The sequence below is a fragment of the Bradyrhizobium sp. P3_C3 genome, from assembly GCF_056402655.1.
Genome location: NZ_JBFUGY010000029.1, coordinates 1 through 53,808 on the forward strand (window position 1 = coordinate 1; position 53,808 = coordinate 53,808).

Here is a 53,808-nt window from a genome sequence, read left to right on the forward strand (position 1 = left end):
AACGTCAACGATACGACACCTGCGGACGCTTTGATCCGGGGCGATGAAACTGCGGTGTGGGCCGATGCGGCTTACGACACCCATGCCCGACGGGCCCGGCTGAAGGCGGAGGGCAAGAAACCCCGCATCGCTCGTCGGCCCAACAGACATCACCCGGAACTGCCGCCCAGGCTCAAACGCTACAACCTCCTCATCGCGCGCCGCCGAGCCCAGGTCGAGACCACCTTCGCTACTCTCAAACGCCGCATGCGGCTGACCTGCATTCGCTACGTCGGTCTGATCAAGGCGACCGGGCAAGTCGTGCTCGCCTCGATCGCCTTCAACATGAGGCGGTGGGCCACGATCGCCGCGTGAGTCGCCCTCCGAGGGCGACAACTACAGATCTTGGCAGGCAATTGCCGGGACCAGGGCATTCGCTCCTGACGTCTTCAGCCTCAAGAGCCCATAACGCAACAGGCCCACAAGGGGAGAAGGAAGAGCAAAGCTACACCGGTATCCTCACGCTCGCCCTTAATCCCCCCATCGGGCTGTCGCCGAGGGTGATGTCGCCGCCATGCGAGCGCGCGATGTCGCGGGCGATGGCTAGCCCCAAGCCGGTGCCGCCTTCGTCCTGGTTGCGGGCGTTGTCGAGCCGCAGGAACGGCTTGAACACCTCTTCGCGCAAGTGCGCGGGAATGCCGGGGCCGTCGTCCTCCACCGTGACGGTCAAATAACGGTGATCGCGCTGGCCGTTGATGGCGATGCTCTTGCCGTAGCGCGCCGCGTTGGTGACGAGGTTGGCGAGGCAGCGCTTGAACGAGGCCGGCTTCACGGTCACCACGGGCAGGCCGTGGAACGCGACGGTCGCGGTGTGGCCGTGGCGCTCGGCGTCGCTGCGCAGCTCCTCGAGCGCCTGCGCCATGTCGGTCGGCTGCGACTGCTCGCCGGAATCGCCGCGGGCAAACGCAAGGTAGTCCTCCAGCATCATCGACATCTCGTCGACGTCCTTGCGCATGCCCTCGAGCTCTGGGTTGTCGCCAATCAGCGCCAGCTCGAGCTTGAACCGGGTCAGGATGGTGCGCAGATCGTGACTGACGCCGGCAAGCATCGCGGTGCGCTGCTCCATCGTGCGCTCGATGCGTGACTTCATCTCGAGGAAGGCGACCGCCGCGCGCCGTACCTCGCGCGCGCCGCGCGGCCTGAAGTTCGGCGCCTCGCGGCCCTTGCCGAAACTTTCGGCGGCGTCTGCCAGCCGCAGGATCGGCTTGATCTGGTTGCGCAGGAACAGCACCGCGACGATCAGGAGGATCGAGGACGTGCCGACCATCCAGAACAGGAATATCTCCGAGTTCGAGGCATAGGCGGCGCTGCGCTGCGCGAACACGCGCATCACGGCATCGTCGAGCTGGATGCGGATCTCGACGAGGTTGGAGCGGCCGACGGTGTCGATCCAGAACGAGCGTCCGATCTGGCGACCGAGCTGCACCGACAGCGTCTGGTCGAGCAGCGAGAAGAACGGTTTTGGGCCCGGCGGCGGCATGTCGCCGGCGGGGAGGAAGTCGACGACGAGGCCGAGGCGCTGCTGGGCGATGCGGCGGATCTCGTTGCGGTCCTTGTCCTGCGGATAGCCCTTGTAGACGTCGATCAGCGCGGCGATGTCCTGCACGACAGCAGCCGACAGGCGGCGCGTCACCGTGTTCCAGTGCCGCTCCATGAACACGAAGGCGACGACCGATTGCAGGATCACCATCGGTACGATCATGATGAGGAGCGCGCGCGCATAGAGGCCGGTCGGCATCCAGCCCTTGAACGCGTTGCCCATCCAGCCATTGGCGGCAGAGACGCGGCCGGCGGCGCTCTTCAACAGCGTCAGGCCGGTATCGATCGTGCTCATCGGTCGCGCTTCACTGCTTTATGGCGAGGCCACCAGGCGGTAGCCGATCCCGCGCACCGCCTGGAGGAACAGCGGATTGGCGGGGTCGGTCTCGATCTTGCGCCTGAGGCGGTTGATCTGCACGTCGACGGCGCGCTCGTTGACGCTGCCATTGCCGGTGAGCGCGCTGCGCGGCACGGTCTCGCCCGGCGTTTCCGAGAGAATCCGCAACATCTCGCGTTCGCGGTCGGTGAGGTGAATGACTTCCTCGCCCTGGCGCAGCTCGCCGCGATCGAGATGGTAGACGTAAGGGCCGAACGCGATCTTCTCCACCGCGGCGGTTTGCGGCGGCGGTGCGGCGCGCTTGAKGATGTTGTTGATGCGCAGCGCAAGCTCGCGCGGCTCGAACGGTTTTGCCACGTAATCGTCGGCCCCGATCTGCAGGCCCTCGATGCGGGCTTCGGCCTCGTGCCGCGCCGTCAGCATCACGATCGGCACCGAGGATGAGGTCCGGATGAAGCGGGCGAGATCGAAGCCGGTCTCGCCGGGCATCATGACGTCGAGGATCAGGAGATCGAAATGCAGGCCCATGAGCTTCGAGCGTGCATCGCCGGCGCTTGCGGCGGTGGTGACGCGATAGCCTTCGCTGGCGAGGAAGCGCGACAAGAGATCGCGGATGCGGCGGTCGTCGTCGACCAGCAGCAGATGCGGCGCATCGTCGGCCGGTTCTACCGGCGGGCGGGCGAGCGTGGCAGCGAACGGCACGTTCACTCCTTTCCGTCCTGATTGACGTTGGCGAAGATCGTCTCCAGCACCTTGTCCGGATCGTCGCGGTCGATCATCGCGCGCAGGAAACGCTTGACGGTATCGGCATCCTGCGGCGCCAGCTCGGCGAGCGCCTTGGTGATCCGCGTGGTCTGGAGTCCGGCGAGCTTCTGCACCAGCGCCTCGCCCTTCGGCGTCGCGTAGAGCAGGCGCTGGCGGCGGTCATTGTCGCCGGTCTTCTGCACGATATAGCCCTCGTCCAGGAGCTGCTTGAGCACGCGGCCGAGCGACTGTTTTGTGATGCGCAGGACATCGAGCAGATCGGCGACCTTGAGGCCGGGATAGCGATAGACGAAATGCATGACCCGGTGGTGGGCCCGGCCGAAGCCGAAAGCCTCCAGCTCCTGGTCGGGATCGCCGACGAAATCACGATAGGCGAAGAACAGCAGTTCGATGATATCCCAGCGCAAATTGCCTCCATCGCCTGCGGCCGGCCGCGGCTCGGCTGCGTCTTGAGAGGGAGTTGCGAAATTTATGTCAGGCATATTGACGTATCTTGGGTTCAATGTTACAAAACGATTAGCCCGCACGAAATTTTAGATCGCTTCGCGTCGGGTGGCAGTTCTAGGAGCGGCCGGAGAGAGCCGGACAGGCGGCGACGGCCGAAGCAGATCTACCGTGCGATTGTCGAGCGGCATTTCGGCAAAACATACTGGACTTCCGCCTTCCGCAAAAGCATGTCCTCGGCGACATGCTGGCCACGGAAACCGGCCGTAACAAGGCTGGCGGCGGTCCAGCCACAACCTAATCAAGCCAGCCGGGCTCAAACAGGGCAGGCGGGCGCCAGAACAGCGCCGCTACCGGCAGCGGGAGGCAAGGACATGAGTATGAAATTCGACATCCAGCCCGCATCCAATCCGACATCCGAGAAGGACCGCGTCGCCAAGCTGGTGGATCCCGGCTTCGGGCGGGTCTTCACCGATCACATGGCGATCGTCCGCTACAACCAGGCCAAGGGCGGCTGGTACGAAGCGCGCATCGAGGCGCGCGCCAACTTCCAGCTCGATCCGGCCGGCGCGGTCCTGCACTACGCGCAGGAAATCTTCGAAGGCCTCAAGGCCTACAAGCGTGACGACGGCGGTGTGAACCTGTTCCGCCCCGACGCCAATGCGCGCCGCTTCAAGGATTCCGCCKACCGCATGGCGATGGCGCAGCTGCCCGAGGACGTCTTCATCGAGGCGGTCGAGCAGGTCGTGCGCATCGATCGCGCCTGGATGCCGGGCGGCGAGGGCAGCCTCTATCTGCGCCCCTTCATGATCGCGAGCGAGACCTTCCTCGGCGTCAAGCCGTCGTCCGAATACATCTTCGCGGTGATCGCTTCACCGGTTGGCTCCTATTTCAAGGGCGGACCTGCGCCGGTCTCGATCTGGGTCTCGGAGAACTACACCCGCGCCGCGATCGGCGGCACCGGCGCCGTCAAGTGCGGCGGCAATTACGCGGCGAGCCTGCGTGCGCAGGCCGAAGCGATCCAGCACGGTTGCGATCAGGTCGTCTTCCTCGACGCGGTCGAGCGCCGCTACATCGAGGAGCTCGGCGGCATGAACGTCTTCTTCGTGTTCGAGGACGGCTCGCTCTCGACGCCGCCGCTCGGCACGATCCTGCCCGGCATCACCCGCGACTCCATCATCGCGCTCGCGAAGGATGCCGGCAAGACGGTGCGCGAGGAGCCGTACTCGCTCGACCAGTGGCGCAAGGATGCGGCGAGCGGCAAGCTGAAGGAAGCGTTCGCCTGCGGCACCGCTGCCGTGATCTCGCCGATCGGCAAGGTGCGCTCGGTGAGCGGCGATTTCGACATCAGCGGCGGCGCCGCCGGCCCCGTCGCCACGGGCCTGCGCAAGCAGCTCATCGACATCCAGTACGGCCGCACCAACGATCCGCACAACTGGATCCGCAAGGTGTTTTGATCGACGGCGATTACGTTTCCCCTCTCGCACAAGGGAGAGGGGAAACGCGCAACGTTTGTGGCTTGTTGCGCTATGAACGTGCTGCTGCCGACACGCGACAAAGCCAGGAGACATCGAAGCATCCTGGACATCGCGAACATGGCAACAAAACTCTCCCAGCCCATGAAATGGGTCGTTCTCGCCGCAATCACCGGCGTCAGCGTTCTCGGCATCCTGACGATCGGCCCCACGCACGAGGTCGCGGCGCAAGACCGCTCGCCGATCGTCGACGTGCGCACCACCGATCCCGAGATGAACACCGCGATCGCGCGCGCCCGCGGTACGCTTCCCACCTTCTGGGCGTCCTATGACGCGCCAAAGCCGTCAGAGACCGGGCACGCCTTGAAGGTGCGCTTTTCGACCCGCAGGGGCGGGGAGCATATCTGGATCGGCGACGTGAAGAAGCTGCCGAACGCCACCTATTCGGGCCTCTTCGCCAACGAGCCGCGCGATCTGCCGGGCAAGCGGGCCGGCGACGCGGTCAAGTTCAGCGAAGCGGACATTTCAGACTGGATGTTCATGCGTAACGGCAAGATCGTCGGCGGCGAAACCATCAAGCCGACGCTGAAGTCGCTGCCAAAGGCGGATGCGGATGCCCTGCGGGCCCGGATGGAGCAGCCGTAGATTCTCTTCCCCTCTCCCCGCAAGCGGGGCGAGGTAAAGCGAACTTCGGTTGCCGCACCGCGCGTCGGCTGGTAAACGCCGCGCATGGCCGAGAAACCCAAAAAACCCCAGAAACTGAAGGCGCGCCTGCCGCGCGGGCTCGAGGATCGCGATCCCGCCGCGATCCGGGCGACGCGCGAGATGGTCGAGAAGATCCGCGCCGTCTACGAGCTCTACGGGTTCGAGCCCGTGGAAACGCCGGCGATGGAATACACCGATGCGCTCGGCAAGTTCCTGCCCGACCAGGACCGTCCGAACGAGGGCGTGTTCTCGTTCCAGGACGACGACGAGCAGTGGATCAGCTTGCGCTACGATTTGACCGCGCCGCTCGCGCGTTACGTCGGCGAGCGCTACGGGACCGACGGTCTGGTCCTGCCCTACCGCAGCTACCGCGTCGGCTACGTGTTCCGCAACGAGAAGCCCGGCCCCGGCCGCTTCCGCCAGTTCATGCAGTTCGACGCCGACACGGTCGGCTCGGCGACGCCGGCGGCGGATGCCGAGATCTGCATGATGGCCGCGGACACGATGGAGGCGCTCGGCATCGCGCGCGGCTCTTATGTTGTGAAGGTCAACAACCGAAAAGTGCTCGACGGTGTTCTGGAAGCCATCGGGCTCGGCGGTGACGAGAACGCCGCGCGCAGGCTGACTGTGCTGCGCGCGATCGACAAGCTCGACAAGTTTTCCGCCGACGAAGTGCGCAAGCTGCTCGGTCCCGGACGGTGGGATGGCGGCGAAGAAGGCAAGGGCGACTTCACGAAAGGCGCCAACCTGAGCCCGGCGGAGGCTGATGTTGTTCTCGCCATCACCAAGCCGCGCGACGATTGGAAAGACGCGATCGCCGCGGCGGAAACCTACCTCGCCAAGAGCGAGATTGGTCAGGCTGGCGTCAGCGAGCTGGAAGAGATTGCCAAGCTGGTGACAGCGTCGGGTTATGGCGCAGACCGTATCAAGATCGATCCCTCCGTCGTGCGCGGCCTCGAATATTACACCGGCCCCGTCTACGAGGTCGAACTGCTGCTCGAGACCAAGGACGAGAAGGGCCGGCCGGTGCGCTTCGGCTCGGTCGGTGGCGGCGGCCGCTACGACGGCCTCGTCTCGCGCTTCCGCGGCGAGCCGGTGCCGGCGACCGGGTTTTCGATCGGCGTGTCCAGGCTTCAGGCCGCGCTGACGCTGCTCGGCAAGCTCGACACGCGGCCCGAATTCGGCCCCGTCGTCGTCACCGTGTTCGATCGCGACCGCGTTGCGGACTATCAGAAGATGGTGGCGTCCTTGCGCGCTGCCGGCATCCGTGCCGAGCTCTATCTCGGCAATCCCAAGAACATGGGCAACCAGCTCAAATATGCCGACCGCCGCAACTCACCTTGCGTGATCATCCAGGGCTCGGATGAAAAGGCGCGCGGCGAGCTGCAGATCAAGGATCTGATCGAAGGCGCCAAGGCCGCCGCCGCGATCGCCTCCAACCAGGAGTGGCGCGAGAGCCGCCCGGCGCAGTTCTCGTGCAGCGAAGCCGACCTCGTCGCCAAGGTGCGCGAAGTCCTGGGCCGCCATGACGTAAAGTGGGGATAGCCATTCCGGAAGGCCGTCACGCCCGGGCTTGTCCCGGGCATCCACGTCTTGTTTGATGGCGACCGTCAATGGCCGGTGTTCGGCCGCAAGGGAGAGAACGATGCCTGAGATTACCGTCAGCATGGCCGAAGGCCGCACCGACGAGCAGAAGGCCGGCATGATGCGCGACATCACCCAGGCCCTGGTGAAGAATCTCGGCGTCGATGCCGATGCCGTCGTCATCCAGATCAACGAAGCCCCGCTCCGTCACAAGATGAAGGGCGGCAAGACCTTTGTGGAGCGCGCGGCGGCTGCGAAGAAATAGCCAGCGCTATATCGGCAGTCTCCACTGTCGTCCCCGCCTACTGCGCAATTGCGCACGAAAGCGGGGACCCATAACCACAGGCAGTGGTTATTTGGCGAGCTGGTAACTCGGAGTCTTCGCCAAACTACTCCCTGTGGTTATGGGTCCCGGACCAGCGCTCCGCTTCGCTGCGCTTGTCCGGGACGACAGCGGAGTTTGAGGCCCCCATGGACGCACGCGACTTCATCAAGGTCGGCATGAGCGCCGAGCGCACGCTGGTGGTGCCGGCTGAGCGGACGGTCGGGCATTTCGTGCCCGGCATGCCCATGGTCTATGCGACGCCGATGATGATCCTGGAGATGGAGATGACGTCGGGCGATGCGATCCGCGCCGCGCTTCAGCCGGGCTGGGTCACCGTCGGCACCGAAGTCGACATCCGCCACCTCGCAGCCGCTCTCGTCGGTGCGACCGTGCGGACCACCGCGAAGGTGGTCGCGGTCGAGCGCCGCGTCATCCGCTTCGAGGTCGAAGCGTTCGAGGGCACGCGCAGGCTCGGCGAGGGCCGCCATGCGCGCGGGCTCGTGAATGTCGAGACGTTCAACAAGCGGCTCGGGGCGTAGCGGCGAGTGCGAATGTCGTAGGGTGGGCAAAGGCGCGAAGCGCCGTGCCCACCATCTTTTCGGGATCGCGAACGAAGTTGGTGGGCACGCTTCCGCCTTCGCTCGTCGAGCTTCGGCGGACAAGCCGCTTTGCCCACCCTACGACACCTGCTTACTTCGCCAGTTCCTTCGACCGCTTCGTCGCGGCCGCGACCGCGCGGATCATCAGATCGCGCAGGCCCGGCTCGCCCATCAGCACGCCGAGTGCTGCGGCGGTGGTGCCGCCCGGCGAGGTGACGTTCTGGCGAAGCGTGCTGGAGGGAAGCTCCGACTGATGCAGAAGCTCACCAGAGCCCGCGACGGTTTCGCGTGCAAGCTTCGTCGCCAGCGCCTCGGGCAGTCCGGCCTCGACGCCGGCGCGCGCGAGTTCTTCGGCGAGCAGGAACACATAGGCCGGGCCTGAGCCGGACACCGCGGTAACCGCATCCATCAGGCCTTCATCCTCGACCCATTCGACCGAGCCGGTCGCACGCAGCAGCGCGTCAGCCACCGCGCGCTGCGTGGTGCTGACGTTCGTCGCCGCGACGGCGACCGTGATGCCGCGACCGATCGCGGCCGGCGTGTTCGGCATCGCGCGCACCACGGCGCCACCGCAGACCTCTTCGAGCGATGCAATCGTGGTTCCCGCCATGATCGAGACCACCGAGGTCTTGTCGGAGACGAACTGCTTCAGCTTGGCGCCGGCCTCGCGGAACATCTGCGGCTTCACCGCGACGACCAGCGTCTCGACCGTGCCGGCGGCCCTGACATCGGGATTGAGCGCAACGCCGTTGGCGGCAAGCGCGGTGATCTCAGGTGAGATGTGCGGATCGATCACCGCGACGCGACGCGGATCGAGCCCGCCGGAAAGCCATCCGGTCAGCATCGCGCCGCCCATCTTGCCGGCGCCGGCGAGGAGGATGGTGCCGGTGATGTTCTTGAGAGTGCTGCTGTCTGCCACTGTGGTCACCACAAACAAAGCTGTCGTCCCGGCGAAGGCCGGGACCCATAACCACAGGCGGTTCTAGTGGATGGAGGGCGGAGCAACAAGCATCGCGCGATACGGAGAAATCACGCGGTATGGGTCCGGATCTGCGCTCCGCCTGTCCGGGACGATGCTGAGGAGGGGGCGCGCGCCCCTCACCATCTTGGAGAGAGGCCTTACGCCTCTCCGACCGTGTCGAACATCGCCGCGTCCATCGCCTGCGCGGTGGTCTTGCCGGCCCACACCACGAACTGGAACGCGGGAAAGTAGCGCTCGCAAGCGTGGATGGCGCCGGCGAGCATGGCTTCGCATTGCGCGGTCGAGGCGGTGAGCCCGCCCGGCAGCACCAGGGCCTGACGGTGCATGATCATGCCGGTGTTGGTCCACAGGTCGAAATGGCCGACCCACAATTGCTCGTTGACCGCGGCGACCAGCCGTTGCACTTCGCCCCGCCGCGCAACCGGAATCTTCATGTCGAAGGCGCAGGCCAGATGCAGCGCCTCGATCTCACCCATCCAGGTGAAGGAGATCTGATAGTCGGTCCATTGTCCCTTGGAGACAATCGTGAGCTCGTCTTCGCCGGAGCGTTCGAACGGCCAGTTGTTGCTGGCAGCGATGTCCTCGACCACCGCGAGCGGGTGATTTCTGGAATCGATAGTGCCTTCGAGCAGGGACATTCCGTCTCGACCTCTTGCCTTTTTGTTGTCTTTGATACGCACGCGGTCGGCCCGGCGCGCTCCCTCAACTTCGCTGTCGCGATCCCCTCGGATCAGCGCGAGCCTGTCGCGGATCAAGTGATGTGATTTGCGGAATCTGCGCAACTGGCTGCCGAGTCCGTCCACAAGCCAGGACTCGTTCGTCCACAGCTCATCTCCGCCACAATTCTTAACGAATGAGAACAAATCGGAATCGGATTCGCCGATGGCGCGCCAATCGTTAATTCCGCCGGGCGAGGCCACACCCGTCATGGCGACATGGGACCATGCGGTTTTTCATGCGGAACGCGCTTGCTGCGGCCGCCGGGCGGCGTCATATTTCCGGACAGGCCGTTCATCCCGGGCGGCCGATGTTCTCAGGGCGGGGTGAAAGTCCCCACCGGCGGTAAGGGTCGCAAGGCCCAAGCCCGCGAGCGCCTTCCCCCAGGAATCTTCCTGAAAAGGAATTTTGCCGAAGGGAAGGGTCAGCAGATTCGGTGCAACTCCGAAGCCGACGGTTAAAGTCCGGATGAAAGAGAACGGTCGGTGGCAGACGCATCGCAAGGTGCGGCTGCTTGTCGTTCCGTGTGCCCTGATTCTGGTCCTTTGAAGGAAAGCCATGAATCAGATGTTGCAAGACCCCCAAACCGAAACTTCCGAAGTCACCCAACCGCCGGTTCCGCAGGATCCGGCACCCGAGCATCCGCGCTTTGCGAAACCGCAGCGGGTGGCCTTCGTGCAGGCCTGCTGGCACCGCGACGTGGTCGAGGAGGCCCGCATCGCCTTCGTGAAGGAGGCAGCCGCGCGTCACCTCAATCATGTCGACGTGTTCGAGGTGCCGGGCTCGTTCGAGATCCCGCTGCATGCGCAGATCCTCGCCAAGACGCGGCGCTACACCGCGATCGTCGCGGCGGGCCTCGTCGTCGACGGCGGCATCTACCGACACGAGTTCGTCGCCGACACCGTGATCAAGGCGCTGATGGACGTGCAGCTGCGCACCGAGGTGCCGGTGTTCTCGGCGGTGCTGACGCCGCAGCAATTCCACGAGACCGAGGTGCACTACGATTTCTTCCGCAGGCATTTTGCGATCAAGGGCGTCGAGGTCGCCGCAGCCTGTGCCGAGACATTGCTCGGCCTGGAGCGCCTGCGCGGTCAGGTCGCGGCGGGCATTGTGTAGCCGTCCGCTCACACGCCGCTGATTGTCAATCCCGTCGCCGTCCCTATAAAGTCGGCGGCGGGAGGAGGCCGTGCCGTGGAGACGGACGGCCGACAAGATCATGTTCGAAGGACACGATCCCTATCTCGTCGCGCTCTCTGTGGCGGTCGCGAGTCTGGGTGGCTATACCGGCTTTGCGCTTGCTGCTCGCATCCGCAACACGCCCGGCGTCAGCAACCGCGTTCTGCTCGCGGGTGCGGCCGCGTTTCTGGCCGTCGGCATCTGGACCATGCATTTCGTCGGCATGCTGGCCGCGCCGCTGCCGCCGGACACGGTCTATCTCGTTCTTCCCACCATCATCTCGTTCCTGATCTGCGCGCTGGTGGTCGGCATCTCCTTGTTCTTTGTCTCGATCGGCGAGCCATCCCTGAAGCGAGTGGCCTCGTCGGCCGTTTTGCTCGGCGTCGGCATCGCCAGCATGCATTATGTCGGCATCCACGGCCTCGCCGGTCATTTCAGTATCGTCCACGACCGGACCATGGTGCTGCTCTCGGTCGTGGTCGCAATCGTCACGGCCTATGGCGGCCTGCGCGCCTTCCTGGCGCAGCAGGAGGGCGTCCGGCTGATCGTCAGCTCGATTGTTTTTGGCGTCGCCGTCTCCGGCATGCATTACACCGCGATGCTGGGTATGCATTTCGAGCCGCTGACCGGTGCGGCGCATCACCACGCCGGCGGCGGTCTTGCCGCGTCGCAACAAATCTTGTCGATCATCGTTGCGGTGCTGTGCTTCGTCATCGCAGCCGGCTTCCTGCTGTCGCTGGTTCCCGACCAGCGGCGTCAGACTTCGACCTCTGTTGCCGCCGAACCGGTTGGTTCGCCGGTCGCGGTGGCCGCCATCGAACTGATCGCTGCGCCGGCTGCAGCTCCGCGCCCGGTGGCACCCCTCGGCGGTCTCGGCCAGCCGCCCCGCGCGCCGGTTCCCCGATTGCCGGTCGAGAGCGCCGACGGCACGCACTTCATCGAGACAGCCAATGTCCGCAGCGTCCGGGCCGATGCGCACTACACCCGTGTTCACGACGGCACCCGCGAGCGAATGTGCCCCTGGTCGATCTCGGAGGCCGAGGCGCAGCTCGATCCCTCGCTGTTCCTCCGGGTGCACCGCAGCCATATCGTTGCCATCCCCCATGTCGCATTGGTCCGCAAAGAGGGGGATGGCGCCGTGCTCGAGCTCGACGGTCCGTCGCCGCATCGGGTCCCGGTCAGCCGTGCCAAGATCGCCGAGGTGAAGGCAAGGTTGGGGCTAGCGAACCGGCGGCACGCGTAGAGTCGGGCCGCACGGGAGGCGCGTTCTTTCTTACCCTCCCCTGGAGGGGGAGGGTCGCTTCGCATGGAGCGGAGCGTAATGCGGAGCGGGGTGGGGTGACGGTCCCTCCGCGATGAATACTGCCCGAGTGGAGAGATCCACCCCGCCGGCGCTTCGCGCGGTCGACCCTCCCCCTCCAGGGGAGGGTAAGTGGCCGCCCGCCATACGTCGCTACCCCTGACGCAATTCGTGCGTTCCCCGCCGCAACTCGTGCGAAATCCGCTGTTCCGTGCCCGAATGATTGCGGCGCGCCCCTCTCGGAGTGAGCCTCCCCTCAACGTCCGCGCCGTCACGCGCAAAGGACGACGAGGAGGAGATGATGATCCCAGGCTCATTCAGCTATCACCGGCCGGCGAGTGTCGCCGATGCCGTCAAGCTATTGTCAGACCTCGGCGAGGATGCCCGGCCCCTGGCCGGCGGGCATAGCCTGGTGCCGATGATGAAGCTTCGGCTCGCCACCCCCGCCCATCTGATCGACCTGCACGGCATCGCCGCCCTCAAGGGCATCAGCCGCGACGGCAACAATCTGGTCATCGGCGCGATGACCACCCAGCACGAGCTGCTGGTCTCGGACGACGTCGCCAAGTCGATGCCGATCCTGCATGAAGCGGCACTGCTGATCGCCGACCCGCAGGTGCGCTACCGCGGCACGATCGGCGGCAATGTCGCCAATGGCGATCCCGGCAATGACATGCCGGCGCTGATGATGACCTTGGGGGCAACCTATCGCCTCGAAGGCCCGGGTGGCTCCCGCGACGTCGCGGCGGCCGACTTCTATCAGGGCGCCTATTTCACCGCGCTCGAGCCCGGCGAGATCCTGACCTCCGTCTCGGTTCCCGTGCCCGCGGCCGGCCACGGCTACGCCTACGAAAAACTCAAGCGCAAGGTCGGAGACTACGCCACCGCCGCCGCCGCCGTGGTTCTCACCATGTCCGGCGGCAAGGTCGCGACCTGCGCGATCGGGCTCACCAACGTCCACGAGACGCCGCTGCTGGCTGCCGATGCCGCCAAGGCCGTGATTGGCACCAGCCTCGATGCGGCGACGTTGAAGAAGGCCGCCGCTGCGGCCGCAGCGATCATGGCGCCAGCTGCGGATGCCCGCGGCCCGGTCGAATACCGAAAACATGTCGGCGGCATCATGGTGACGCGCGCGCTTCAGCGCGCCGCCGCTGTCGCGAAGTAAGGGAGGGGGATCGATGGCTAAAACACACGTCACCATGAAGGTGAACGGCGCCGAGGTCGAAGGCCTCGTCGAGCCGCGCACGCTGCTGGTGCATTTCATCCGCGAGAATCTGCAGATGACCGGCACCCATATCGGCTGCGAGACGACGCATTGCGGCGCCTGCACCGTCGATATCGACGGCATGTCGGTGAAGTCCTGCACCATGTTTGCGGTGCAGGCTGATGGCAGTGACATCACCACGATCGAAGGCATGGCCAATGCCGACGGCACGCTCTCGGCGCTCCAGGAAGGTTTCCGCATGATGCACGGTCTGCAATGCGGCTTCTGCACGCCCGGCATGATTGTCCGCGCGCATCGGCTGCTGAAGGAAAATCCCTCGCCGAGCGAGCCGGAAATCCGCATGGGCATCTCCGGCAACATCTGCCGCTGCACCGGCTACCAGAACATCGTCAAAGCCATTCAATACGCCGCCGCAAAAATCAACGGCGTGGAATTCCAGGAGGCCGCAGAATGAACGACCTCACTCCCACGCGGGAACAACGTACTGCCGCACTCGAAGGCATGGGCTGCAAGCGCAAGCGCGTCGAGGATATCCGCTTCACCCAGGGCAAGGGCAATTACGTCGACGATGTCAAGCTGCCCGGCATGCTGCACGGCGACTTCGTCCGCTCGCCGCATCCGCATGCGCGCGTCAAGAAGATCGACGACAGCGCGGCGCTGAAGGTGCCCGGCGTGCTCGCGGTGATCACTGCGGAGACGCTGAAGACGGTGAATCTCGCCTGGATGCCGACGCTCGCCGGCGACGTGCAGATGGTGCTGGCCGACGGAAAAGTGCTTTTCCAGAATCAGGAGGTCGCCTTCGTCGTCGCCACCGACCGCTATGCGGCCGATGACGGCATCAACGCAGTGATCGTCGAATACGAGCCGTTGCCGCCGCTGGTCGATCCCTTCAAGGCGATGGACGCGAACGCGCCGGTGCTGCGCGAGGATCTCGTCGGCAAGATGTCCGGCGCGCATGGTCCGCGCAAGCACGACAACCACATCTTCGAGTGGACCGTCGGCGACAAGGAATTGACCGACGCGGCCTTCAACAAGGCCGAGGTCAAGATCAAGGAGATGATCTCCTACCATCGCACCCATCCGTCGCCGCTGGAAACCTGCCAGTGCGTCTGCTCCTTCGACAAGATCAAGGGCGAGCTGACGATCTACGGCACGTTCCAGGCCCCGCACGTGATCCGCACGGTGGTGGCGCTGATCGCCAAGCTGCCGGAGCACAAGATCCACGTCATCGCGCCCGACATCGGCGGTGGCTTCGGCAACAAGGTCGGCGCCTATCCCGGCTACATCTGCGCGGCCGTAGCCTCCATCGTCACCGGCAAGCCGGTAAAATGGGTCGAGGACCGCATCGAGAACCTCACCGCGACCTCGTTCGCGCGCGACTATCACATGACAACCGAGGTCGCCGCGACCAAGGACGGCAAGGTGACGGGCCTGCGTGTGCACGTGCTCGCCGATCACGGCGCGTTCGATGCCTGCGCCGACCCGTCGAAATGGCCGGCCGGCTTCTTCAACATCGTCACGGGATCCTATGACTTCCCGACCGCGCATCTCGCTGTCGACGGCGTCTACACCAACAAGGCGCCGGGCGGCGTCGCCTACCGCTGCTCGTTCCGCGTCACGGAGGCCGCCTACTGCATCGAGCGCGCCATGGATATCCTGGCGCAGAAGCTCAACATGGACCCCGCTGAACTCCGGCTGAAGAACTTCATCAAGCCGGAGCAGTTCCCCTATCACTCGGCGCTCGGCTGGGAATACGATTCCGGCGACTACCACACCGCCATGCGCAAGATGATGGAGACGACCGGCTACGCCGCGCTCCGGAAGGAGCAGGCGGAGAAGCGCGCCGCTTTCGCGCGCGGCGAGACCCGCGAGATCATGGGGCTCGGCATCTCCTTCTTCACCGAGATCGTCGGTGCCGGCCCGTCGAAGAACTGCGACATCCTCGGCATCGCCATGTTCGATTCCTGCGAGATCCGCATGCACCCGACCGGTGCCGGCATCGCGCGCATGGGCACCAAGAGCCAGGGCCAGGGTCACGAGACCACCTGGGCCCAGATCATCGCGACCGAGATCGGCATTCCCGCCGACAACATCATGGTGGAGGAGGGCAACACCGACACCGCGCCCTACGGGCTCGGCACCTATGGTTCACGCTCGACTCCGGTTGCGGGTGCCGCGATCGCCATGGCCGCGCGAAAGATCAAGGCGAAGGCGCAGATGATCGCGGCCTACAAGCTCGAGGTCCACGAAGACGACCTCGAATTCGACATCGACGGCTTCCGGGTGAAGGGCCTGCCAGAAAAATTCATGTCGATGAAGGATATCTGCTGGGCGGCGTACAATTCGGTGCCGCCGGGCATGGAGCCGGGGTTGGAGGCGGTGAGCTATTACGATCCGCCCAACATGACCTATCCGTTCGGTGCCTATCTCTGCGTGATGGACATCGATGTCGATACCGGCGTGTACAAGGTCCGGCGCTTCTACGCGCTCGACGATTGCGGTACCCGCATCAACCCGATGATCATCGAGGGCCAGGTGCATGGTGGCCTCACCGAAGCTTTCGCCATCGCGATGGGCCAGGAGATCCGCTACGACGAGGTCGGCAACGTCGTCACCGGCTCGTTCATGGACTTCTTCATGCCGACCGCGGTGGAGACGCCGCATTGGGAGACCGACTTCACTGTCACCCCGTCGCCGCATCACCCGATCGGCGCCAAGGGCGTCGGCGAAAGCCCGAATGTCGGCGGCGTGCCGGCCTTCTCCAACGCCGTCAACGACGCGTTCTCGTTCCTGGGCAGCACGCACATCCAGATGCCGCATGATTTCTGGCGCAACTGGAAGGCGGCGAAGGATCTGGGCGCGGTGGCGTAGCGATGAAGGGCCGTGATGAGATCGCGCAAGCGCTGGCCGCATCGGGGTATATCGCCGATGCGGACCTTGCGACCGCGATCTCGCTGATGCAATTGCTGCGGCGTCCGCTGCTGCTCGAAGGCGAGGCGGGCGTCGGCAAGACGGAAGTGGCGAAGGCGCTCGCCAAAGTGCACGCGACCGAGCTGATCCGGCTGCAATGCTATGAAGGGCTCGATCAGTCCTCCGCACTCTACGAGTGGAACTACCAGCGCCAGCTGCTGGCGATCCAGGCGCATCGCGGCACCGACAGCATCGAGGATCAGGTCTTCTCGGAAAAGTACCTGCTGGAGCGTCCGCTGCTTGCCGCGATCCGCCGCGTACAGGCGCCGGTGCTGCTGATCGACGAAATCGACCGTGCCGACGACGAGTTCGAGGCCTTCCTGCTGGAGCTGCTGTCCGACTTCCAGGTCTCGATCCCCGAGCTCGGCACCATTCCCGCAATCACCATCCCGCATGTTGTGCTGACCTCGAACGGCACGCGCGAGCTCTCCGACGCGCTGCGCCGGCGCTGCCTCTATCATTATGTCGACTATCCCGACGTCGACCGCGAGACCCGCATCATCCTGGCGCGCGTCATGGGCGCCAGCCCGTCGCTGTCGCTCCAGATCGCGCGCATGGTCGAGGGTGTGCGCAAGGAGGAGCTGCGAAAAGTCCCGGGCGTGGCGGAGACGCTGGATTGGGCGGCAGCTCTCGTCGGCCTCGACGTAACCAATCTTCACGACGCACCCGAGATTGTGCATGAGACGCTCGTCTGCCTGTTGAAGACTCACGAAGACCGCGCCCGTGTCACGCCAGAGGTGACGCAGCGCCTGCTGGGGAAGGTCGCATGAGCTGCTGTGGCTCCAGCCCGGGATATGACGACCTCAATGAGGTCTCCCGGCTCGTGTCCGCGAGGCTTGCCGCCTTCCTGCGCACGCTGCGCGATGCCGACTTTCGCGTCGGGCTCGCCGAGGGACAGGATGCGGCGACGCTGATGACCGCGGGCTATGCGGCCCGGCCGAACCTGCTGCGCGCGGCGTTCAAGCACCTGTTCTCGGCACGCAAATCCGACTGGGATAAGTTCGACGGACTGTTCGACGCGTTCTGGTTGGGCAAGCGCGTGCGCTCGCGCTCCCGCACGATTGGATCAACACCGGGCGCCAGCAATCCCTCGCTGAAGAGCTTGCGGGATGCCGCGGCAGAGCAGGGCAGTAACCAGTCCGCCGTCGACCAGCTTCCGTCCTCCGACGACGCGCCGGAAGGCCGCTCCGGCGAGGGCCGCATGGAAGGTGCTTCACGCGCCGACAATTTTGCCGAGGTCGATTTCCGAAAGCTGAGCGATCCAGACCAGGTCGCGCAGGCCCATGAGGCCGCAGCAGCGCTCGCCAAGGCGATGCGCACGCGGCTCACCCGCCGCGACCTCGCGCGCCGGCGCGGCTACCGGCTTGATCTCCGCCGCACCATCCATCGGAACATCAGCCATGGCGGCGTGCCGATCAGCCTGGTGAAACGCCAGCGCAAGGACAAGCCGTTGCGGCTCGTCGTGCTGCTCGATGCCTCCGGCTCGATGAGCATGTATACCGCCGTGTTCCTGCGCTTCATCCACGGTGTGCTCGACCAGTTCCGCGAGGCCGAGGCGTTCCTGTTCCACACGCGCCTCGCCTACGTCTCCGACGCGATGAAGGAGAAGGACGCCGGCCGCGCGCTCGACCGGCTCTCGATCATGGCGCAAGGCGCGGGTGGCGGCACCAGGATCGGCGAGAGCCTGCAAACCTTCAATCGCTGGCACGCCGCGCGCGTGATCCATTCCCGCAGCTGCGTGATGATCGTGTCCGACGGCTACGAGACCGGCGATGCCGCATTGCTTGGCCGCGAGATGGCGGCGCTGCACCGGCGCTGTCGCCGCATTGTCTGGCTCAACCCGATGATGGCGTGGGAGGGCTACACGCCCGAAGCGCGGGGCATAAGAGCTGCGTTGCCGCATGTCGATCTCTATGCGCCCGCGAATTCGCTGCAAAGCCTGCGTGCGCTCGAACCCTATCTGGCGAAGCTCTGAGGATACGCCGATGATCGCCCATGTCGAAGTACTCGATCTCATTGCGCAGATGAAGGCGGCCGAGCGTGCCTTCGTGCTCGCGACGGTGGTGCGCACGGTGTCGGTGACCGCGGCGAAGGCTGGCGCCAAGGCGATCATCGCCGCCGACGGCACCATCGTCGCGGGTTGGATAGGCGGGGGCTGCGCCAAGGGCGCGGTGCTGAAGGCGGCGCGCGAGGCGCTCGCTGATGGCGAGCCGCGCATGGTCTCGGTGCAGCCGGAGAACCTGCTGGCCGAGCTCGGCGTCAGCGCGGGCGAGAGCCGCGACGGCATTCGCTTCGCTAGCAACATGTGCCCGAGCAAAGGCACCATGGACATCTTCGTCGAGCCGGTGCTGCCGCATCCCTCGCTCGTGATTTTCGGTGCGAGCCCGGTGGCGCTGTCACTTGCGGCGCAGGCGCGCGTGCTCGGTTATCACGTCACGCTCGCCGCGCCCGCGGCCGATCGCACGGCGCAGCCGGATGCCGATGCGGTCATCGATGGTTATCACCTCGGCGAACTCAACGACGCAAAGCGCTTCGTCGTGGTTTCGACGCAAGGCAAGGGTGATGAAGCCGCCTTGCGTGCCGCGGTCGCGACCAGAGCCGACTACCACGCCTTCGTCGGCAGTCGCCGCAAGATGGCTTCGTTGCGCGCCAAGCTTCTCGCGGAAGGCGCGAATGCCGCCGCGATCGACGATTTCAAGGCGCCGGCCGGCCTCGATCTCGGCGCGATCACGCCGGAGGAGATCGCAATGTCGATCCTCGCCGAGATCACAAGGGAACGGCGGCGCGGCCAGCGCGCGGCCAATCAAACAGCAAGCAGAGAGTGAGACACCGATCATGCAGATGAACGACAGCCAGCGAATTCCCGCCTCACGCGAGCAGGTGTGGGCGGCGCTGAACGATCCCGCTGTGCTGAAGCAGTGCATCCCCGGTTGCCAGTCGCTCGAGGTGACCGCCCCGAACGAGATGACGGCGACGGTGGTCTTCAAGGTCGGCCCGGTGAAGGCGACGTTCAGCGGCAAGGTGACGCTGTCCGATTTCGATCCGCCCAACGGTTACCGTATCTCAGGAGAGGGCTCCGGCGGCGTCGCCGGCTTCGCCAAGGGTGGCGCGCTGGTGCGGCTGGAATCCGAGAGTGCCGACGTGACGGTGTTGCATTACGAAGTCGATGCGCAGATCGGCGGCAAGCTGGCGCAGTTGGGAGCGCGGCTGATCAATTCGACCGCGACGAAGCTGGCGGGGGAGTTCTTCAAGTCATTTGCCGACGTGGTGAGCGCGAAGGCCGAGGCAGGTTAGCTGCTGTAGGGTGGGCAAAGCGACTTGTCCGCCGTAGCTCGAAGAGCGAAGGCGGAAGCGTGCCCACCATTCTCTATCGCAAACAAAGAAGGTGGGCACGGCGCTTTGCGCCTTTGCCCACCCTACGATAGTCGCGCAAGCCGCCATCACCCCAGCGACACCCCCGCCTTGGCCCGGCTGATCCCCAGCGTCAGGATGCGCTGCAGGAGATCCGGATATTTGAGCCCGGCATGTTGAGCCGCCGTGGCGAACTCCTGGCTCTTGGCGATCTCGGGGTTGGGATTGGCTTCGATGAAATACGGCGTGCCGTCGGCGGCGAGACGAAAATCGATGCGCGCGTAGCCGTCCAGGCCAAGCGCTCGGTAGATGCGCTTCGCGGCGCGCTGGATGCGCGCGGTGACTTCGGGCCCAAGGTCCTTCGCCGGCCCGTCGACGATGCCGAGCTTCTCCTGATAGTCGGTGTCGTGCTTGGCTTTCTCCGTGGCGATGTGCCGTGATCTGCGCCCGCCCATGCTGCCGAATTTCAGTTCCCACACCGGCAGGACGCGCAGGCGGTTGTTGCCGAGCACGCCGACATAAAGCTCGCGTCCCTCGATGAACTGCTCGGCGATCGCGGCGGATTCGACCCGCTCGTGGATGAAGGCGACGCGCTCCGCGAGCTTCTCGTCGGTATCGACGATCGACGCCTGCGAGATGCCGAAGGACCCGTCCATGTTCAGGCTCTTGACGATCAGCGGCAGCGCAAGGCGCGTCGGGCGTTTCACCTTGCGGCGCATCGGGAAGACGGCGAAGGCCGGCGCCGCGATCCGGCGGTGATGTACCAGCGTCTTGGACAGATCCTTGCCGCGCGCCAGGATCAGGCCGCGCGGATTGCACCCGGTATAAGGGACCTTCATCAGCTCGAGATAGCTGGCGATGTGCTGGTCGTAGGCGACGTTGTTGTGGAACTCCTCCAGCAGCGTGAAGACCACGTGGGGCTTGAATTCTTCGATCGCCTCGCGGATCGGCTTGATCTCATCCTGCGCACCGAGGGCGCGAACCTCGTGGCCGGCCGCACGCAAGGTGCTCACCACGTCGTATTCCGTCTTCCAGTTGTTGATTTCCTGCGGCGTGTATCCGTCGGAGGAGTCCGGAGGCATGAAGTCCGGATGCATCAGCACCAGAATGCGCGAGCGTCTCATAGCGCGATCCATTTGCGCCGAGACGGGCCAAACAGCGCGTGCATCGTCTTGGCGGTCACGAGGACGGTGAAATCGAGAACGAGCTTCTGTTCGGGGCCGACGGCGCGCAGATCGAGCTCACGGCAGCGGGAGATCATATCATCGAGCACGGCATCGAGCGTGAGCTGGTTCTCGCCCGTCCACCGCGCGACCAGCTGCCTGATCTGCGCGCGGTGCCGCCTGATCAGGGCCGAAGCCGGCTTTGAGCGGTGATGCCGTGGATCGGCTGAAAACAGCCGGGAGAGGTCGCGGTCGTAGGTCTTCGGCGCTGTGAAGGCGTAGAACGCCTGCTTCTTCTTGTAGTGGTCTTCGAGCGTCTGGCTGAGCCGGCCCAGCGTATCGACACGCTCCCGCGTCGTGATCAGCGGCCGCTTTCCCGCAATCTCGTGCATCAGCTCGTCGACATATTCGAGCTTCTTCAGCGCCGGCCATCCGGCATATCGCGTCCGCCAGTTCGAGCGTGGGCGCAGCCACACCGCGAAGGTCTCGGCGAAGTCTTCATCCGGATGGCTTTGCGCGTACCACAGCCGGAGGTGCTGGACGTAGCGCCTGCTGGCAGGATTGGGCCGGTAGTAGCGCGGGTAGTGTTTCGACGACGGGCCGAACAGCTGCTGCCAGCGCCGGCGGCGCTGCAGCTGATAGCCGTGCTGCACGGCATGGCCGGCCTCGTGACGGAGGATACCCATGCACTCGCGCCAGGTTCCGCCCTCGACGTCGAACATCATCTTCTTCTCGAGCTTCATCAGACGGGGATGGGCGAGATAGAAGGGGATGGCGATGCCCGGCACATCGCCCGGACTGAACCATTCGCTCGAGATCCATGTGTGCGGTCGCAGCCGGATGCCCCGCTCTTCGAGCTCCTCATGGAGCGTGCTGACGCAGTCCTCGAGCCAGGTGCCTTTGACCGTAACCCTCAGGCTGGAGAGGCGCTGCTTGAGCAACTCGTCATCCGACAGCTTCTCCCAGGCAAATTTCCGGCGCGGCATCAGGAATCCAGGGGGCAGGGATGACTCGGTATCCGGATGATGTCATGGGCGGCGGCGGGCAACAACCCGTGGGGCTGCGAAGCGGGCTGCGGCGCGTCAGCGCTCAACGCCGTAGGGTGGGCAAAGCGACTTGTCCGACGTAGCTCGGAGAGTGAAGGCGGAAGCGTGCCCACCACCTTCAATATAAAAAGAAAAGGTGGGCACGGCGCTTTGCGCCTTTGCCCACCCTACGAGACCTTCCGGGATCGGAAAAACTAGTCGAACAGGCTCGACACCGACTCTTCCGCCGCGGTGCGCGCGATGGCGTCCGAGATCAGGCTGGCGATCGGAAGCGTGCGGATGTTCGGAGCCTTGGTCACCGCCTCCGTCGGCAGGATCGAGTCGGTGATCACGAGCTCCTTCAGCTTCGAGCCCGCGATGCGGGCGGCCGCGCCGCCGGAGAGCACGCCGTGGGTGATGTAGGCGTAGACGTCCTTGGCGCCCTTGGCGATCAGCGCGTCGGCTGCGTTCACCAGCGTGCCGCCGGAGTCCACGATGTCGTCGATCAGGATGCAGGTGTAGCCGGCGACGTCGCCGATCACGTTCATGACCTCGGATTCGCCCGCCCTCTCGCGGCGCTTGTCGACGATCGCGAGCGGGGTGTTGATGCGCTTGGCAAGGCCACGTGCGCGCGCCACGCCGCCGACGTCAGGCGAGATCACCATCGTCTTCGAGAGGTCGAACTTGTCCTTGATGTCGCGCACCATCAGCGGCGCCGCGTAGAGATTGTCGGTCGGGATGTCGAAGAAGCCCTGGATCTGGCCGGCATGCAGGTCGAGCGTCATGACGCGGTCGACGCCGGCCTGCGTGATCAGGTTGGCGACGAGCTTGGCCGAGATCGGCGTGCGCGAACCCGATTTGCGGTCCTGCCGGGCGTAGCCGAAATAGGGCAGCACCGCGGTGATGCGGCGTGCCGAGGAGCGGCGCAGCGCATCGGTGATGATCAGCAGTTCCATCAGATGGTCGTTGGCGGGGAACGAGGTCGACTGGATGACGAAGGCATCCGAGCCGCGGACGTTCTCCTGGATCTCGACGAAGATCTCCATGTCGGCGAAGCGCCGTACCACCGCCTTGGTCAGCGGCAGGTCGAGGCCTTGCGCGATCGCCTGCGCGAGAGCCGGGTTTGAGTTGCCGGCGACAAGCTTGATGGAGCCGTTCTTGGCCGACATGGACGCTTCCTCCCGCGCTTTGCTGGATACGACGTTCAACATCAGAGAATACCCACTGGAAGCACGGTTATGACGGGCGAGGAAATATCAGGCCGGGGCCTGCAATGGCAACCCGGCATGCTACGTTTTCCCTCCGAAATCCTGAGTCGGGCCAACGGTTTGGCCGCAACTTGGGGCCGTGGTTTCGCGGGGGTTATCGCTCGGCATAGCCCAGCGCCGAGGCCGGCATCTCGGCCGCCGGAGCCTCCGGGATCACGCTGGCCACCGCCGGTCCCCGCAAGCCGGGAACAGTGCCCGGCGCGTCCGGGGTTCCGTTGATCATGTTGGAAAGTCCGCTGAATCCGGCCTGGGCGATCTTCCGCAGCACCAGGTCGTCGGCGGCGCCCCAGGGATCGCGGCCGCCCTTGGCGGCGGTCAGTTCCTCGCCGGAGAGGCGCAGCGCCCGCTGCTGGTTGGCGTCGTAGACGTCCCAGACCCAGGCGATCACGGTCTTGCCGCGCACGATTTGGGCGGAGAGGTAACTGCGCACGCGATAGGCAGCCGTCCCCTCGCGGGAGACGACGGACAGGCTGCGCAGCTTGGATTCGCTGTCGAGAACGCCGACCATGCGGTCGAACACCTGCGGGGGCGGCCCGTCGATCGATTCGAAGGCCACGGTCGCCCCTGAGCCGGTACTCGGCGCCATCGCATAGGAGTTGGCGGCACCGCCGCCGCCGGCGCAGCCGCCAAGCGCGACCGCCGCCGCCAGCAGCATGACCGCCAGCACACGCGAACCCGCGCGGCCCAGGATGAATGACGCGTCCCTCATTATGGGGGGCAGCGATATCGTTAAAACGCATTAACGTCTAGGGCGGGAATGCTACATCGGCCCTCTGGAGAGCATCGCGGCCGGGGCCGGTGGGCGGCCCGGCCGCGCTGTGCATGCTCGCTCAGGCTGCCAGATGATGGCGCATCGCAGCCTGGATCCACACCCATTCCCGGTTTGGGCTGGCGTCTGGAGACTGCCCTCTCATGATGGCCACCAGTTCCCAATAGCGGTTCGCGCGAGCATCGTGCCGGACATATTTCGTGCGCATCCAGTTACGGAAGCCGGCGTCGGGCTTCTGGTTCATCAGGCGAGCCGAGATCTCGAGCCAATCCCGCGCCAGCTCATTGGCGTGCGCGGATGACGGTTCAAGCCCCTGTTCGATGGCTTGCTTCGCCCTGAGCACGATGGCGTCGCTTGCTTCCTGACAGGCCTTCATATCGATGACCTCGCGATCCCAGACATCGCCGGCGTTGGCTCGCATATTGGCGATGAAGGAGGGATCGCTCAGGAGCGCTGCAAGCTCGATCCATGCGTCGCATTGCTCAGGCGTTGGCGCGTCGGGCAGTTCCGGGACGGTCGCTTCCACCATCTGGCGGACCCATTCCTGATCGATGTTGATGCCGTCGGACACTCTTTCAAAAAAGCGTTCAACCACGTTGCGTCGTTCCACGCGGGACAGTTGCGTCATGCTCCAAAATCTCCTCAGATCGGCTTCGGTGAGTTGCGGTGAACGCAACGCAGCCCGCAGCGCGGCGGCGACGCGGCGCTGAGCGGCGATCTCCGCCTCCAGCGCTTCGAGCCGCAGCTTCAGAGCCTCGGCAAGCGACAGCTCCTGGCAGAGGACCTCCCGGATCGCATCCAGGCCAAGGCCGGCATCACGGAGACAGCGGATGAGCTCCAGTCGGACAAGTTCGCTATCCGTGAAGACGCGGTAGCCGCTCGCAGTTCGGTCTGCCGGCGGCAACAATCCCTCGTCCGAATAGAAGCGAAGCTTGCGGACCGAGATGCCGCAGAGCCGTGCCGCTTCGCCGATGCTGTAGGTGCGTTGCTTCATTCCGCGTTTCTGCGGTTTCCAGCAGGTGGAGAGTCAAGGCCGTTTTGAAGCAAGAACGAAGCGACGGCCAGCTTACCCCTCGAGCGCGATCGCGTGGATGTGGCGGCCGTAATCCGGCTCCTTGCGATGCACCGAGCGGCGATAGCTGAAGAAGCGCTCGTCGGCATAGGTGTCCAGACCGAGATCGTCGATCATCAGGATGCCGGCGGCTTCCAGCCGGTTCCGGATGAAGCCGGCGAGGTCGAACATCGCGTGTCCGGCGCGCACCGACGGGATGAAGAACATGGCGTTGTCCGCATCCGCCTCGATGAAGCGCGCCACGAACTCGTTGCCGACCTCGTAGCTGTCCTGACGGATCAAGGGGCCGATCGCGGCGACGATGCCGCTGCGCGTGGCGCCGAGCTTCTCCATCGCCGAGATCGTCTGATCCAGCACGCCGGTCAGCGCACCCTTCCAGCCGGCATGGGCGCCGCCGATCACGCGCGCGTTGGGGTCGACGAACAGCACCGGTCCGCAATCGGCGGTGGAGACGCCGAGCGCGATGCCGGGCGTTCTGGTCACGAGCGCATCGCCCTTCGGCCGCGGCCCGCTCGGCCACGGCGCTTCGGCAACGAGGACATCGGGCGAATGGATCTGGTGCAGGCTGATGAAGCGTTCCGGGGCGACGCCGACATGCTCGGCCATGCGGCGGCGGTTCTCCGCGACATGCGCCGGATCGTCGTTGGAGCCGAGCCCGCCATTGAGCGCCGAATAAATCCCGCCTGAGACACCGCCCTCGCGGGTGAAGAAGGCGTGGCGCAGGCCGGGCACGGCCGACAGCAGCGACGAAGCAAGCGTCATGAGGCGCCTCCGGCCCGTTCGAGATCGCTGAGGCCGGCGATGCCGGTCAGCCGCGGCTCGGAGATGCCGAGCACCTTGAACATCGAGCCCATGCCACTGCGCCCGGTATCGGTCAGGCGCTTGAGCGCCACCGAAATGTCGGTCGCGACTTCAGGCGTCGCCTTCTGCATCAGGGCGGCTGCGCGGGTATCGATGCCGACGCGTTTGAGGAAATCACCCTGCGTCACCGGGCCGTGCACACGGGCGCCGACATCCTCGGCTGCGCGCGCCAGGGCCTGGAAGTCGACATGGGCGGTGACGTCGGCCTGGCCCGGCGCCTTCAGGGGATCGGTGAAGGTGTGGCGCGCGATCGCCTGGAAGGTGTCGCCGGCATCGCTGCGCAGATGGCCGTAGTCGATGATCAGCGCCGCGCCGTCCTGGTCGCGCACGCGCGTGGCGAGCTTCATGATCTCGCCGTCGGGCCGCCATTCGAACACGGCGCCGACGGGGGCGGCGCGCACCAGAGGCGGCAGCAGCACGTCGAAGCGCGGCGTCGGGTCGGCGGCCGCGCCGAATTGAAGCTTGCCGTTGGGATCGATCTCGATCACGCGCTCGTGCCAGCCGTTCTCGCGCTTCACCATCTGGCGGATCGGCAGCACGTCGAAATATTCGTTGGCGAGGATGATGCTCGGGCCTTCCGGCACGTCGTCGATGCTGTCGTGCCAGGCGATGTTGCGCACACCCGCCAGCGTCGCACTCTGCCGCTCGCGCAGCACGGGATTGACCTCGACCATGTGGACGTGAAGCGCCTGGTAGAGCGGCGGCAGCACGCGCAGTGCGCGCAGCGCATCCGCCATCATGGTGCCGCGGCCGGGGCCGAGCTCGATCAGCCGCAGGAATTGCGGCGAGCCCATCTGCTTCCACACCGAGGCGGTCCACAGCCCCAGGAGCTCGCCGAACATCTGGCTGACCTCGGGCGCGGTGGTGAAGTCGCCTTCGCGCCCGAGCGGATCGCGCGAGACGTAATAGCCATAGCGCGGATGCATCAGGCACAGTTCCATGTACCGCCAGACCGGCATGGGCCCTGAGTATTTGATCAGCGCCTTGATCTCGTTGAGTAGCGGCTGTTCGGTCACGGTCTGTCTTCTCGAAAGGAATTAACTGATGGCCCCGGCGGGCTTCGGCGCGCCGCGCCTGATAGCCAATACAATAAGTATGAGGCCTACAATAAGCATCGGGATCGACAACAGCATGCCCATGGTTAATCCGCCCCAGAGGAAGCCGAGCTGGACGTCCGGCTCGCGAAAATGCTCGCCGGCGATGCGGGTCAGGCCATAGATCAGGATGAAGGCGCCGAGGATCATGCCGGGCCGCTTCAGGGCGCCGAAACGGATCATGATCGCGAGCACGGTGAACAGCAGGATGCCCTCCATGCCGGCCTCATAGAGCTGGCTCGGATGGCGCGGCAGCTGCGTCGGATCATTGGGGAAGATCATCGCCCAGGGCAGGCTGGGGTCGGTGGCGCGGCCCCACAATTCGCCATTGATGAAATTGGCGATGCGTCCGAGCAGCAGCCCGACCGGGGCGACTGCCGTGGTGATGTCGCCCAGCGACAGGATCGAGATGCGGTTGCGATAGGCAAACCACATCACCGCGACGACGCAGCCGAGGAAGCCGCCATGGAAGGACATGCCGCCCTCCCACAATTTGAAGATCGCGGCGGGGTGATCGATGAAGAAGGGCAGATTGTAGAACAGCACGTAGCCGGTGCGGCCGCCGAGAATGATGCCCAGCGTGACCCACAGGATGAAGTCGTCGATCTGCACCAGCGACATCGGCGCGGGGCCGCCCCACAGGCGCTCTGTCTTCAGCAGCGAGCGCGCATAGAGCCAGCCGAACACGATGCCGCTGATATAGGCCAGCGCATACCAGCGGATCGCGAACGGACCGATCTCGATCGCGATCGGCTTGAAGGCGGGAAAGTCGATGAGCAGAAAGGGCATCAGGCCTTCTAGACTTAAACGAGATTGCGGCGATAGAGCGCCAGCAGCCGCTCCCAATGCCGTTCGGCAGCGTCGCGGTCGTAGACCGGACGCTTGGGGAAGGCGAAGCCGTGATGCGTGCCGGGATAGATCTCGACCTCGGCTTTCGCACCGCTCATGCCCTGCTTGACCTTCTCGATGACCTCGGCGGGCGCGTAGATGTCGGTCTCGGCACAGGCGAAATAGAGCTCGGCCCTGGTCTTGCCGGCGGCGAGATGCGGGCTGTTGTCTTCGTCGGTCGCCAGATGCGTTCCGTAGATCGAGGCGGCGGCCTTGACGCGGTCGGCAAAGTGCGTGGCCGCGTTGACGGCGTAGCGGCCGCTCATGCAATAACCGACGGTGCCGACGATTTTCGTATTGGCAGCCGTCTGGCCCTCGGCATAGGTGAGCAGGGCCCTGGTGTCCTCCATGATCATGGGAATGTTGAGCGAGGCCATGAGCTGGAACATGCGCTTGCGCTCAGGCGCGTTCGGATCGGCCGGCAGCGCGCCGAGCTCCATCACGCCAGAGCGGTAATAGAGGTTCGGCAGCATCACGTAATAGCCCGAGGTGGCGAGCCGGCGCGCCATGTCGCGCAGCTCTTCGCGGATCGCCGGCGCATCCATGTAGAACAGGATGACCGGAAACGGCCCGCCGCGCTCGGGATGGGTGATGAAGGTTGCGGTGTGGCCGTCCTTGGTGGGAATCGCGATCTGCTGATCGATCATCTCGTGCGCCTTCTGATTCTTGTTATGCAGGGACGTTGAATACGATTGCAAGGAAACCGGGGCATGACAAGGATACCGCCGATCGGCCCTTGAACCGTTTCGCCCGGATTGCCATTGTCTTTTCGCGCGTTCGCGCAAAGTTTATCTGAGGCCGCCAGGAGACCGACATGACCCAGACCAACAACCGGTTTTTCGATGAGATCGGCCGCCTGATGAACGACGCCGCCGGTGCCGCCCAGGGCGTCAAGCGCGAGTTCGACACCGTGATGCGCACCCAGGCCGAGAAATTCCTGCGCGACATGGACCTGGTCAAGCGCGAGGAGTTCGAGGCGGTCAAGGACATGGCCCGCCTCGCCCGCGAGGAGAACGAGGCCCTGAAGGCGCGCATCGTGGCGCTGGAGGCCAAGTTCGGCGGAACGCCGACGTAAGGCCGCCGCTCTCGCTTACCCTCCCCTCCAGGGGAGGGTGGGGACCCCGCCGGGCGGGCCATTCTCCTTGTCATTTCCGCATCTTCCGGGTAAAAGCCCGCCAAGTTCGCGGCCCCCGCACCCCTGGAGGCTTGCTGCGAACTGCACCATGGGCCGCGCTGCGGCCCATTAACTTTTGCAAAAACAAGGACTTAGACTATGGCGACGACCGTCAAGGAATTGAAGGCGACCGCACGTCCGAAGAGCGGCAAGGGGGCCGCCCGGGCAGAGCGTCGCGCCGGGAAAGTGCCCGGAGTGATCTATGGCAACAAGCAACCCCCGCTCCCGATCTCGGTTGACGATCGTGAACTGCGCCAGCGCATCCTCGCCGGCCGGTTCCTGACCACGCTGGTCGACATCGACATCGAGGGCAAGAAGCACCGCGTGATCCCGCGCGACTATCACCTTGATCCGGTCAAGGATTTCCCGATCCATGTCGACTTCATGCGTCTCGGCGAAGGTGCCACCATCCGCATCAGCGTTCCCTTGCATGTGGTGAAAGCGGAAGGTTCGCCCGGCGTGAAGCGCGGCGGCGCCGTCAACATCGTCGCGCATTCGATCGAGCTCGAATGCGGCGTCGAGAGCATCCCGCAATTCATCGAGGCGGATGTCGGCTCACTCGAAATCGGTCACTCGCTCCATCTGTCGGACATCAAGTTGCCGGCCGGCGTGAAGGCGCTGACCCGCGAGGACGCGACCCTCGTCACCATCGTGCCGCCGTCCGGCTACGCCGAAGAGCAGAAGGCCGCGGCTGCGGCTGCAGCTCCGGGCGCTGCTGCGGCTGCTCCGGCGGCTGGCGCTGCGGCTCCGGCTGCGGGTGCTGCTGCTCCGGCTGCGGCTGCCAAGGCTCCCGCCGGCGGCGACAAGAAGAAGTAATCTCTCAAAGCTGGCGCGCGGTCCTTGATCGCGCGCCGAGCGAGGGGCGCGCCGCGTCATGCGACTCTTTGTTGGGCTCGGCAATCCCGGCGCTAAATACGCACGTAACCGGCACAATGTCGGCTTCATGGCCGTCGACGAGATCGCGCGGCGTCATGGCTTTGCGCCATGGCGCCGCAGGTTTCAGGGCGAGACCTCGGAAGGTGCGCTCGGCACTGAGCGCATCATCCTGCTCAAGCCGACGACCTACATGAATGACTCCGGCCGCAGCGTTCAGGAGGCGGCAAGCTTCTTCAAGATCGCGCCCGGCGACGTCACCGTGTTCCACGACGAGCTCGAACTGCCGCCGGGCAAGGTGCGGGTGAAGATCGGCGGCGGCATCGCCGGCCACAACGGCCTGCGCTCGATCTCGGCGCACATCGGCAACGACTATCGCCGGGTCCGGCTCGGCATCGGTCATCCCGGCGTCAAGGAACTGGTGCACGGCCACGTGCTGTCGGACTTCGCGAAGGCCGACAACGACTGGGTGGCGACGCTGTGCGAGGCGGTGGCCGAGCACGCGGCACTGGTTGCCAAAGGCACGGACGCGACCTTCGCCAACAGGGTGCATCTCGCCATGCAGGCGAAGGGCTTTTTGACCAAGGACGAGAACGGCAAGGAATAGGGCGCCGTTTTCTCCGTCAGGCCCGGCCATGACGAATACGGATAGAGGACGACCATGGGATTTAAATGCGGGATCGTCGGGTTGCCCAATGTCGGCAAGTCGACCTTGTTCAATGCGCTGACCGAGACGGCCGCGGCGCAGGCCGCGAACTATCCGTTCTGCACCATCGAGCCGAATGTCGGCGAAGTCGCCGTGCCCGATCCGCGGCTCGACAAGCTCTCGGCCATCGCCAAATCGGCGCAGATCATCCCGACCCGGCTGACCTTCGTCGACATCGCTGGCCTCGTGCGCGGCGCTTCCAAGGGTGAAGGCCTCGGCAACCAGTTCCTCGCCAACATCCGCGAGGTCGACGCCATCGCGCATGTCGTGCGCTGCTTCGAGGATTCCGACATCACGCATGTCGAGGGCAAGATCGCCCCGCTCGCCGACATCGAGACCATCGAGACCGAGCTGATGCTCGCCGACCTCGACAGCCTCGAGAAGCGCGTCGACAACCTCACGAAGAAAGCCAAGGGCAACGACAAGGACGCCAAGGAGCAGCTCGACCTCGTCAACCGCACGCTGGTGCTGCTGCGCGAGGGCAAGCCCGCCCGCCTCGTCGAGCGCAAGGCGGAGGAGGAGCGCGCCTTCGGGATGCTCGGCCTGCTGTCGTCCAAGCCCGTGCTCTACGTCTGCAACGTCGAGGAAGGCTCGGCTGCCACGGGCAATTCGTTCTCCAAGGCGGTGGAGGAGCAGGCGGCCAAGGAAGGCGCCGTTGCCGTCGTCATCTCCGCCAAGATCGAATCCGAGATCGCCACCATTTCACGCGAGGAACGCGCCGACTTCCTGGAGACGCTGGGTCTCGAAGAAGCCGGCCTCGATCGCCTGATCCGCGCCGGCTACACCCTGCTCGACCTCATCACCTATTTCACGGTGGGCCCGAAGGAAGCGCGTGCCTGGACCATCTATCGCGGCACCAAGGCGCCGGGGGCGGCCGGCGTGATCCACACCGACTTCGAGAAGGGTTTTATCCGCGCCGAGACGATTGCGTATGAGGACTATGTCGCGCTGAACGGCGAAGCCGGCGCCCGCGATGCCGGCAAGCTGCGTCTCGAAGGCAAGGAATACGTCGTCGCCGACGGCGACGTGATGCACTTCAGGTTCAATACGTAAGACGCGAAAGAGCGGTGCTGTAGGGTGGGCAAAGCGACTTGTCCGCCGTAGCTCGAAGAGCGAAGGCGGAAGCGTGCCCACCACGTCTCTCTCAAATCGCGGAAGGATGGTGGGCACGGCGCTTTGCGCCTTTGCCCACCCTACGGCACCTGCGGCCGCCTCACCGCGCCCCGCCGCCCTGGTCGCGGATCGCGCCGAGATGCTCGTTGATGCGGAAGACGATCAGGATCAGCTCCGCGGCGATGCGCGAGAACACGATGCCGACAACGATGCTCGCGATCGATGACAGCAGCACCAGGAAGCCGCCGAACGGGCTGATCGCCATCGTCGCGAGACCGGAGAAGATTCCGGAAAGGCCGAATAGGCAGATCAGTGCGATCACCAGCCAGTAGAAGGTCTTGATGATCGTAGGGGTTATGAATCGGTCCCATTGAAACAGGTCGCTGAATGAAAACATTGCTCTCCCCAGGGCAAATCGGGCCTCGGCCTGCCGGTTGATCCGACTCAAGACCAACGCCGACACCCCATATGTAGCACGAGCCATGCGGGCCGGCGGGTTGAGATTGCCGCAAAGTGCGGCCACAATCTGTCATTCCCTCAAAGCATTCCCGAGATGACCCTGACCTTCGAAGATTTCCCGCCCGGCCGGTTCGGAACATTCGGCCCGCGCCATGTCACCCGCGACGAGATCTTGGCTTTCGCCGCCGAGTTCGATCCGCAGCCGATGCACCTCGATGAGGAGGCCGCGGCCAAGAGCATGCTGCGCGGCCTGTCCGGCTCGGGCTGGCACCTCTGCTCGCTGATGATGCGGATGATGGCCGATGGCTTCATCACACGCGCCGCTTCGCTCGGCTCGCCCGGCGTCGACGAGGTGCGTTGGCTGTCACCCTTGCGGCCCGGCGACGATCTCATGCTCGACGTCGACGTGCTGGAGGCGCGCGCCTCGAAGAGCCGGCCGGAGCTCGGCATCGTCAAGTTCAAATGCACGGTGCGCAACGCCAAGGGCGAGGCGCTGTGCGAGATGACCTCGCCGATCCTGATCAAGCGGCTCGAGGGAGCAGTCTGATGCCCTTCTTCGAGGAGATCGAGATCGGCCACCGGCGCGAGATCGGCGCCTACACGTTCACCGCGGAGTCCATCAAGACGTTCGCCGGAAAGTTCGATCCGCAGCGCTTCCACCTCGACGAGAAGGAAGGCGAGAACTCGCTGTTCGGCGGGCTCGCAGCTTCCGGTTGGCACGTCGGCTCGGCCTGCATGAGCCTGCTTGTCGCGGATGGCCAGCGCCTGGCGCGTGAGGCCGCTTCGCGCGGCGAGGAGGTCGCGGTGTGGGGGCCATCGCCGGGCTTTCGCGACCTGCGCTGGATCAGGCCGGTGCTCGCCGGCGACACCGTCGCCTACGTCAACGAAGTCATCGACAAGCGCAGCTCCGCCTCGCGCCCCGGCTGGGGCATTCTGACGGCCCGCACCACCGGCACCAACCAGCGCGGCGAGGAGGTCTATTCCATCACCGCCAGCGCCTTCGTGCCGATGCGGAAGGGCGGTTAGACCTGTTCCAAGATGAACGGTCTAAATGTGTGCGCGAGTGTTGCCCGCGCGCTATGGACGCGATTCCGGGCGGCTGCCATAAGCCTGCTCAACATGATGACCCGCGAAGCAGTTGGCGGAACCATCGAGTTGCTAACCAATTATGAACCTGTCGCTGTCTAATTGAAACGAATTGGGCAGAGAACAGGGGACGAGGACCATGGCAGACCGCGGCGCACTCAAGCTGGTGGGATTCATCTTTGCGACCGCGACGCTGGCAGTGATGCTGGTCGCCGGCATGGTGGTGAAGGGCTATGCCGATGGCGGCTACACCCTGGAAGCCTCGACGGTCGACGCGAGCCGTTAAGGGCTCGTTAACTCTTCGGGGCCGGATGTCCGGCCTCCGCCGTCAGCGGCTATAGACGAACGCCAGCACCGCGATCGCGACCGCCAGCAATCCGACGAAGCGCAGCATGATCGTGCCGAACTGGTTCGGCGCGGGCCGCAGCGGTATAGGGTCCGTGTTGTCGGGCCGAATGCTTTCCATCTGAAATGTCCCCAGGCCCGGCCGCAAGGCTGCGGGCGCTTGGCATTGGTCGGCGGGGAGGGGCGGTGGGTTCAAAGTGAACCGGGTCGGCTGCATTGACTGTGTGAACGCATGTCTACTGCCCCAATCTTTCGCAGCCACACCCTCCGCTGTCATGCCCCGGCTTGCCGCCTTCGCTGAAGCTTCGGCGGCCGGGCGAGCTTGTGCCCCGGCGTAGCCTTAGCGAAGGCGGCAAGTCGGGCGATGACACCTATTGTGGGGAGCTTGTGCGCACCCAACTCCCCCAGAATCAAAACCGCCGCGCCCCTTGCGGGACGCGGCGGCCGGTGATGCTTGACGCGAGTGATCAGCTGTTGCGCAGGCCGTCGGCGGCGCGCTTCCACTGCGCGACGTTGTCGGCGATCATGCGGGTCGACTTCATCGCGGCCTGGCTGAGCTGGGCATAGCCGGAGATCTCGCGCTGGACGCGCTGGCCTTCGGCATGGAGCAGGTCGCGCAGGCTCTCGAGCTCGGAGATCAGGTTCTCGATCTCGGCGAGCGAGGTGCCGGCGACGCGCTGGATCAGCGAGTTGACGTTGGTGACGGTGGCTTCCGCGCTCGGATCGAGCGGCGGCGTGTCGGTGGTCCCCGATGCCGGCCGGCGCAGATAGGCGATGTCGTTGCGGACGAAGTCGCGGATGCCGGCTTCGACTTCCGTCACTGCGGCGAGGTTGGTGTCGACCGTCTCGGTCTCGGTGGGTTCGGTCTTTTCCGGACGCATGGCGTTCATCGTTATTCCCCTGTTCGCGTTGAGCGCAGCGCGAGTGTCCCCCGCACGACGAGTTCGGTCATCCGACTAGGGCGTCGGATTTTGACCGCAACTTGGCGGAGATACGGCAAGGGCGGACGATTCGGGGGCTTTGCCGTGGCGTATGGTTACGAGAGTCTGAACTGCTGGGAAAACGAACCTATCCCGGGATGATGGCAGAGGGGGCGCTGGACTGCTACCAGCTTTTCTTGAAGCCCGCCGTCAGGCTCTTGTTGATCGCGCCCTGCGAGGTCTCGCCGACCGAGCCGGAGACGGTGACGTTGTCGAACAGCTTTTGCTCGGCGCCGACCTTGCGCAGCCATTTGTCGTCGGTGGTCGACAGCGACTGGCCGGCAGTGATGCTGGTGCCGGTGTCGGTGAGGGTGACCTTGGCGCTCTGCTCGGTCTCGTAATTGCGCGTGATGTGGCCGCCGATGCCGGGCACCGCGGTGGTGCCCTGCTGGTTGACGCTGTAGCCGTTCTGGAGCGTCAGCGACGTGTCGCTCGACAGCGGCACCGACTTGATCAGCGACGCCCCGATCTTGCTCTGCTCGGCGCCGGGATCGACGCGGGCTTCCACCGCGGTCTTGTCCCAGATCGAGCCGGCGCCCGGCGCGGTCGCCGCCGCCCAGGCGCTGCCGGAGGATTGCGGCAGGCTGCCGCCATTGGTGGCTTTCTGCGCCAGCAGCTCGGACATCGTCCGCGGCTCGCTCGTCACCGTCATGTCGGCGCCGATGCGGGCGTCCCAGAACGAGGAGACCGACTGCTTCACCGTCACCGCGGAGGAGCCGTTGGCGTTCGCGTTCGACGACCAGTTCAGGCCGTCCTTGGCGGCGGCCTGGGCGCGCTTCTTGGCGGCCATGACGTCGTTGCCGGTGCCGGCGTCGATCGCGAGTTGACTCCAGTCGAGCTTGTCGACGTCGATGCCCTTTAAAATGTCGGGGTCGTTGACGTCGGGGGCTGCGGCGGTCTCTGTGGCTTCGGTCTCGGCCTCGTCGTCAGGCGCAGCCGCCGAGAAGGGCGGGATGATCTGCGCCGAGACCGTCAGAACCGAGCCCAAAACGAATGCGGCCGCCAGCACCGGCAGCCTGGTCCAGCCAAAACCTGTCGAGAATTCCATCGTCCTGCCCGCGAGCCCAGCGCATGCCTGCCGCCACTATAATGCGGCCTTCGGTGATGACCATGCGCCATTCCGTCCGCTCAACACATGGTGATCTATCGTTGCGAAATTGTGGCGGCTCGCCTCGGCCAGAGCATGATCCGGACCCGAAGGGCCGCGCCGGCGCAAAGTGTGCAGCGGTTTTCCCTCGCGACAAACGCGGAACGCGTTTGCGCGGAGATCATGCTCAAACCACTGGAATGGCGAACCAACGGGCCGCGCGAAAGGCGCGCGCCCGATGACGAGCTTCGCCACGACGGCATCCGGCGGGGCTGGAGGCCAGGACGCGGGTCGGGCGAGCATCAATCATCGGTCCCGGCAAGCGGGGCCCGTTGGCGTCCCCCTCAGCCGACGCGGGTCATCTTCGGCAGATGAATGGCGCGGCCGAGTGCCTGTTCAACCAGATCGAAGGTGTCGACCAGCACGCGCATGCTGATCAGCTTGCCCGCCTTGAACTGGGCGAACTGCGCGACCCGCAAGCTGATCGGCTTGTCGGAATCCAGCGCGGTCAGCGAATAGCGCAGCATCGAGGCGGCGGAATCCACGCCGAGCATGATGCTCTCGCGGTCGAAGCGGCGGACGTGGAAATTGTCGGCGAGCTGGCGGATGACGTCGAGCACGGCGTCCCGGCCCTGGCGCGCGCCGAGGAACGGAAACATGTCGATCGGGCCGTAGATCGCCCACTCGACGTCCTCGTCGATCAGGGCCTCGATGTCCCTGAAATCCCGGTCGTTCACCGCGCGATGCAACGCGCGCGAGAAACGCCAGAGGCTGTGCTCTGTCATTTGGGGGCGTCCTGAAGCTGGCTTGCAGAAAAAACGGAAAGCAACCCCATGCACAGAAAAGGTGCGGGGGCCGCTCAACTCATTCGTATACAAATAAAATAGGCGATTTCGGCCAAAACGCAATTCACGTTTTCGCAATGCACAATTGATGCGGGTTTGTGAGATTTACAACAGAACCCCGTAATCTTCCGGTCTCTGCTTCACCTCTCGTCCACCCGCGCGCCCACGATCAGCGGCCCGATCTCCCGCTCCAGCACCTGCTGCACCAGATCGTAGGAATCGATGATCTCGCGGATCTGTGCCACCAGTCCGCCCCGGAAGCTGTAGAACACGGCCATGTCGAACTGCACGACGCGATCGTTGCTGCGCTTCTTGAAGTAGGTGTGCATGTAGGTCGCGACCTCGTCGCCCTCGGCGAGGATGTGCGGCGCCTTGTAGCGGATTTCGGAATAGCGCGACCAGACAGTCTGCCACAGCTCGCGCAGCTCCTGCTTGCCGTGGCGCGGCACCATGTGCGGCAGCACGTCGATCGGCGCGTGGGTGAGAAAGTCGACGTCGTCGGTGCAGCACGACAGCGCGGCCTCGATATCGCCGCGCGCAAAGCTGTCCAGCAGATGCAGCACGCGTTGCCTGTTCAGCGATTCAACCGTCATGCCGCTTCCGCCCTCGTGGGGTGTCGATTGCAAACGCCAATGCGCGCTCTGCGGGTCCATCAATCCGCAAAAACAAAGGTGTCCGGATCATATGACGCGCCGATGCAAGGCCCGGTTCATCAAATGCAATTACCGATTGCGTTCGTGGCCGCCTGCAAGAATTCGAGCGGGTTTTCGCGCCCCGCATGACGCCGCGTGCATGCCGGCGGGCGCGTCCCGCTACGCCCGGCACACGGGAACCCGCGCCCATCGGTGCTCGTTGAGACGCCGAAACTGATCCGGAGACATCGATCATGAAATCCCCGCTTCTCACCGTCGCCGCAGCACTGCTGTTGCTGGGCGCGACCTCCGCCGCCAACGCCAAGGGCTGCATCAAGGGCGCGGTCGTCGGCGGCGTCGCCGGCCACTATGCCGGTCATCACGGCGTCCTGGGCGCCGCCGCCGGCTGCCTCTACGGCAGGCATCACGCCAAGGAGCAGGAAAAGCAGCAGCAACAGCAGGGTCAGGTGAACGGGCAGGGGAAGTTGTAGGCGCGAACGGCACCACATGCTCCCTCGTCATTCCGGGGCGCGCGAAGCGCGAGCCCGGAATCCATAACCACGACAAGCGCGGACGATACTCCGCCGCCTACCTCTTCTTCCACCCCCCGCGCCGTCCCGGCTGCCCGCCCGTCGACTTCGGCGCCGGTCCGAACTCCGGCCCCGACTGCCTTGAGTCCGTCGGCTGGATGATCCGGCTCGTGCTGCCGAACGGCTTTGCCGGCAGGCTCGGGTTTTCGCGATAGGGCAACGACTCCGGCCCGTGCATCTCATCGAGATGCGGCTTGTGCACCTTCGAGCCGCTGCCGCCGCCGCTCGCTTTCAACGCCGAGCTCACGGTTTTCTTCTTCATGGCGCTGACGGGGAGGTTGGCGGCGTCGCCGTACTTCTTGGTGCCGGCGTAGGCGCCGGCCTTGCCCTGCACGGTGCGCTGCTTGACGGTGGGGTCGTCGACCACCGCGAGCTCGGTGGCGCGCAGGCGCTTGACTTCGTCGCGCAGGCGGGCGGCTTCCTCGAAGTTCAGATCGGCGGCGGCCTCGCGCATGCGGGTTTCGAGATCGGCGAGCACGGCTTCAAAATTGTGGCCAATCGAGATGACGTCGTCGGTCATGTCGTGGCCGCCGACCTCGACCAGCACGTGGTCGCGCTCGTAGACGGAGTTGAGGATGTCGCCGATCTGCTTCTTCACGCTCTCCGGCGTGATGCCGTTGGCGGTGTTGTACTCGACCTGCTTTTCGCGGCGCCGATTGGTTTCCGCGATGGCGCGCTCCATCGAGCCCGTCATCTGGTCGGCATAGAGGATCACCTTGCCGTCGACGTTGCGCGCGGCGCGGCCGATGGTCTGAATCAAGGACGTTTCACTGCGCAAAAAGCCTTCCTTGTCGGCGTCCAGAATCGCGACCAGTGCGCATTCGGGAATGTCGAGGCCTTCGCGCAAGAGGTTGATGCCGACCAGCGCGTCGAAGGCGCCGAGACGGAGGTCCCTGATGATCTCGATACGCTCGATGGTGTCGATATCGGAGTGCATGTAGCGAACGCGAATACCCTGCTCATGCAGATATTCGGTGAGGTCCTCCGCCATGCGCTTGGTCAGCACGGTGATCAGCGAGCGATAGCCGGCCTGCGCGGTGGCGCGCACCTCGCCGACGAGATCGTCGACCTGGGTGCGGGCCGGGCGGATGTTGACGGGCGGATCGATCAGGCCCGTCGGGCGAATGACCTGCTCGACGAACACGCCGCCGCTTTCGTTCAGCTCCCAGCCGCTCGGCGTCGCCGACACCGCGACCGTCTGTGGCCGCATCATGTCCCATTCCTCGAAGCGGAGCGGGCGGTTGTCCATGCAGGAGGGCAGGCGGAAGCCGTATTCGGCCAGCGTCGCCTTGCGGCGGAAGTCGCCACGGAACATGCCGCCGATCTGCGGCACGGTGACGTGGCTCTCGTCGGCGAACACCAGCGCATTGTCGGGGACGTATTCGAACAGCGTCGGCGGCGGCTCGCCGGGCAGGCGCCCGGTGAGATAGCGCGAATAGTTCTCGATGCCGGCGCAGCTTCCGGTCGCCTCCATCATCTCGAGATCGAAGGTGGTGCGCTGCTCCAGCCGCTGCGCTTCCAGCAGACGGCCCTGGTCGTGGAGCTGGTCGAGCCGCTGCTTCAGCTCCGATTTGATCGACTTGATCGCCTGCACCAGCGTCGGGCGCGGCGTCACATAGTGCGAGTTGGCGTACATCTTGATGAATTCGAGCTCGTCCTGCTTGTGGCCGGTGAGCGGATCGAACTCCTCGATGGTCTCGATGGTGTCGCCGAACAGGTTCACACGCCAGGCCCGGTCTTCGTAGTGCGCCGGGAAGATGTCGATGACGTCGCCGCGCACGCGAAACGTGCCGCGGGTGAAATCGGCCTGGGTGCGCTTGTACTGGAGGGCAACGAGGTCGGCGATGAGCTGGCGCTGGTCGATGCGCTCGCCCTTCTTCAGCGCGAAGGTCATCGCGGTGTAGGTCTCGACCGAGCCGATACCGTAGATGCAGGACACCGACGCCACGATGATGACGTCGTCGCGTTCGAGCAGCGCGCGCGTCGCCGAGTGGCGCATGCGGTCGATCTGCTCGTTGATCGAAGAATCCTTTTCGATGTAGGTGTCCGTGCGAGGGACGTAGGCCTCCGGCTGGTAGTAGTCGTAATAGCTGACGAAATACTCGACCGCGTTGTCGGGGAAGAAGCTCCTGAACTCGCCGTAGAGCTGGGCGGCGAGCGTCTTGTTCGGCGCCAGGATGATGGCGGGCCGCTGCGTCGCCTCGATCACCTTGGCCATGGTGTAGGTCTTGCCGGAGCCGGTGACGCCGAGCAGCACCTGCGAGCGGTCGTTGCGCTGGATGCCTTCGACCAGCTCGGCGATCGCGGTCGGCTGGTCGCCGCGCGGCTGGTACGGCGATTTGATCTCGAAGCGCACGCCGCCTTCGGACTTTTCCGGGCGCGGCGGGCGGTGCGGCGTCCACACCTTGGTGGAGCCGTCGTCCCTGCGGAACTCCGGCCGGCCCTCGCGGATCAGCGATTCCAGCGCGTCGGCGGTCGCCTTGACGCCGAGCGCCTCCATCTTGGTACGTGGCGGACGCGCCAGCGCTTCGGCATCGTCCTCTTCGGTGGGAAGTCCGAGCTGCCGCGCCAGTTCCGGATCGAGCGTCGGGATCGTGGCCGCGGTGCCGTAATTGGCCTGCGGCGCTTCATCGAAACCGCCGCTCTCCGAGGCGCGCGCGCCCGGCGGCTGCGGATTCGGCCGCAGCGGCTTGGCATTATCCTGCGGAAACTCCTTTGGCGTCGAGGCGCGTGCGCGATGGGCGGCAGCCTCGCCCCCGGCGCGGCGGTCGCGCGAATTGTCCGGCGGCGGCTGCAGCCCGGTGCCCGATCCCAGCCCGGCATCGCCGCGATTGATCGCGGGATTGAGCAACTCGGCCAACGCCGGCCCGATCGGTTGCACATCAGGCCGATGTGCCTTGGAGTTCGGGGCTTTGGATTTGGGGGATTTCGGGGGAGCAGGTTTCTTCGCCATGCCCCGAATATGGGACGAGTCAGCGCTTCAGAAAAGGGCGAATGCCCTTCCGTGCTCAGGCTGCTGACAGCAGGTTGGCAGCAGGAGCCATGATCGCCCCGACGCGACAAATTTGTCGTTGCGTCGGACGGCGATGGCGCTACTTTAGGTAGTGTTTATTGCGCGATGATCTGACCATTTTCATGCATCTCGGCGGCGCTTTCGGCCGCAGGCGCGGCCAGTCGCCTCAACAGCGGGTAGATTCCATGACAATCAATTTCATCCCGAACGACCCCAATGCCGTGACCGACATGCCGCAACGGCAGCAGGACGCGCGGCCCGACCGTCCGGCCGGGCGTGCAAATTTCAACTATGAGGCTCACGCGGCCGAGGCCCCGTTCGGTGTCAATCAGCGGGACTTTCTGTTCTGGCAGAGCCGGGAAGCGGCGCTCGCCGCTGTGGAGGCCTGGGAGACCTATGCCGGCAACCTCGCCAGATGGTCGCAAGGGCCTCGCATCGACATCAGCCTGACCTACAATGACGGTGAAACGGTCGGCCCCCGGCGGTTGAATGCCTATTACGACACGCAAGGTGTTCGGTTCTTCGACTTCAACGACGGCACCACAACCACCTTCTCCGCGGCCAGCACCGACACGGTCAGCCATGAGGTCGGCCACGCCCTGCTCGATTCCCAGCGGCCGGAGCTGTTCAACAGCCCGCTACCTGAGGTCGGAGCGTTTCACGAAGCGTTCGGCGACGTGGTTGCCCTGCTGACCGCGCTGTCGGACCAGGCGACGCGGATCAAGCTGCTTCAGATCACGCCCGACCTGTCCCAGCCGAATTTCGTCGAGGCGAGTTCCGAATATCTGTCGGCCGCCATTCTCAAGCAGTTCGGCAACGTCAACCCCTCGAAGCCGCGGCGGGCGCTGAATACGTTCAAATGGCAGCTGCCCAGCACCTTGCCGGCCGGCAAGTTCGAAGATCCGCCCGAATTGCTCACGCGCGAGAGCCACAATTTCAGCCGCGTCTTCACCGGCGCATTCTATGACACGCTCCGCGGCGTGTTCGCGGCGAGCGGCGCCGGCAGCGAGGCGGCGCTGCTGACCGCCGCGCAGACCTGCGGCAGGCTGTTGGTCGAAGCGGTGCGGCAGACGCCGGAGACGGCGCGATATTTTCAGTCCGTGGGCCGGGCCATGGTCAAGGCCGACGGCCAGATCAACAACGGCGCCAATCGCGAGATCATCGGCAAGGCGTTCTCCGATCACGACATCATGCTCGGCAGCGCCGCCATGACCGCGCCGACGGCGGCGTTGGCGGGGCCGCCACCCAAGATCCTGAAGGCGAGCGCCACGATCGCGCCGAGCACGCTCTCGGATCTGCGCGAGCGGATCGGCGCGAAGGGCGCCAGATTCGCGATCCGCCCGCTCGCCATGCTCGGGGAGGGCGTGGCGGAAGCGGTGCATCGGCGCGAAGTCCCGCTCGGCGATATCGACACCAGACTTCGCGGCGTGGTCGCCTTCGCGGCGGAGCCGGTTCTGATCGGCCGCTCCGGCGCCCGTGCGGCGGTGCTCGGCGCGTTGCCAGAGCACAATCGCACGGAGGACGAGGTCGGCGCCTTCGTCGAGACGCTGCTCAGGAACGGTCGCATCGAGCTCGACGGCAAGCCGAAGGCGGCCGCAAAGACGGCGAAGAAGAAAGGGCTGGTGGCCGCCGCCGCGGCCGACGATGCGTCGTCGAACAATATTCGCACCCACGTCATCCGCACGGTCGGCGGCAAAAAGGTGCTGACCCGCATCCGCTTCCTGTGCGGCTGCTGCATTTGAGGCGGCGGTCTGCGGTCAAAAGGCCGTCAAGCGGCGGCGGCGCAGAATGCGCCGCCCCTCAGAATCCGTTTCCACCCGATAGGTCGGCAGCACGGGCGATGCGGGATCGGGCGGACCGTCGGCGATCTGCTTGTTGGCCGCGAGCGACTGCACATTCAGAATGGCCTCGGCCACGTCGTCAGGACGAGGCGTCGAGTGCACCGTGGTGATGCGACCGGCCGAATCGAGGCTCGCCGCGACCTCCACCGGCAACTCAACATGCACGTCGTTGAAGCTGCCGAGGTCGGGCGAATGCAGCTGCACCAGATTGCGTGCAGTGCCGCGGAGCTTGTTCGGGCTGAGGTCCTCGATGGATTGAAGCTTCAGGCCACGGTCGGCCAAAGCGGGTCTGAACACCGCTTCGCTGTTCTTGAAACCGGCGGCGCCAATGTCCTGCGAGATCAGCAAGGGGGCCTGCGACCAGGATGTGAAATCGGTGCCATATCGCAGGGTCTTCATCCCAAGTTTGCGGCAGGCCGCTATATGCTCGGCATTTTCCGTGATGAACAGCGCCTGATTCAAGCCGCCATCGACACCGGCGCGCTTAAAGGCTGTCTCGAACACCAAGGCATCGGGCTTTCTCGCGCCGGCATGGGTCGACAGCGTCACGCGTTCCTCGACCGGTTCGAAGAAGCGCCGCAGGCCGGTCCTGTCGAGCAACTCAAGGTATTCGGCAAAGGTCGCAGCGATCGCCCGTGATGTCCGCGGTTCAGGCATCGTGTAGTCCGAGACCAGGCACACGACCAGCGGCGCGTGGTCCGCCGTCTCGAAGGTCTCGATCACGCCGAGCGCGTCCTCGACGCCGGGAAACGGTTTTTCATTGGCGGAGTCGATCAGTGTATCGCCGAGATCGAGCAGCAGAGCCTTGATCATCCGTCATGCCTCGCCTGCGCGCGCGGTTGCTGCGCCAGCATAGCAGTTGCAGGGGCCGGATGGAATTGCGATTGCGAGCGTGCGACCGGATCGCCGGTCGCGCCTTACGCCGCCGGCGGCGGGGCCTCGTCGTCGTTGCTCGCCCGGTGCGGCTCGAGGATGTCGAGATGGATCCCGCCGCAATCGGTGCAGCGCATGGTCCAGTACTCGCACCCGGCGCGGCCGCCGATCACGCGAAGCACCGCGAGATCGCCATCGCATTCGGGACATTTCGACAGCACATTGCGGGCATAGATTCTCGGCCGCGGCGTGTCTTCGAATTCGATGACTGACATGACCGGTTCCCCCTTTATGCTGCGCTGTCCCTTGGTTCGCTTGGAGTCCCGCGCTTATTCGTCGTCGTGGTCGTCGGCCCGCCGGCGGAAGCGGTCGATGTGGTGCTTGGCATCGGCGATCGCCGCGTTCTGATCCGGCCAGGCGAAACCGACTTCCATGGCCGGAAACAGCACGCCGTCGATGGCGAGGGGGCTGAGATCGGCGCGGCGGATGCGGGCATGCCAGAGGCCTTTGCCGGCCTCGAAGGATTCGATGTCAAAGCCGTCGTAGATGGTCGTCATTGTAGTCCCCAAATGTTCCGTAAGTGTCTTGTTGAAGGGTCAGGGGACCACGTTTGGCGGGTTCAGTATGTGAAGCCATTCACAAGCGGCCGGCTTTTTTGCCCAGGGCCTCGTGGAACGGGCGTCAGTTCCGCGGCGCGGCGCGGCCGATCCGCCTGGCGGGGCGTGCGGCGGGCTCCGAGGCCGCCCGCATGATCCAGCGCCGGAACGCGGCGAAGTCGCGCTGCTCGGTCTGAAAACTGCGATACAGCAGGTACCAGCGCATGCCCTTGGGAACCGAGAGATCGAACGGCGCGACCAGCCGGCCGGCGGCGAGATCGTCGTCGATATAGGGCCGGATGCCCATGGCGATGCCGAGGCCGTCGGCGGCGGCCTGGAGCGCCTGGCCGTAGAACTGGAATTCCGGTCCGCGCGCGTTGATGCGGGTGAGGTTCGCCGCCTTGAGCCAGATCGGCCAATCCTCCGGCGAATGCGTGACGCGGATCAGGCCTGGCCCTTTGAGGTCGGCGGGCCGCTTCAGGCCGGTGGCGAGGCGAGGCACGCAGACCGGCGTGAGGTCGCCGGCGAATAGCGGCTCGGCGACCAGGCCGGGCCAGTCGCCGGTGCCGAGCTTGATGCCGCAGCTCCAGTCCTCGCCGAATGGGACCTCGGCACCACCGGTGGTGAAGCGCACCTCGATGTCGGGCTCCTCGCTGCGAAACTCCGACAGGCGCGGGATCAGCCAGCGCATCGCAAAGGTGTGGCCGACGCCGATGGTGAGCACGCGGACGCTGGAGGGCGCCGTCACCTGCGCGGTGAGGCTTGCCAGCGCGTCGAAGATCGGCGTCAGCCCGCCTTGATAGGCGCGGCCTGCCTGCGTCAGCACGAGCTTGTTGGCCTTGCGCTCGAACAGCGCGACGCCAAGACGTTCCTCCAGCAGATGCACCATGCGGCTGACGGCCGCCGCCGACACGCTGAGCTCGAGCCCGGCCGCCGCAAAACTGCCGGTCCGCGCCGCCGCCTCGAATGCCTTGATGCCGTTGAGAAACAGCAGCCGCCGCAAATGACCCACCCTCAGGAAAGCTGATGCAAGGCCAAGATAACTCAGTTTGCGCAGCCGGGGCAAGCGAGGCACAAGAATGAGAGTAATTCCAAGTTGTGTTTCGGGGCCGCCGCCGCGTTCTTCGCCTCTCCCCGCACGCGGGGAGAGGCCGGAGTTTGCGAGAGCAAATTCGGGGTGAGGGGGACTCTCCGCGAGTCTCTCTGCCACCTTCCTTGCGGAGACTCCCCCTCACCCCACCCTCTCCCCGCAAGCTGGGCGAGGGAGTGATGCAGCCTTCGTCTCTTACGTGCTTGCAGGAGAATCTCTCGTGACGCCCATCATGATCGCTGCCCTTGGATTGCTGATGGTCGCCACCGCGTTCCTGTCGGGGCTGTTCGGCATGGCGGGCGGGCTGATCCTGATCGGCGTGCTGCTGGCGCTGATGCCGCTGCCGACCGCGATGGTGCTGCATGCGATCACGCAGATGGCCTCGAACGGCTGGCGCGCGTTCCTGTGGCGCGCGCATATCCGCTGGCGGCCGGTCGCGAACTACATGGTCGGCGCTGCCGTCGCGCTCGCGGCCTGGTCGCTCACCCGCTATGTGCCGGACAAGCCGATGGCGCTGCTGCTGCTCGGCATCACCCCGTTCATGGCGCGGCTGCTGCCGTCGAACATCAAGCCGGATCCCGACCGTCTCTGGCAGGGCACCGTCTATGGCACGATCTGCATGGGCTTGATGCTGATGACCGGCGTGTCCGGCCCGTTGCTCGACACCTTCTTCCTCGGCGGCGATTTCGGCCGGCGCGAGAAGGTGGCGACGAAGGCGATGTGCCAGCTCGTCAGCCATTTCACCAAGCTCGTCTATTTCGGCGGCATCATCGACCAGGCCGCGAGCCTCGATCCCGTGCTCGCCGGCGTCGCGATCGCAGCCTCTATGCTCGGCACCACGCTGGCGCGGCGCATCCTCGAAGCCATGACCGACCAGCAATTCGTGGCCTGGTCGAACAAGCTGATCACCACCATCGCTTGCTACTACATCGCCTATGGCGGCTGGCTCCTGCTTCGTACCCCGGTGCTGGCGGCTTTCGACAAGGGAGGTTTGCAATGAGCGAGATGGCCGACCCGCTGGTGCTGGACTTCGTCGAATGGATCGCGCGCGAGCCGCGCGCCTATGCCGAGGTGATCGCGACCTGGAAGACCTCATGCCCGCGTCTCACGATCTGGGAAGACGCCGCCGAGCGCGGCTACGTCACCCGCGAAACGATTGCAGGCGTGGGGCTGATCATCGCGGTGACGACGGACGGCGAGAAGTTGCTGCGCACGAACGGGCGTTGACACACACCTCCGCCGCCACATCGTCATTGCGAGCGCAAGCGAAGCAATCCAGAATGGGAGACCCTCACCCTGAGGAGCGCGCATCTTGCGCGCGTCTCGAAGGGCGAGGCCGAGATCGGGCCTTCATCCTTCGAGACGCGCGTTCCGCGCTCCTCAGGATGAGGCTCTGGCAGGGAAGGCCTTTCATGTCGCTCAAGCTCTTCGAACTCGTCGGTACCGATGCCGCGCGCCCGTTCAGCCCATATTGCTGGCGCACGCGGATGGCGCTGGCGCACAAGGGGCTGTCGGCGGAATCGCTGCCCTGGCGCTTCACCGAGAAGGGCGCGATTTCGCCGCACGGCTCGGAGAAGGTCCCGGTGCTCCTGCATCATGACAAGCCCGTGATCGATTCCTGGGCGATCGCGAACTATCTCGAAGACAATTTTCCAGACCAGCCGTCGCTGTTCGGCGGCGAGGGCGGCCGCGCCATGGCGCGCATGCTCAATGCCTGGGGCGACATCGCCATCGTCGGCGGCCTCTCTCTGCTGATCGTCGCCGACATCCCGAAAAACCTCGGCCAGGTCGACGCCGCCTATTTCCGCCAGTCGCGTGAGGCGCGGTTCGGCAAGCCCCTGGAAGAGGTCCAGGCGAGCCGCGAGACCGGCGTCGTCGCGTTCCGCAAGTCGCTCGAAGTAATGCGGCAGACGTTCAAGACGCAGGCCTATCTCGGCGGCAGCGCGCCGAACTATGCCGACTATATCGTGTTCAGCGGTTTTCAATGGGCGCGTGTGGTGAGCCCGTTCAGGCTGCTGGAAGTGGATGATCCCGTCTATGCGTGGCGCGAAAAACTGCTCGACGCGTTCGACGGCATGGCGCGGAAGTCGCCGGGGCACGCGGTGTAAGGCAGGCTCTCTCGACACCGTCGTCCCTGCGAACGCAGGGGACCCATACCGCGTGATCTGAATGTTGCGGATGGTCGCATACCGAACGACGAGTCTTCGCCAAACGCCTTCCTGTGGTTATGGGTCCCTGCGTCCGCAGGGACGACACCGAGGTTGTGGCGATCCTCTCACGCTTAACGAGCCGCGCTCACCGCCTCCGCCGCCGCCTTCCTCAGACACTCCCGGCACAAACAATCCTCGCCCTTGACCGGCATCGGCAGGCGCGCCGTTTCCTCCGCGCACCAGCAGGTGCCCGAGAGATCGCAGCCGAATTCGGTGCCGCAACGGGAGCAGGCGAGGCGGCGCGGTTCCGGCAAGGGAAATTCGGAGGGAAATTCTTTCGGATTTGTCATGATTTGCCCAAAGGCTTCGCCGTCATTTTCATGCCGGGTTCATCTCCCGCTACGGTATATTAGGCGTTGCGCTCAGACTCGGAAAGCGGTTGGCAACGCGCGAAGGACACATCGATGGCCCGCGATTCGCAAGCTGCCCTCGTCGCGCTCAACCGTTTCGGTTTCGGAGCGCGCGGCGGGGCGTCCGGCGATCTCATCAACGCGGCCTCMGATCCGCGCGGCTTCGTGAAGGCGGAACTCGCGCGCCCCAACGGCGTGCTGCTGGAGGCGCCGGGCCTGCAATCGACACCGCAGCTGGGCCAGGCCGTGTTCGCCTATCAGGACCAGGTCAAGCAGGCGCGCGAGGCCGCAAAGGCTGCTGCGCCCGCTGAAGGGGCGCAGCAGGCACCGGCCGATCCGAAGCCGGGGCTGCGCCGCAATCTCTCGCTCAATGCGGCCGCGACCGAGATCGCCGGCCAGATGGCGGAGGCCAAGCCCGCCGACAATGCGGCGAAACCGGACGCCATGCAGCCCAACGCTGCCGCGCCCCCTGCCGCCAAGCCCGCGCCGCAGCCGCTCAACGTGATCCAGAAAACCTTTCGTGCCGAGGCGCTGGCGCGGTTGCAGCGCGCGACGCTGGTCGAGTGCGGCTTCACCGAGCGGCTGGTGGTGTTCTGGTCCAACCATTTCTGCATCTCCGCGAGCAAGGGCGAGCTGGCGCGGATCTGGGCCGGCGCGTTCGAGCGCGAGGCGATCCGGCCGCATGTGCTCGGGCGCTTCGCCGACATGCTGAGGGCGGTCGAGCAGCATCCGGCGATGCTGTTCTTCCTCGACAACCAGCAATCGCTCGGGCCGGACTCGCGCGCCGGGCAAAACCGCAAGCGCGGGCTGAACGAAAATCTCGCGCGCGAGATCATGGAGCTGCATACGCTCGGCGTCGGCGGCGGCTACACACAGGACGACGTCACCTCGCTCGCGCGCATCATCACCGGCTGGACCTTTGCCGGAAGGCAGGGGCAGCTCGGCACGCCCGGCTCCTTCGCGTTCAACGCCAACGCGCATCAGCCCGGGCCGCAGATGTTGCTCGGCAAGACCTACGAGCCGACCGGACTCGCGCAAGGCGAGGCCGCGCTCGCCGACATCGCGCGCCACCCTTCGACCGCCAATTTCATCGCCACCAAATTCGTCCGCCATTTCGTTGCCGACGATCCGCCGCCGGCCCTCGTGGCGCGATTGCGCGACGTCTTCGTCAAGACCGACGGTGATCTCAAGGCGATGGCGACGGCGCTCGTCGATTCCGACGAAGCGTGGAAGGCGCCGCTGACCAAGATGCGCTCGCCCTACGACTTCGTGGTCGCGAGTGGCCGGCTGCTCGCGCGCGTGCCGGAGGATCCCGGCGGCTATCTCAACAATCTCAATCTGCTCGGCCAGCCACTGTGGTCGCCGGCCGGTCCCAATGGCTTCCCGGATACCAGCGCGGCCTGGGCCGCACCCGAAGGCATCAAGCTCCGGCTCGACATCGCGGCACAAATGGGCGCGCGGCTTGGGCCCAATATCGATCCGCTCGACTTGCTCGAATTCGCCGCCGCTGATGCGGCGTCCATCGAGACGCGCAAAACCATCGAACGGGCGGAATCGCGCCAACAGGCATTGGCGCTGCTGCTGATGTCGCCGGAAATGCAGAGGAGATGATGATGATCGACTGCGTCGAGAACCGGCTCCTCACCTCGCGCCGCGGCCTGCTGCTCGGCGGCGCGTCCTTCGCGGCCTGGGCCTATCTGCCGAAATTTGCGCGCGCGGCCGGCGGGCGCGATCCGCGATTGATCGTGGTGATCCTGCGCGGCGCGCTCGACGGGCTCTCGACCGTCGCACCGCTCGGTGACCCCGATTATGCCGGCCTGCACGGCTCGATCGCGCTTGCCGCCGACGGCGCGCATCCCGCGATCATGCTCGATACTTTCTTCGCGCTGCATCCGGCGATGCCGGAATTCGCACGCATGTATCGCGACATGCATGCCGCGGTGATCCATGCCGTTGCGACGCCCTATCGCGACCGCTCGCATTTCGATGGCCAGGACGTGCTCGAAAGCGGCTATGCCGGCCCCGGCCGCGTGCAATCCGGCTGGCTCAATCGCGCGCTCGATGCGCTGCCGCGCGGCGAGCGTGTGTCGAGCGGGCTCGCGGTCGGTCCGACCACGCCGCTGGTCTTGCGCGGCAATGCGCCAACCGTCGGCTGGGCGCCGGTGGCGCTGCCGCAGGCCGACGACGACACCGCGATGCGGCTGGTCGATCTCTATCGTCACCGCGATCCCGCGCTGGCCTCCGCGCTGTCGCAGGGCCTCCAGTTGGAGAAGGCCGCGAGCGGCGACGACATGAAGCCGAAGCCCGGCAATCAGGTCGCGCAGATGCGGCAGGTCGCGCGCGGCGCGGCAAAACTGATGGCGGCCGACGACGGCCCGCGCATCGCCGCGCTCGCCTTCGACGGCTGGGATACGCATGCCAATGAAGGCGGTCCGGTCGGGCGTCTGGCCTTCCTGCTCGGCGGCCTCGATGGCGCGCTTGCCGAGTTCGAAAGCGGCCTCGGCGAGCGCTGGCGCGACACCGCAATCGTCGTCGCCACCGAGTTCGGCCGCACCGCGCGCATCAACGGCACCGACGGCACCGATCACGGCACCGGAACGATCGCGCTGCTCGCCGGCGGCGCGGTGAAAGGCGGCCGCGTCATCTCCGACTGGCCCGGCCTCAAGCTCGCCAATCTCTACGAAGGCCGCGACCTCAAGCCGACCACGGATTTGCGCTCTGTGATCAAGGGCGTGCTGCAGGGACAGTTCGGCCTGTCCGATCGCGTGCTGGCCGAGACGGTGTTCCCGGACAGCGCCGCAGCGCGGCCGATGAAGGGATTGGTGGCGTAATAACAGCCACCGTCATTCCGTGCCCGCGCCTTGCGGTGCGTCCCGGAATGACGACATGATGAGCCGAGCATCAGGAGATCACCCGCATGTACATCGCCATGAACCGCTTCCGCGTCACCAAGGGCTCTGAAGCCGCTTTCGAACAGGTCTGGCTCTCGCGCGACACGTTTCTCGACGGGGTGCCTGGCTTTGTCGAGTTTCATCTGCTGCGCGGCCCCGAGCTCGAGGACCACACGCTCTACGCATCGCACACGGTCTGGGCGAACCATGCCGCGTTCGAGGCGTGGACCAAGTCGGAGGCGTTTCGCGCGGCACATCAGCGCGCTGGCGACAACAAGCCGCTTTATCTCGGCCATCCCCAGTTCGAAGGCTTTGAGGTGATGCAGACGGTGGGACGCGGCGCGAAGTAACGCGCCGCGCTTTAAACATCAGCCCTGGGTGATCTTGTCGATCTCCGCCATCTCATCGGCGCTGAGCTTCCACGCGATCGCCTTGACGTTCTGCTCGATCTGCTCGACGCGGGTGGCGCCTGCGATGACGCTCGAGACCTGCGGGCGGCCGGCGAGCCAGGAGAAGGCGAGCTCGAGCATCGAGTGTCCGCGCGCTTGCGCAAAGGCCTGCAGCTTCTCGACGATCGCCTCGTTGCGCGGGGTGACGTAGCGGTCGCGCAGCCGCGGAGTTTGGCCAAAGCGGGTGTCGCCGGGTGCGGACTCACCCTTTTTGTATTTGCCGGTCAGAAGTCCGCTTGCGAGCGGGAAGAACGGCAACAGGCCGAGCTTGTATTCCGTTGCTGCCGGCAGCAGGTCCTTCTCGATGTCGCGCACGACCAGGGAATATTCGTCCTGGCAGGAGACGAAGCGGCTGACATTCATCGCGCGCGCGACATACTCCGCTTCCGCAATCCGCCACGCCGGAAAGTTGGAATTGCCGATGTAGCGGACCTTGCCCTGGCGAACGAGATCGTCGAGCGCGCGAAGACTCTCCTCGATCGGCGTCAGCGGGTCGTAATCGTGCTGCTGGTAGAGGTCGATGTAATCGGTTTTCAGCCGCTTCAGGCTCGCGTCCACGGCCTCCATGATGTAGCGGCGCGAGGCGCCCTGCTTGGTTCCGTCCTCCGCCATCGGCTTGGAGTATTTCGTCGCCAGCACGATGTCCTTGCGGCGATCGCCCAGCACGGCGCCGAGCACGTTTTCCGAGCCGCCCATGGCCGAATAGATGTCGGCAGTGTCGAACAGCGTGATGCCGAGATCGAGCGCGCGGTGGATTACCTTGCGCGAGGCCTCGAGGTCGATGCGCTGGCCGAAATTGTTGCAGCCGAGCCCGACCGCGGACACGCGCAGGCCGGAGGCGCCGAGATTACGAATTTCCATGGGAGGTCCTGTCAGGAGAAAGCGGGCCATTGTGGCCGCGCTGCCCGCTAGCGGCAAGGCGTCGCCTTGCGTTGCTGCCATGCTGCCGGGAACTGAAGCCAAAAAAATGCGGCCCCTGTCAGACGCGGCGACTGACGGGGACCGCTTTGGGGCGCTTGATCGGTGACGGGGGGCCTGATCAGACGCAGGTGCAACGTAGTCCCGCTATGTTACGCGCGGGTGACAGGCAGAGTTATCCACAGGGACTCCGCGGCTGCCGCGATCAGAAGATCTTGCGATAGACGATGAAGCCGGAGCGCTCGGCGACCTTGTCGTACAGGCTCTGCGCCGTGACGTTGGTCTCGTGCGTCTGCCAGTAGACCCGCGGGGACCCCGCGAGCTTTGCGCGCTCGTAGACACCGTAGATCAGCGCCGAGGCGACGCCCTTGCCGCGCGAGGCCTCCAGCGTGAACAGGTCCTGCAGATAGCAGGACGGTTCGATCGCCGTGGTGCTGCGGTGAAACAGATAGTTCGTCATGCCGAGCAGCTTGCCGTCGCTCTCGGCGACCAGCCCATGCACCGGCTCATAGCCATCGAAGAAGCGCTGCCACGTCATCCGCGTGATTTCGGGCGCCAGCGCGGTCGGGCCGGAGCGGCCGTAGAAAGCGTTATAGCCATCCCACAACGGCAGCCATTGATCGTAGTCCTGTTTCGTGACGGAGCGAATGGTGAGCGACATGTGGGTTTCCGCGATCTCGGAGGACGCAAGGCGATGAAGCGTCCTTCATACGTGATGATCGCACTGCCGATCAATCGCGCCGTCGCATCACTCCGCGACGCGCAAGTACCGCATCAGCCTGCGGCCCGCGGGATCGCGCAGCGAGCGGTAGTACTCGGCGCGCGCGGGCGGGTCGGTGTGGCGCACGAGGTCGGTCACGGGCGTGTAGCTCAGCATGCGCCCGCCATCGGGCAGGACGGCGCAGACGAAGCGCAGCACCTCGCCATTGCGCAAGGCGATGTTGATCGGCGTGGCATCGCCGATCCGCACCATTTGCATCCGCTGCGCGATGAAGGTGCCGAGCTCATCCTCGGGCAGCTCGAACGCGCCGGTGTCGCGACCGTGATACATCAGCGCAATGAAGGGCGGCTTGCCGTCGGCCACTTCGTCCGGCAGCGCAAAATAGTCGCGAAATGCGCGGTTGATGAATTCGGCACGCGTTTCGGCGTCGAGCAGCACGATGCCGATATCGACCTGGTCGAGCGCGGCCGACAGCCGCGCGGCGGTGGCGTGGCTCTGGCGCTCGGCGGCGAATGTGCCGAGCAGCCGCTCGCGCATCAGGCCGGTGATTGCGGCCGTGCCGGCAGTCGTCACGGCGAGGAGGCCGAGCCGGACCAGATCCGCCGCCGCATAGCCCGGCAGGGCCCGATGGGCCAGAAAGAACAACGCCGCGCCGATCACCGCGACGGCAGCGCTGGTCATGGCGGAAGCGAGACCCGACAGCGAGCCGGCAAGCGCCACGATGCAGACGAACAGGGGCGCAGGGGAGGGAACATGGATATAGCGACCGAGCAGGATCGCCAGCAGCGCAATTGCCGCTGTCAGCGCCGGACCGGAGATCGCACGCCATCCGAACCGCATGGGCCAGTCTCGCTCCTCCCGAACGAGGTAAGGCCGCAACACTGGCTGATCGTTGCGCCCATGCGATGCGATTTCATGCGGTGCGCTTAAGGAGCACTTGCCGGCAAGGGCAAAGCTTTCGGATGATTTTAGGCCAAATGCGCGTGCCTGAGGCGCTGCTGCTGCGCCGGCGCATTCAGAGTCGACGTCCCCGAGCTCTTACGCACGCCGGTGAAAATCAACAGCGATGCCGCGACCAGGATGGCCGCAGTCAGGGTGATTGCAACGACTACCACAGGCGATTTCATCGGTGTCCTGTCGCGATGCCGGTCGGCGCGGGCCGCGCGGCACCCTGAAGGCGGGTCCGGGATGAAACGGGGATCAGACCGGCAGGCCCATCGCCATGGTCGCCTTGGTCGACAGCACCGTCAGGGTGACGATCAGGCACAGCGAGAGCGCGGCAACGGCGAGCGA

The 53,808-nt window shown here is 65.4% G+C and carries 60 protein-coding genes and 1 riboswitch (1 of these 61 only partly in view); of the genes, 30 read left to right on the top strand and 30 right to left on the bottom strand.

What is annotated here, in order from left to right; translation table 11 throughout:
• Window positions 1-354: transposase (locus tag AC1DW2_RS28080; protein WP_477007653.1), on the top strand; the 354-nt coding region annotated here is incomplete at its 5' end.
• 130 nt (window positions 355-484) lie between these two features.
• Here the strand turns inward: AC1DW2_RS28080 and AC1DW2_RS28085 are convergent.
• From AC1DW2_RS28085 to AC1DW2_RS28095, 3 genes are read right to left on the bottom strand one after another with little or no spacing between them, the layout of a single operon-like run.
• A complete protein-coding gene (locus tag AC1DW2_RS28085; RefSeq protein WP_028151545.1) occupies window positions 485-1,873 on the bottom strand; it encodes an ATP-binding protein in 1,389 nt (462 codons plus the stop codon).
• 18 nt (window positions 1,874-1,891) lie between these two features.
• Window positions 1,892-2,623, bottom strand: coding sequence for a response regulator (locus AC1DW2_RS28090; RefSeq protein ID WP_477007654.1), 732 nt, complete (start codon window positions 2,621-2,623; stop codon window positions 1,892-1,894).
• A complete protein-coding gene (locus AC1DW2_RS28095; protein ID WP_063985573.1) occupies window positions 2,620-3,162 on the bottom strand; it encodes a MarR family winged helix-turn-helix transcriptional regulator in 543 nt (180 codons plus the stop codon). Before AC1DW2_RS28095 ends, AC1DW2_RS28090 begins: the two co-directional genes overlap by 4 nt.
• Window positions 3,163-3,498: 336 nt before the next feature.
• Here AC1DW2_RS28095 and AC1DW2_RS28100 point away from each other — a divergent pair, with 336 nt between their 5' ends.
• From AC1DW2_RS28100 to AC1DW2_RS28120, 5 genes are all read left to right on the top strand, one after another.
• On the top strand, window positions 3,499-4,581 hold the full coding sequence (locus tag AC1DW2_RS28100; protein WP_477007655.1) for a branched-chain amino acid aminotransferase: 1,083 nt from the start codon (window positions 3,499-3,501) through the stop codon (window positions 4,579-4,581).
• A 138-nt stretch (window positions 4,582-4,719) separates the two neighbouring features.
• Window positions 4,720-5,244 carry a YegJ family protein gene (locus AC1DW2_RS28105; protein WP_166103556.1) on the top strand — a complete coding sequence of 175 codons (525 nt, stop codon included), beginning with the start codon at window positions 4,720-4,722 and terminating at the stop codon, window positions 5,242-5,244.
• A gap of 84 nt (window positions 5,245-5,328) precedes the next feature.
• A complete protein-coding gene (gene hisS / locus AC1DW2_RS28110) occupies window positions 5,329-6,849 on the top strand; it encodes a histidine--tRNA ligase (RefSeq protein WP_014491987.1) in 1,521 nt (506 codons plus the stop codon).
• Window positions 6,850-6,904: 55 nt separating this feature from the next.
• Window positions 6,905-7,153, top strand: a complete 249-nt coding sequence (locus AC1DW2_RS28115) for a tautomerase family protein (RefSeq protein WP_071909549.1) — start codon at window positions 6,905-6,907, stop codon at window positions 7,151-7,153.
• A gap of 206 nt (window positions 7,154-7,359) precedes the next feature.
• Window positions 7,360-7,752 (top strand): thioesterase family protein, encoded by a 393-nt coding sequence (locus AC1DW2_RS28120; RefSeq protein WP_477007656.1) that lies wholly within the window; start codon window positions 7,360-7,362, stop codon window positions 7,750-7,752.
• Between the two features lie 151 nt (window positions 7,753-7,903).
• Here the strand turns inward: AC1DW2_RS28120 and proC are convergent, their stop codons facing one another.
• Together proC and AC1DW2_RS28130 are read right to left on the bottom strand one after the other, a co-directional pair.
• Window positions 7,904-8,740, bottom strand: coding sequence for a pyrroline-5-carboxylate reductase (gene proC, locus AC1DW2_RS28125; protein WP_477007657.1), 837 nt, complete (start codon window positions 8,738-8,740; stop codon window positions 7,904-7,906).
• Between the two features lie 191 nt (window positions 8,741-8,931).
• Window positions 8,932-9,432, bottom strand: coding sequence for a type III secretion system chaperone family protein (locus AC1DW2_RS28130; protein WP_028151553.1), 501 nt, complete (start codon window positions 9,430-9,432; stop codon window positions 8,932-8,934).
• 387 nt (window positions 9,433-9,819) lie between these two features.
• A riboswitch (FMN riboswitch) is annotated at window positions 9,820-9,995 on the top strand.
• A gap of 74 nt (window positions 9,996-10,069) precedes the next feature.
• Here AC1DW2_RS28130 and AC1DW2_RS28135 point away from each other — a divergent pair.
• From AC1DW2_RS28135 to AC1DW2_RS28175, 9 genes are all read left to right on the top strand, one after another.
• On the top strand, window positions 10,070-10,627 hold the full coding sequence (locus AC1DW2_RS28135) for a 6,7-dimethyl-8-ribityllumazine synthase (RefSeq protein ID WP_071909551.1): 558 nt from the start codon (window positions 10,070-10,072) through the stop codon (window positions 10,625-10,627).
• 100 nt (window positions 10,628-10,727) lie between these two features.
• Window positions 10,728-11,930 carry an MHYT domain-containing protein gene (locus AC1DW2_RS28140; protein WP_477007709.1) on the top strand — a complete coding sequence of 401 codons (1,203 nt, stop codon included), beginning with the start codon at window positions 10,728-10,730 and terminating at the stop codon, window positions 11,928-11,930.
• A 358-nt stretch (window positions 11,931-12,288) separates the two neighbouring features.
• Complete coding sequence (locus tag AC1DW2_RS28145) at window positions 12,289-13,152, top strand: FAD binding domain-containing protein (protein ID WP_477007658.1); 864 nt, start codon at window positions 12,289-12,291, stop codon at window positions 13,150-13,152.
• A 13-nt stretch (window positions 13,153-13,165) separates the two neighbouring features.
• Window positions 13,166-13,666 carry a (2Fe-2S)-binding protein gene (locus AC1DW2_RS28150; protein ID WP_063985567.1) on the top strand — a complete coding sequence of 167 codons (501 nt, stop codon included), beginning with the start codon at window positions 13,166-13,168 and terminating at the stop codon, window positions 13,664-13,666.
• Window positions 13,663-16,083 (top strand): aerobic carbon-monoxide dehydrogenase large subunit, encoded by a 2,421-nt coding sequence (locus AC1DW2_RS28155; RefSeq protein WP_354120890.1) that lies wholly within the window; start codon window positions 13,663-13,665, stop codon window positions 16,081-16,083. Before AC1DW2_RS28150 ends, AC1DW2_RS28155 begins: the two co-directional genes overlap by 4 nt.
• A gap of 2 nt (window positions 16,084-16,085) precedes the next feature.
• Window positions 16,086-16,952, top strand: a complete 867-nt coding sequence (locus tag AC1DW2_RS28160; protein ID WP_166103542.1) for an AAA family ATPase — start codon at window positions 16,086-16,088, stop codon at window positions 16,950-16,952.
• Window positions 16,949-18,157 carry a vWA domain-containing protein gene (locus AC1DW2_RS28165; RefSeq protein ID WP_166103539.1) on the top strand — a complete coding sequence of 403 codons (1,209 nt, stop codon included), beginning with the start codon at window positions 16,949-16,951 and terminating at the stop codon, window positions 18,155-18,157. The genes AC1DW2_RS28160 and AC1DW2_RS28165 overlap by 4 nt, the downstream gene beginning before the upstream one ends.
• Before the next feature lie 10 nt (window positions 18,158-18,167).
• Window positions 18,168-19,007 carry an XdhC family protein gene (locus AC1DW2_RS28170; RefSeq protein ID WP_477007659.1) on the top strand — a complete coding sequence of 280 codons (840 nt, stop codon included), beginning with the start codon at window positions 18,168-18,170 and terminating at the stop codon, window positions 19,005-19,007.
• A gap of 10 nt (window positions 19,008-19,017) precedes the next feature.
• On the top strand, window positions 19,018-19,476 hold the full coding sequence (locus AC1DW2_RS28175) for an SRPBCC family protein (protein WP_477007660.1): 459 nt from the start codon (window positions 19,018-19,020) through the stop codon (window positions 19,474-19,476).
• 146 nt (window positions 19,477-19,622) lie between these two features.
• On the opposite strand, the gene AC1DW2_RS28180 is transcribed toward AC1DW2_RS28175, so the two are convergent.
• From AC1DW2_RS28180 to AC1DW2_RS28220, 9 genes are all read right to left on the bottom strand, one after another.
• Window positions 19,623-20,657 (bottom strand): D-alanine--D-alanine ligase family protein, encoded by a 1,035-nt coding sequence (locus AC1DW2_RS28180; protein WP_071909557.1) that lies wholly within the window; start codon window positions 20,655-20,657, stop codon window positions 19,623-19,625.
• Window positions 20,654-21,682, bottom strand: a complete 1,029-nt coding sequence (locus AC1DW2_RS28185) for a putative zinc-binding metallopeptidase (protein ID WP_063985560.1) — start codon at window positions 21,680-21,682, stop codon at window positions 20,654-20,656. Before AC1DW2_RS28185 ends, AC1DW2_RS28180 begins: the two co-directional genes overlap by 4 nt.
• A gap of 254 nt (window positions 21,683-21,936) precedes the next feature.
• A complete protein-coding gene (locus tag AC1DW2_RS28190) occupies window positions 21,937-22,890 on the bottom strand; it encodes a ribose-phosphate pyrophosphokinase (RefSeq protein ID WP_028151562.1) in 954 nt (317 codons plus the stop codon).
• Window positions 22,891-23,083: 193 nt separating this feature from the next.
• Entirely contained in the window at window positions 23,084-23,698 is a 615-nt protein-coding gene (locus AC1DW2_RS28195; protein WP_208084535.1) for a hypothetical protein, read from the bottom strand.
• A 121-nt stretch (window positions 23,699-23,819) separates the two neighbouring features.
• The gene (locus AC1DW2_RS28200) at window positions 23,820-24,752 is read right to left on the bottom strand and encodes a MerR family transcriptional regulator (RefSeq protein WP_477007661.1); all 933 of its coding nucleotides are present in this window, start codon (window positions 24,750-24,752) and stop codon (window positions 23,820-23,822) included.
• A 72-nt stretch (window positions 24,753-24,824) separates the two neighbouring features.
• On the bottom strand, window positions 24,825-25,592 hold the full coding sequence (gene pgeF, locus AC1DW2_RS28205; RefSeq protein ID WP_477007662.1) for a peptidoglycan editing factor PgeF: 768 nt from the start codon (window positions 25,590-25,592) through the stop codon (window positions 24,825-24,827).
• On the bottom strand, window positions 25,589-26,707 hold the full coding sequence (locus AC1DW2_RS28210) for a class I SAM-dependent methyltransferase (protein ID WP_477007663.1): 1,119 nt from the start codon (window positions 26,705-26,707) through the stop codon (window positions 25,589-25,591). Before AC1DW2_RS28210 ends, pgeF begins: the two co-directional genes overlap by 4 nt.
• 21 nt (window positions 26,708-26,728) lie before the next feature.
• Window positions 26,729-27,574, bottom strand: a complete 846-nt coding sequence (lgt, locus tag AC1DW2_RS28215) for a prolipoprotein diacylglyceryl transferase (protein ID WP_477007664.1) — start codon at window positions 27,572-27,574, stop codon at window positions 26,729-26,731.
• 14 nt (window positions 27,575-27,588) lie between these two features.
• Window positions 27,589-28,320: a dienelactone hydrolase family protein gene (locus tag AC1DW2_RS28220; protein ID WP_477007665.1), complete on the bottom strand. Its 732-nt coding sequence runs from the start codon at window positions 28,318-28,320 to the stop codon at window positions 27,589-27,591.
• A gap of 167 nt (window positions 28,321-28,487) precedes the next feature.
• On the opposite strand from AC1DW2_RS28220, the gene AC1DW2_RS28225 reads away from it, so the two are divergent.
• The 4 genes from AC1DW2_RS28225 to ychF all read left to right on the top strand — a co-directional run bounded on the left by AC1DW2_RS28225 (window position 28,488) and on the right by ychF (window position 31,479).
• Window positions 28,488-28,748: an accessory factor UbiK family protein gene (locus AC1DW2_RS28225; RefSeq protein WP_071909564.1), complete on the top strand. Its 261-nt coding sequence runs from the start codon at window positions 28,488-28,490 to the stop codon at window positions 28,746-28,748.
• 198 nt (window positions 28,749-28,946) lie between these two features.
• Entirely contained in the window at window positions 28,947-29,663 is a 717-nt protein-coding gene (locus AC1DW2_RS28230) for a 50S ribosomal protein L25/general stress protein Ctc (RefSeq protein ID WP_477007666.1), read from the top strand.
• A 58-nt stretch (window positions 29,664-29,721) separates the two neighbouring features.
• Window positions 29,722-30,327 carry an aminoacyl-tRNA hydrolase gene (pth, locus tag AC1DW2_RS28235; protein WP_166344647.1) on the top strand — a complete coding sequence of 202 codons (606 nt, stop codon included), beginning with the start codon at window positions 29,722-29,724 and terminating at the stop codon, window positions 30,325-30,327.
• 54 nt (window positions 30,328-30,381) lie between these two features.
• Window positions 30,382-31,479 (top strand): redox-regulated ATPase YchF, encoded by a 1,098-nt coding sequence (gene ychF, locus AC1DW2_RS28240; RefSeq protein WP_028151572.1) that lies wholly within the window; start codon window positions 30,382-30,384, stop codon window positions 31,477-31,479.
• 160 nt (window positions 31,480-31,639) lie between these two features.
• Here the strand turns inward: ychF and AC1DW2_RS28245 are convergent, their stop codons facing one another.
• On the bottom strand, window positions 31,640-31,936 hold the full coding sequence (locus AC1DW2_RS28245) for a DUF4282 domain-containing protein (protein ID WP_063985551.1): 297 nt from the start codon (window positions 31,934-31,936) through the stop codon (window positions 31,640-31,642).
• 156 nt (window positions 31,937-32,092) lie between these two features.
• On the opposite strand from AC1DW2_RS28245, the gene AC1DW2_RS28250 reads away from it, so the two are divergent.
• From AC1DW2_RS28250 to AC1DW2_RS28260, 3 genes are all read left to right on the top strand, one after another.
• Complete coding sequence (locus AC1DW2_RS28250) at window positions 32,093-32,545, top strand: MaoC family dehydratase (RefSeq protein WP_259256186.1); 453 nt, start codon at window positions 32,093-32,095, stop codon at window positions 32,543-32,545.
• A complete protein-coding gene (locus AC1DW2_RS28255) occupies window positions 32,545-33,024 on the top strand; it encodes a MaoC family dehydratase (RefSeq protein WP_477007667.1) in 480 nt (159 codons plus the stop codon). The genes AC1DW2_RS28250 and AC1DW2_RS28255 overlap by 1 nt, the downstream gene beginning before the upstream one ends.
• Window positions 33,025-33,223: 199 nt before the next feature.
• On the top strand, window positions 33,224-33,370 hold the full coding sequence (locus AC1DW2_RS28260) for a hypothetical protein (RefSeq protein ID WP_166103493.1): 147 nt from the start codon (window positions 33,224-33,226) through the stop codon (window positions 33,368-33,370).
• 42 nt (window positions 33,371-33,412) lie between these two features.
• Here AC1DW2_RS28260 and AC1DW2_RS28265 read toward each other — a convergent pair whose 3' ends face one another.
• The 5 genes from AC1DW2_RS28265 to AC1DW2_RS28285 form a co-directional block, all read right to left on the bottom strand.
• Window positions 33,413-33,550, bottom strand: coding sequence for a hypothetical protein (locus tag AC1DW2_RS28265; protein WP_014492018.1), 138 nt, complete (start codon window positions 33,548-33,550; stop codon window positions 33,413-33,415).
• Between the two features lie 346 nt (window positions 33,551-33,896).
• The gene (locus tag AC1DW2_RS28270; RefSeq protein ID WP_071909569.1) at window positions 33,897-34,319 is read right to left on the bottom strand and encodes a hypothetical protein; all 423 of its coding nucleotides are present in this window, start codon (window positions 34,317-34,319) and stop codon (window positions 33,897-33,899) included.
• A gap of 214 nt (window positions 34,320-34,533) precedes the next feature.
• Window positions 34,534-35,457 carry a hypothetical protein gene (locus AC1DW2_RS28275; protein WP_477007668.1) on the bottom strand — a complete coding sequence of 308 codons (924 nt, stop codon included), beginning with the start codon at window positions 35,455-35,457 and terminating at the stop codon, window positions 34,534-34,536.
• Window positions 35,458-35,840: 383 nt separating this feature from the next.
• A complete protein-coding gene (locus tag AC1DW2_RS28280; RefSeq protein WP_477007669.1) occupies window positions 35,841-36,281 on the bottom strand; it encodes a nuclear transport factor 2 family protein in 441 nt (146 codons plus the stop codon).
• Window positions 36,282-36,481: 200 nt separating this feature from the next.
• Window positions 36,482-36,934 (bottom strand): nuclear transport factor 2 family protein, encoded by a 453-nt coding sequence (locus AC1DW2_RS28285; protein WP_477007670.1) that lies wholly within the window; start codon window positions 36,932-36,934, stop codon window positions 36,482-36,484.
• A gap of 293 nt (window positions 36,935-37,227) precedes the next feature.
• On the opposite strand from AC1DW2_RS28285, the gene AC1DW2_RS28290 reads away from it, so the two are divergent.
• Window positions 37,228-37,464, top strand: a complete 237-nt coding sequence (locus AC1DW2_RS28290; RefSeq protein WP_477007671.1) for a hypothetical protein — start codon at window positions 37,228-37,230, stop codon at window positions 37,462-37,464.
• 97 nt (window positions 37,465-37,561) lie between these two features.
• Here AC1DW2_RS28290 and uvrB read toward each other — a convergent pair whose 3' ends face one another.
• Complete coding sequence (gene uvrB, locus AC1DW2_RS28295; RefSeq protein ID WP_477007672.1) at window positions 37,562-40,516, bottom strand: excinuclease ABC subunit UvrB; 2,955 nt, start codon at window positions 40,514-40,516, stop codon at window positions 37,562-37,564.
• A gap of 245 nt (window positions 40,517-40,761) precedes the next feature.
• On the opposite strand from uvrB, the gene AC1DW2_RS28300 reads away from it, so the two are divergent.
• Window positions 40,762-42,318, top strand: a complete 1,557-nt coding sequence (locus tag AC1DW2_RS28300; RefSeq protein ID WP_135216024.1) for a gluzincin family metallopeptidase — start codon at window positions 40,762-40,764, stop codon at window positions 42,316-42,318.
• Window positions 42,319-42,333: 15 nt separating this feature from the next.
• Here the strand turns inward: AC1DW2_RS28300 and AC1DW2_RS28305 are convergent, their stop codons facing one another.
• The 4 genes from AC1DW2_RS28305 to AC1DW2_RS28320 form a co-directional block, all read right to left on the bottom strand.
• On the bottom strand, window positions 42,334-43,140 hold the full coding sequence (locus tag AC1DW2_RS28305; protein ID WP_135216025.1) for an HAD family hydrolase: 807 nt from the start codon (window positions 43,138-43,140) through the stop codon (window positions 42,334-42,336).
• 194 nt (window positions 43,141-43,334) lie between these two features.
• Window positions 43,335-43,565, bottom strand: coding sequence for a hypothetical protein (locus tag AC1DW2_RS28310; RefSeq protein ID WP_063985544.1), 231 nt, complete (start codon window positions 43,563-43,565; stop codon window positions 43,335-43,337).
• A gap of 54 nt (window positions 43,566-43,619) precedes the next feature.
• A complete protein-coding gene (locus AC1DW2_RS28315; protein ID WP_071909573.1) occupies window positions 43,620-43,847 on the bottom strand; it encodes a hypothetical protein in 228 nt (75 codons plus the stop codon).
• Window positions 43,848-43,971: 124 nt separating this feature from the next.
• The gene (locus AC1DW2_RS28320; protein ID WP_063985542.1) at window positions 43,972-44,889 is read right to left on the bottom strand and encodes a LysR substrate-binding domain-containing protein; all 918 of its coding nucleotides are present in this window, start codon (window positions 44,887-44,889) and stop codon (window positions 43,972-43,974) included.
• A gap of 307 nt (window positions 44,890-45,196) precedes the next feature.
• Here AC1DW2_RS28320 and AC1DW2_RS28325 point away from each other — a divergent pair, with 307 nt between their 5' ends.
• From AC1DW2_RS28325 to AC1DW2_RS28335, 3 genes are all read left to right on the top strand, one after another.
• Entirely contained in the window at window positions 45,197-45,976 is a 780-nt protein-coding gene (locus tag AC1DW2_RS28325) for a TSUP family transporter (RefSeq protein WP_477007673.1), read from the top strand.
• Window positions 45,973-46,203, top strand: coding sequence for a hypothetical protein (locus AC1DW2_RS28330; protein WP_085399300.1), 231 nt, complete (start codon window positions 45,973-45,975; stop codon window positions 46,201-46,203). The genes AC1DW2_RS28325 and AC1DW2_RS28330 overlap by 4 nt, the downstream gene beginning before the upstream one ends.
• Before the next feature lie 185 nt (window positions 46,204-46,388).
• Window positions 46,389-47,084: a glutathione S-transferase family protein gene (locus AC1DW2_RS28335; RefSeq protein WP_477007674.1), complete on the top strand. Its 696-nt coding sequence runs from the start codon at window positions 46,389-46,391 to the stop codon at window positions 47,082-47,084.
• A gap of 173 nt (window positions 47,085-47,257) precedes the next feature.
• Here AC1DW2_RS28335 and AC1DW2_RS28340 read toward each other — a convergent pair whose 3' ends face one another.
• Entirely contained in the window at window positions 47,258-47,476 is a 219-nt protein-coding gene (locus tag AC1DW2_RS28340) for a cysteine-rich CWC family protein (protein ID WP_085399301.1), read from the bottom strand.
• 114 nt (window positions 47,477-47,590) lie between these two features.
• On the opposite strand from AC1DW2_RS28340, the gene AC1DW2_RS28345 reads away from it, so the two are divergent.
• The 3 genes from AC1DW2_RS28345 to hmuQ all read left to right on the top strand — a co-directional run bounded on the left by AC1DW2_RS28345 (window position 47,591) and on the right by hmuQ (window position 50,777).
• Window positions 47,591-49,147 (top strand): DUF1800 domain-containing protein, encoded by a 1,557-nt coding sequence (locus AC1DW2_RS28345; protein ID WP_135216026.1) that lies wholly within the window; start codon window positions 47,591-47,593, stop codon window positions 49,145-49,147.
• Window positions 49,148-49,149: 2 nt separating this feature from the next.
• Window positions 49,150-50,367, top strand: a complete 1,218-nt coding sequence (locus AC1DW2_RS28350; protein ID WP_477007675.1) for a DUF1501 domain-containing protein — start codon at window positions 49,150-49,152, stop codon at window positions 50,365-50,367.
• Window positions 50,368-50,453: 86 nt separating this feature from the next.
• On the top strand, window positions 50,454-50,777 hold the full coding sequence (gene hmuQ, locus AC1DW2_RS28355; RefSeq protein ID WP_477007676.1) for a heme-degrading protein HmuQ: 324 nt from the start codon (window positions 50,454-50,456) through the stop codon (window positions 50,775-50,777).
• An 18-nt stretch (window positions 50,778-50,795) separates the two neighbouring features.
• On the opposite strand, the gene AC1DW2_RS28360 is transcribed toward hmuQ, so the two are convergent.
• The 4 genes from AC1DW2_RS28360 to AC1DW2_RS28375 all read right to left on the bottom strand — a co-directional run.
• Window positions 50,796-51,737: an aldo/keto reductase gene (locus AC1DW2_RS28360; protein WP_166344623.1), complete on the bottom strand. Its 942-nt coding sequence runs from the start codon at window positions 51,735-51,737 to the stop codon at window positions 50,796-50,798.
• Window positions 51,738-51,999: 262 nt separating this feature from the next.
• Window positions 52,000-52,455, bottom strand: coding sequence for a GNAT family N-acetyltransferase (locus AC1DW2_RS28365; protein ID WP_014492036.1), 456 nt, complete (start codon window positions 52,453-52,455; stop codon window positions 52,000-52,002).
• Window positions 52,456-52,542: 87 nt separating this feature from the next.
• Window positions 52,543-53,355: a PAS-domain containing protein gene (locus AC1DW2_RS28370; RefSeq protein WP_477007677.1), complete on the bottom strand. Its 813-nt coding sequence runs from the start codon at window positions 53,353-53,355 to the stop codon at window positions 52,543-52,545.
• 360 nt (window positions 53,356-53,715) lie between these two features.
• Window positions 53,716-53,808, bottom strand: partial view of a hypothetical protein gene (locus AC1DW2_RS28375; protein ID WP_014492039.1) — the 3' portion only. 84 nt of this gene lie beyond the right edge of the window; the window shows 93 of its 177 coding nt (coding positions 85-177); the start codon falls outside the window, past its right edge — the gene reads right to left on this strand; it ends in the stop codon at window positions 53,716-53,718.

What these genes read in the sequence shown, in the direction of transcription:
- AC1DW2_RS28085 (WP_028151545.1), bottom strand. Translation starts at nt 1,873, where the DNA reads ATGAGCACGATCGATACCGGCCTGACGCTGTTGAAGAGCGCCGCCGGC.
- AC1DW2_RS28095 (WP_063985573.1), bottom strand. Translation starts at nt 3,162, where the DNA reads ATGCCTGACATAAATTTCGCAACTCCCTCTCAAGACGCAGCCGAGCCG.
- AC1DW2_RS28105 (WP_166103556.1), top strand. Translation starts at nt 4,720, where the DNA reads ATGGCAACAAAACTCTCCCAGCCCATGAAATGGGTCGTTCTCGCCGCA.
- hisS (WP_014491987.1), top strand. Translation starts at nt 5,329, where the DNA reads ATGGCCGAGAAACCCAAAAAACCCCAGAAACTGAAGGCGCGCCTGCCG.
- AC1DW2_RS28115 (WP_071909549.1), top strand. Translation starts at nt 6,905, where the DNA reads ATGGCGACCGTCAATGGCCGGTGTTCGGCCGCAAGGGAGAGAACGATG.
- AC1DW2_RS28120 (WP_477007656.1), top strand. Translation starts at nt 7,360, where the DNA reads ATGGACGCACGCGACTTCATCAAGGTCGGCATGAGCGCCGAGCGCACG.
- AC1DW2_RS28130 (WP_028151553.1), bottom strand. Translation starts at nt 9,432, where the DNA reads ATGTCCCTGCTCGAAGGCACTATCGATTCCAGAAATCACCCGCTCGCG.
- AC1DW2_RS28135 (WP_071909551.1), top strand. Translation starts at nt 10,070, where the DNA reads ATGAATCAGATGTTGCAAGACCCCCAAACCGAAACTTCCGAAGTCACC.
- AC1DW2_RS28140 (WP_477007709.1), top strand. Translation starts at nt 10,728, where the DNA reads ATGTTCGAAGGACACGATCCCTATCTCGTCGCGCTCTCTGTGGCGGTC.
- AC1DW2_RS28145 (WP_477007658.1), top strand. Translation starts at nt 12,289, where the DNA reads ATGATCCCAGGCTCATTCAGCTATCACCGGCCGGCGAGTGTCGCCGAT.
- AC1DW2_RS28150 (WP_063985567.1), top strand. Translation starts at nt 13,166, where the DNA reads ATGGCTAAAACACACGTCACCATGAAGGTGAACGGCGCCGAGGTCGAA.
- AC1DW2_RS28155 (WP_354120890.1), top strand. Translation starts at nt 13,663, where the DNA reads ATGAACGACCTCACTCCCACGCGGGAACAACGTACTGCCGCACTCGAA.
- AC1DW2_RS28160 (WP_166103542.1), top strand. Translation starts at nt 16,086, where the DNA reads ATGAAGGGCCGTGATGAGATCGCGCAAGCGCTGGCCGCATCGGGGTAT.
- AC1DW2_RS28165 (WP_166103539.1), top strand. Translation starts at nt 16,949, where the DNA reads ATGAGCTGCTGTGGCTCCAGCCCGGGATATGACGACCTCAATGAGGTC.
- AC1DW2_RS28170 (WP_477007659.1), top strand. Translation starts at nt 18,168, where the DNA reads ATGATCGCCCATGTCGAAGTACTCGATCTCATTGCGCAGATGAAGGCG.
- AC1DW2_RS28175 (WP_477007660.1), top strand. Translation starts at nt 19,018, where the DNA reads ATGCAGATGAACGACAGCCAGCGAATTCCCGCCTCACGCGAGCAGGTG.
- AC1DW2_RS28180 (WP_071909557.1), bottom strand. Translation starts at nt 20,657, where the DNA reads ATGAGACGCTCGCGCATTCTGGTGCTGATGCATCCGGACTTCATGCCT.
- AC1DW2_RS28185 (WP_063985560.1), bottom strand. Translation starts at nt 21,682, where the DNA reads ATGCCGCGCCGGAAATTTGCCTGGGAGAAGCTGTCGGATGACGAGTTG.
- AC1DW2_RS28190 (WP_028151562.1), bottom strand. Translation starts at nt 22,890, where the DNA reads ATGTCGGCCAAGAACGGCTCCATCAAGCTTGTCGCCGGCAACTCAAAC.
- AC1DW2_RS28195 (WP_208084535.1), bottom strand. Translation starts at nt 23,698, where the DNA reads ATGAGGGACGCGTCATTCATCCTGGGCCGCGCGGGTTCGCGTGTGCTG.
- AC1DW2_RS28200 (WP_477007661.1), bottom strand. Translation starts at nt 24,752, where the DNA reads ATGAAGCAACGCACCTACAGCATCGGCGAAGCGGCACGGCTCTGCGGC.
- pgeF (WP_477007662.1), bottom strand. Translation starts at nt 25,592, where the DNA reads ATGACGCTTGCTTCGTCGCTGCTGTCGGCCGTGCCCGGCCTGCGCCAC.
- lgt (WP_477007664.1), bottom strand. Translation starts at nt 27,574, where the DNA reads ATGCCCTTTCTGCTCATCGACTTTCCCGCCTTCAAGCCGATCGCGATC.
- AC1DW2_RS28220 (WP_477007665.1), bottom strand. Translation starts at nt 28,320, where the DNA reads ATGATCGATCAGCAGATCGCGATTCCCACCAAGGACGGCCACACCGCA.
- AC1DW2_RS28225 (WP_071909564.1), top strand. Translation starts at nt 28,488, where the DNA reads ATGACCCAGACCAACAACCGGTTTTTCGATGAGATCGGCCGCCTGATG.
- AC1DW2_RS28230 (WP_477007666.1), top strand. Translation starts at nt 28,947, where the DNA reads ATGGCGACGACCGTCAAGGAATTGAAGGCGACCGCACGTCCGAAGAGC.
- pth (WP_166344647.1), top strand. Translation starts at nt 29,722, where the DNA reads ATGCGACTCTTTGTTGGGCTCGGCAATCCCGGCGCTAAATACGCACGT.
- ychF (WP_028151572.1), top strand. Translation starts at nt 30,382, where the DNA reads ATGGGATTTAAATGCGGGATCGTCGGGTTGCCCAATGTCGGCAAGTCG.
- AC1DW2_RS28245 (WP_063985551.1), bottom strand. Translation starts at nt 31,936, where the DNA reads ATGTTTTCATTCAGCGACCTGTTTCAATGGGACCGATTCATAACCCCT.
- AC1DW2_RS28250 (WP_259256186.1), top strand. Translation starts at nt 32,093, where the DNA reads ATGACCCTGACCTTCGAAGATTTCCCGCCCGGCCGGTTCGGAACATTC.
- AC1DW2_RS28255 (WP_477007667.1), top strand. Translation starts at nt 32,545, where the DNA reads ATGCCCTTCTTCGAGGAGATCGAGATCGGCCACCGGCGCGAGATCGGC.
- AC1DW2_RS28260 (WP_166103493.1), top strand. Translation starts at nt 33,224, where the DNA reads ATGGCAGACCGCGGCGCACTCAAGCTGGTGGGATTCATCTTTGCGACC.
- AC1DW2_RS28265 (WP_014492018.1), bottom strand. Translation starts at nt 33,550, where the DNA reads ATGGAAAGCATTCGGCCCGACAACACGGACCCTATACCGCTGCGGCCC.
- AC1DW2_RS28270 (WP_071909569.1), bottom strand. Translation starts at nt 34,319, where the DNA reads ATGAACGCCATGCGTCCGGAAAAGACCGAACCCACCGAGACCGAGACG.
- AC1DW2_RS28275 (WP_477007668.1), bottom strand. Translation starts at nt 35,457, where the DNA reads ATGGAATTCTCGACAGGTTTTGGCTGGACCAGGCTGCCGGTGCTGGCG.
- AC1DW2_RS28280 (WP_477007669.1), bottom strand. Translation starts at nt 36,281, where the DNA reads ATGACAGAGCACAGCCTCTGGCGTTTCTCGCGCGCGTTGCATCGCGCG.
- AC1DW2_RS28285 (WP_477007670.1), bottom strand. Translation starts at nt 36,934, where the DNA reads ATGACGGTTGAATCGCTGAACAGGCAACGCGTGCTGCATCTGCTGGAC.
- AC1DW2_RS28290 (WP_477007671.1), top strand. Translation starts at nt 37,228, where the DNA reads ATGAAATCCCCGCTTCTCACCGTCGCCGCAGCACTGCTGTTGCTGGGC.
- uvrB (WP_477007672.1), bottom strand. Translation starts at nt 40,516, where the DNA reads ATGGCGAAGAAACCTGCTCCCCCGAAATCCCCCAAATCCAAAGCCCCG.
- AC1DW2_RS28300 (WP_135216024.1), top strand. Translation starts at nt 40,762, where the DNA reads ATGACAATCAATTTCATCCCGAACGACCCCAATGCCGTGACCGACATG.
- AC1DW2_RS28310 (WP_063985544.1), bottom strand. Translation starts at nt 43,565, where the DNA reads ATGTCAGTCATCGAATTCGAAGACACGCCGCGGCCGAGAATCTATGCC.
- AC1DW2_RS28315 (WP_071909573.1), bottom strand. Translation starts at nt 43,847, where the DNA reads ATGACGACCATCTACGACGGCTTTGACATCGAATCCTTCGAGGCCGGC.
- AC1DW2_RS28330 (WP_085399300.1), top strand. Translation starts at nt 45,973, where the DNA reads ATGAGCGAGATGGCCGACCCGCTGGTGCTGGACTTCGTCGAATGGATC.
- AC1DW2_RS28335 (WP_477007674.1), top strand. Translation starts at nt 46,389, where the DNA reads ATGTCGCTCAAGCTCTTCGAACTCGTCGGTACCGATGCCGCGCGCCCG.
- AC1DW2_RS28340 (WP_085399301.1), bottom strand. Translation starts at nt 47,476, where the DNA reads ATGACAAATCCGAAAGAATTTCCCTCCGAATTTCCCTTGCCGGAACCG.
- AC1DW2_RS28350 (WP_477007675.1), top strand. Translation starts at nt 49,150, where the DNA reads ATGATCGACTGCGTCGAGAACCGGCTCCTCACCTCGCGCCGCGGCCTG.
- hmuQ (WP_477007676.1), top strand. Translation starts at nt 50,454, where the DNA reads ATGTACATCGCCATGAACCGCTTCCGCGTCACCAAGGGCTCTGAAGCC.
- AC1DW2_RS28360 (WP_166344623.1), bottom strand. Translation starts at nt 51,737, where the DNA reads ATGGAAATTCGTAATCTCGGCGCCTCCGGCCTGCGCGTGTCCGCGGTC.
- AC1DW2_RS28365 (WP_014492036.1), bottom strand. Translation starts at nt 52,455, where the DNA reads ATGTCGCTCACCATTCGCTCCGTCACGAAACAGGACTACGATCAATGG.
- AC1DW2_RS28370 (WP_477007677.1), bottom strand. Translation starts at nt 53,355, where the DNA reads ATGCGGTTCGGATGGCGTGCGATCTCCGGTCCGGCGCTGACAGCGGCA.